The organism is Rhizobium sp. BK491 (genome assembly GCF_014194925.1).
In the GTDB taxonomy this organism is placed as follows: domain Bacteria; phylum Pseudomonadota; class Alphaproteobacteria; order Rhizobiales; family Rhizobiaceae; genus Rhizobium.
Genome location: NZ_JACIAR010000003.1, coordinates 798,765 through 856,435 on the forward strand (window position 1 = coordinate 798,765; position 57,671 = coordinate 856,435).

Genomic DNA, 57,671 nt, shown 5'->3' on the forward strand with positions numbered 1-57,671 from the left:
TATTGAAAACCTCGATTGTCCGCTTCGCCTGCTCATGGCCGTTAGGTCGGGGACGATGCGGCTGGCCAATGGAGAAAGCTCTCAAATGCAAGAAAAAGTTGTGTCTTTACAGAATATATTAAGGGTCCCTTTATAAGATTGCAGTCTATCTCAACGTTGGTGACGCATGCTTTGACATTCGGGGGCGGTTAGATGCTTTTCTCTGCGAGGACGGATGCAGATCCCAGTGCGTGTACCTATGTCAGCGATCTGCTTCGCCGGGAAGCAAAGATTAATTTGGACCGCGATGCCGACATTCCCGATGCCGTTTCAGTCAACCGGGTCTTGAATTTCATCAAGCATTTGTGGAGCGAAACCGGAGAGGAGTTGGATGTCAATGTCTTCTATCGTCATCGCACTCTTGATGCCCTCGGCCTTGCAATTTCCAATCACGAAGATCTCTCAGTCTCGCCGAAAATCATAGAGCTCCGAGGCGGCGAAGGTAGTGCACCCTTGCTGCTATTTGCCGGCGGAGCAAGCTGTTTCCTGGAAATGCAGCAGCTCATCAAGGAAATCCGCTTTCCCGGGCCAATTCTCGGCGTAGCATTGACGGCCTTCAACCGCGATCGTCACCAACCGGCAAGGGTGGAAGACGAGGTTCAAAGCACGCTGAAAGCGTTGCAGGCAGCCGGGATTGAAGGACCCTATCGATTGCTCGGCTATTCTTTCGGCGGTGTTTTTGCCTTGGAGCTTGCGCGTGCGTTGAGGGCACAAGGGCAAAAGATCGCGTTCCTCGGCATGCTCGATACCCCCTTGGGTGAGCAAGAATGGCCGCTGATGACCTGGGGCAGCTTCATGTGGCAACGCTGGAGGCGAGCTCATACCCGAAAGAAGAATCTGAGGAAGACCGATCCTCAACCACGTCGTCAAACATCGGCTCAGGGCAGTAGGCCGATGATCGAGCGACGGGAATTCTTCGCGAAGAAACTGAAGCCACTTTCCTTCCGCTACGCCGACCCCCACACGGCCTATTATCCGGAACTGGCGCCGCAATGGATGGGGGATTATCCGCCACTTTATGATGCGGCCGCCAGACAACTTCTGCGCATGAAGGGCGTTTACAGGCCAAGCCGTTACGACGGCGAACTGACCTTCTACCGCAGCATGCAGGGCTCACCCGTCGACTGCGATCCCAAGACCATATGGGGGCGCTTTCTTACGCACGCGGATTGGGTCGATGTTGCCGGCAACCACCAGAGCATGATCGTCGGCCGCAACGCCGGTACGCTCGCGCGCGAACTCAGCGCGCGCCTTGCGCGCTGAGCCCACGGGATCGAAATAATCCAGCGCTCAATTGCCGGCGCTCTCCATCTTCCGTGTCGTCAGCACGCGCTCCAGCCACCCGATCTCCATTTCCGGCACGGATTTCAGCAGCAAGTCGGTGTAATCGTCGAAGGGCGGCGAAAGCGCTTGCGATTTCGGGCCGAAGCGAACGAGCTTACCGCGATGCATCACTGCGACGCTGTCGGCGATAGCGCGCACGATGGCAATATCGTGGGTAATGAAGACGTAGGAAAGGTGTGCCTCTTCCTGCAGCTTCAAGAGTAGTTTCAGAATGCCTTCGGCAACCAGCGGATCGAGCGCCGAGGTCGGCTCATCGCAAAGAATGAGTTCGGGCTTGGCCGCAAGCGCTCTGGCGATGGCGACGCGCTGTTTCTGGCCGCCGGAAAGCTCGGCCGGGTAACGGTCGATGAAGCCGTTGCCCATCTCGATCTGATCCAGCAGCTCTTTCACGCGCGCCGTCTTTGCCGAGCCACGCAGGCCGTCATAGAAGGTCAGCGGCCGGCCGATGATATCGCGCACGGTCTGGCGCGGGTTCATGGCGGTATCGGCCATCTGATAGATGAGCTGGATCCGCCGCAACTCCTGCCGCGAGCGGTCTTTCAGAGCAGACGTCAACGGCTTGCCGTCAAAGATAATCCGTCCATCGCTCGGCGGCAAAAGGCCGGTAATGACGCGGGCAAGCGTCGATTTTCCGGAACCGGACTCGCCGACCACTGCCAGCGTCTGGCCTTTAGGAACATGCAGAGAAACATCGTGCAATACTTTGAAACCATTGGAGTATTGCGCGCTGATATTCTCGACTTTCAAAAGCGCGCTCGACTGATCGGCGGCTTCGGCTCGTGCCTCCTGGCGGACGTTGACAAGAGCGCGTGTATAATCCTGCCGCGGCTCTTCGATAATCTGCTGGACGCTGCCATATTCCACCGTCTTGCCGTGTCTCAACACCATGATGTCGTCGGAAATCTGGGCGACGACGGCAAGATCGTGGGTGATATAGAGCGCGGCCGTGTGCGTCTCTTCGATGGCGTGCTTTATCGCCGCCAGCACGTCGATCTGCGTGGTGACGTCGAGCGCGGTCGTCGGCTCATCGAAGACGATCAGTTCCGGATTGGAGCAGAGCGCCATGGCGGTCATGGCGCGCTGCAGCTGGCCGCCGGAGACCTGATGCGGGTAGCGCTCGCCGAATGTTTCGGGATTGGGCAGACCAAGCACGCGAAAAAGATAGAGCGCCCGCTTTCTTGCCTCCTCCTTCGTCATCAGGCCGTGTTTCACAGTCGCTTCAATGACCTGATCGCCCAGCCGATGCGCCGGATTGAAGGCGGCTGCTGCCGATTGCGCGACATAACAGACCCGCGCGCCGCGAATCCTGCGGATGCCGGATTTGCCGAGCGGCAGGATGTCTGCGCCATCAAGTAGTACCTGGCCGCCGGTAATTTCCGCACCGCCGCGGCCATAGGCGAGGGCGGAGAGGCCGATGGTGGATTTGCCGGCGCCGGACTCGCCGATCAGCCCGAGCACCTTGCCTTTCTGAAGATCAAAGGAGACGCCGTCGACGATGGTGACGCGCTTCGGCGGCTCGCCGGGTGGATAGCTGGTCGCCTCGATCTTGAGACCGCGAACGGAAAGAAGCTCAGGCATCGCCACGCCCTCCCTTGAGGCTGGAGGTACGCCTTAAGAGCCAGTCGACCACCAGATTGACACAGATAGCGAGTGCCGCGATGGCGGAACCCGGCACGAGGGCGGCGGAAATGCCGAAGATGATGCCATCCTTGTTGTCCTTGACCATGCCGCCCCAGTCGGCCGCCGGCGGCTGGATGCCTAGGCCGAGGAAGGACAGGGTGGAGAGGAACAGGATCGAGAAGGCGAAGCGCAGCCCGAACTCGGCCAGCAACGGCGACAGCGTATTCGGCAAGATTTCGCGGAAGATGATCCAGATCCTGCCTTCGCCGCGAAGCTTGGCGGCTTCCACGAATTCCATGACCGCGACATCGAGTGCTACGGCACGGCCGAGACGATAGACGCGGGTGGAATCGAGGATCGCCATGACGAGGATCAGCACGATCAGGTTCTGCGGCAGAACCGCGAGCACGACCAGCGCGAAGATCAGCGTCGGGATCGACATCATCAGGTCGTTGAAGCGCGAAAAGACTGTGTCGATCCATCCGCGCGAGACGGCGGCGGTAAAGCTGAGGATAATGCCGAGCGAGAAGGAGATGATCGTTGCCGCCAGCGCGACGAAGAGCGTCGTGCGGGTGCCGTAGATCAGACGCGACAGGATATCGCGGCCGAGATTGTCCAGTCCTAAGAAATATTGCGCATCGGCAGGCTGCCAGACATTGCCCACGACTTCCGTCTCGCCGAAAGGGGCGATCCAGGGCGCGAAGATCGCGCAGATGAAGGCAATCAGGATACCGATGATGCCGATCCAGGCGGTGATGGGGATATCTCTTAATCTCATCGCGGATGTCTCAGACGTGGGTTCGCGACGATGGCCAGGATGTCGGCGGTCATGTTGAGGAAGATGTAGACGGCGGCAAAGATCAGACCGCAAGCCTGGACGACAGGCATGTCGCGCACCGTCACCGCATCGACCATGTACTGGCCCATGCCCGGATAGACGAAGACGACTTCGACGACGACGACGCCGACGATGAGATAGGCAAGGTTCAGCGCGACGACGTTGATGATCGGCGCCAGGGCATTGGGGGCTGCGTGCTTGACGATGGCGCGGAAGGCGGAGAGCCCCTTCAGTTCGGCCGTTTCCATGTAGGCCGAAGACATGACGGAAAGGATGGCCGCCCGTGTCATGCGCATCATATGCGCCAGCACGACGAGAACCAGCGTTGCCGTCGGCAGGGCGATTGCCTTCAGCCGCTCGATGAAGCCCATGCCGTCGAAGACCGTCGCCGGAAAGGTCGCGACGCCGAATTTCACGGAAAAGAACATGATGAGGAGATAGCCGATGAAGAATTCCGGCAGCGAGATGGCCGCCAGTGAAATGACATTGATGATCTTGTCGGGCGTCCGGTTGCGGAAATGTACAGCCAACATGCCCAGGCAGACCGCCAGCGGCACCGAGATCACGGCGGCAAAGCCGGCGAGAAACAGGGAATTTCCGAGCCGCTTGCCGATCTGTTCGCCGACGGAATTCTTGCTGGCCCAGGAGGTGCCGAAATCGCCCCTGACGGCATTGCCGAGCCATCCCACATAGCGGGTGACGATAGGCCGGTTGAGGCCGAGCTCCTCGCGGATATTGGCGACGGCCTGCGGCGTTGCCGACTGGCCGAGATAGGTCGTGGCGAAGTCGCCGGGCAGGGCTTCGAGCCCGCCGAAGATCAGGACGGAGACGGCAAACAGCAGGATGATGCTGAGCACGCACCGCTCGATAATGAGGGATAGCAGCGGAAAGCGCTGCTTGAACCTCAACCCGGGCAGAACGGTTCCGGGAGGTGAATTGGACATGGCCGATGCCTCGCACTGAGAGCGGCTCCATGTTTCATGGGAATCGCTAAGCCGCTCAATCTTGTTGTTTTACGCAATTCCGAACGGAAAACAGCTGCGCATTTTCCTAAAATTGCTTGAAACGTCGGGAGGACCGCGAAAGGTTTTCGCGGTCCCGGCTGTGTCAGAGATGAGGGCGTTTTCGCCCAGCTTCGGGCATCAGGCGTCCAGCCAGACGCGGGTCGCCACGTAGCCGTTCGACATGTCGTTGCCGATATCGTGGACGTAGCCCTTCACCTGCTTGGTGGAGGCGTTCACGAAATCGTTGAACATCGGCAGGATGACGCCGCCTTCGTCGCGCACCATCATCGCCATGGTGCGGTAGAGCTCCTTGCGCTTGGCCTCGTCCAGTTCGGAGCGAGCCTGAAGCAGGAGCTTGTCGAAGTCGGGGCGCTTGAAGCGCGTATCGTTCCAATCCGCCGTCGAAAGATAGGCGGTGGAATACATTTGGTCCTGCGTCGGCCGTCCGCCCCAATAGGAGGTGGAGAAGGGCTGAACGTTCCAGACATTCGTCCAGTAGCCATCGCCCGGCTCGCGCTTGACCTCAATGTTGATGCCGGCCTTCTTGCAGCTTTCCTGATAGAGGACGGCTGCATCGACGGCGCCGGGGAAGGCGACTTCGGAGGTGCGCAGCAAGACCGAGCCGCTGTGGCCGGACTTCTTGTAATGGAAGGCGGCCTTGTCGGGATCGTATTTGCGCTGTTCGATGCCTTCAGGGAAGAGCGCATAGGTGCTGTTGATCGGGAAGTCGTTACCGACCTTGCCGTAGCCGCCGAGGATCTTCTTGACCATGGTCTCGCGATCCATGGCGTATTTCAGCGCCAGACGCAGGTCGTTGTTGTCGAATGGCGCCTTGTCGCAATGCATGATGAAGACGTAGTGACCGCGGCCGGCGGTGGCCAGGATCTCGACGTTCGGCGCGCGTTTCAGAAGATCCACGGTCTTCGGGTCGACGCGGTTGATGTAATGGACCTGGCCGGATGAGAGCGCCGCGATGCGGGCTGTGGCATCGTTCATGCAGATGATTTCGATGCTGTCGACGAAACCGCGGTCGGTACGCCAGTCGTCCTTGTTGCGCTCGAACGTGGCGCGCACGCCGGGCTCGAAGCTGACCTGCTTGTAGGGACCGGTGCCGATCGAGGCGAGGGGATCGTCATAGCCTCCATTCGGCTGGATGACGAGGTGATAGTCGGTCAAAAGCAACGGCAAGTCGGCGTTGCCCTCGGTCAGCGTCAGGACGAGATTGTCGCCGTCGGCCTTGATCTCCTTGATCGACTTCACGACGCCGAGCGCGCCCGATTCCGATTTCGCATCGGTATGGCGCTTGAGCGTGGCGACCACGTCGTCGATCGTCAGTTCCTTGCCGTTGTGAAACTTGACGCCCTTGCGGATCTTGAAGGTCCAGGTGGCCGCATCTTTCGACGGCTCCCAGGATTCTGCAAGCGAGGGAACGGCGGCACCCGTCAGCGGATGGGATTCCACCAGCATGTCACCCCAGCAGCGGCCGATGCAGAACATGACCTGCGACAGGAATTTTGCCGGGTCTTTTGAATCGGTTGCAGCGCCGCCTTCAAGGCCAAGTTTCAGATGACCGCCGCGCTTCGGTTCGGCCGCCATTGCACTTTCGGTAAAGAGTTTGTCGGCGAGCGTCAAAGTCACGCCCGCTGCCATTGCGCGTCCCATGAATTCGCGGCGGCTGAGACCGCCCGCGGTGACGCGGCTTGCAAGATATTTCGTATAGTCGTTCATTCCCCTGTTCCTTCTTCTTGCCGTGTTGACAAAGCTATCGAGCAAGCCACCTCAGGTCACGGTTCCTCTTCCGCCTGAAGCCTGTCGCCCGCGAGCATGCGGGAAATTCAGCGGTTGCCGCCGCCTCCTACCTTCCTCTCCAGATGGGGGCTCGCTTCTCGGCAAAAGCCCGTGCGCCTTCCAATTGATCCTCGCTTGAATAGAGGAGGTCGACGGTTACAAACTGCCGTTTGGTGATCTTATTCATGGCAGTCTGAAACGTCGAACCCTCCGCTTCGCGAACGATTTCCTTGATCGCTGCGTAGACCAGGGGCGGTCCGCTTGCCAGCAGGCGAGCGAGTTCCCAGGCCCTGTCCATCAGCCTGTCGGCCGTGACAATCTCGTTGACGAAGCCCCAGCGATGCGCCTCTTCGACATTGAGCCACCGGCCGGTCAGGAGCATGTCCATAGCGATATGGTAGGGGATCCGTTTCGGAAGTTTAATCGACGCCGCATCGGCGACGGTGCCCGAGCGGATCTCGGGCAACGCGAAGGTGGCGTGTGCTGCCGCGATTATGAGATCGGTGGACAGCGCGATTTCCAGCCCGCCGCCGCAACAGATACCGTTGACGGCGCAGATGATCGGCTTGTTGAGGTCGCGCAGTTCCTGCATGCCGCCGAAACCGCCAACCCCATAGTCGCCGTCTACGGCGTCGCCATCAGCCGCAGCCTTCAAATCCCAACCGGCGGAAAAGAATTTCTCGCCGGCACCGGTTACGATGGCGACGCGCAGATCCCGGTTGTCGCGAAAGTCGCGAAAGATCAGCCCCATCTCGCGGCTGGTCGCCAGGTCGATGGCATTCGCCTTGGGCCGGTCGATGATGACCTCGAGGATGCCGTCTTTGGAGCGGGTTCGAATGGGGTCTTGCAACTTCCGCTACCTCCTTCGCCGGATGAGAGCATCCGCAGCAACAACGCCCCGGGATTCTGCTAGGACCATCAATGGATTAATGTCTAGTTCTTCAAGATGTGCGGCGTTCGTTACGACATATTCTGCCGCTGATAGGACGGCGTCGGCTACAATCTCCAGGTTGCTTGCCGCGCCACCGCGATAGCCTTCGATCAATTTGCGAACCTTCAGCCGCGAAATCCGCTCAAGAACCTCGGCTTTCGTTACGGGGAGCGGCAAAACGACGGAATCCTCAAGCAATTCCACGAGGATTCCGCCCGCGCCGACTGTCAGGGTCAAGCCGACGACCGGATCGCGGACAGCGCCGATGATAAGCTCGGCGACAGGGCGCTCGACCATCTTTTCGATGAGGAAGCCACGTGCTACGGAAGCCATGCCTTTCGCCGCGTCCGTGACGGCATTCCTATCCCATAGGTTGAGTTTGACCGCACCGACATCGGACTTGTGCTCGACGCCGAGTGCCTTGAGTGCAACGGGGAAACCGAGTTGCTCTGCGCATTTGGCCGCCTCGCTTGGCGTGGGTGCTGTCTCGCTGCGCGGCCTGGCGAGGCCAAAGGCTGCAAGTTCGGCCTTGGCCTCGGCCTCGCTCAAGGTCTCGATTTCGCCTGCCTCCGTCCGTGTGCTGAGAAGCGGCAATGGTTGCGGTTTCTTCCAGGCACTGGCGATGCCGCTGGCAATATCTGCCGCCGCCAGCGCTTCGCTGATGCCGCAGAGCGGCACGATGCCGGCTTGGATCAATTGCTTAGCGATCGCTTCCGGCATGTTTTCCGGCAACGTCGCCAGAATGCCGGCGCGGGCGCCCGTCTGCGTCGCAGCCGCGGCAACCGCCGCAACAGTAATCATCCAGTCGGCGCCATCACAACGATCCTCGCGCGGGAAGTCGAGAACGAGCAGATTGAGGGCATAGCCGCCGGCGAACATGGCGCTGAAAGCCTCCGTCTGCCGGGCCAGATCGCCCCAGACGAAGGTGTGATAGTCGAGCGGATTGGAGAGCGTCACCATCTGGCCGAGGCTTGCGCGCAGCGCCGGCAGTTGCTTGGGTTTCAGGGCACGAAACTCGATAGTCCGGCCGATGGCGGCATCGGCCATCAGCGATGCCTCGCCGCCTGAACAGCTCATCGAGGAGATCGCATCGCTTTCGAGAGGGCCGGCAACATGCAGGAGTTTCAGCGTTTCGATGAGTTCCGGCAAAGTCGCGACGCGGCCGATGCCGAGACGTTCGAGAACGGCGTCAGCAACTGCGTCGCTGCCGGCAAGCGAGGCTGTATGCGAGACGGCGGCGCGCTGCGCCTGTTCGGATTTTCCAACCTTCAGCGCGACGACGGGCTTCTTCAGTTCACGGGCGCGCATGGCGAGCGCTTCCAGCGCCCTTATATCGCCGAAGCCTTCGATATGCAGGCCGACCGCTGTGACGCGCGGGTCCTCGAGGACTGCTTGGGCAAGGTCCGACAGGCCGGTCTGCGCCTGATTGCCTGCAGTCATCAGGTAGCTGATCGGCAGGCCGCGCCTCTGCATGCTGAGATTGATGGCGATATTGGAAGATTGTGTGAGGATGGCAACGCCGCGCTCGGTTCTGACGATGCCATGCTGATCGGGCCAGAGCAGGGCGCCGTCGAGCCCGTTGATCATGCCGTAGCAGTTCGGCCCGACGATCGGCATGGTGCCTGCCGCCTCGACGAGAGCTTGCTGCAAGTCCGCGCCATCAGCCAGTTCCGCCACGGCCTCGCTGAAGCCGGAAGCGTAGCAGACGGCGCCGCCGGCGCCTCTGGCTGCGAGATCACGAACAATATCGACGGTGAGCGTCCGGTTGACGCCGACGAAGGCGGCGTCCGGCGCGTCCGGCAGTTCGGCGACCGAGCGATAGCAGCCTCGGCCGAGGACGCTTTCCTGTGTCGGATGCACCGGCCAGATCTCGCCGGCGAACCCCATGCGGTCGCATTGCTCGATGACGCGCCGCGCCTCTCTGCCGCCGAAGACGGCGATCGTTCTGGGGCGAATGAGGCGGTCGAGCGAGCGTTGCGTCATGGGCTCATGCTCCGAACGGCCGAAGCAGGTCGCGGCTGATGATGTGGCGCTGTATTTCAGACGTGCCGTCCCAGATGCGCTCGACGCGGGCGTCACGCCAGAAGCGAGCGAGCGGCAGGTCGTCCATCAATCCCATGCCGCCGAAGATCTGGATCGCCTCGTCGGTGACGCGGGCAAGCATTTCCGAGGCATAAAGCTTGGCGGAGGCGATCTCGCGATTGGCTGGCATGCCGGCGTCGAGCTTCCAGGCGGCAGACAGTGTGAGCAGGTCGGCAGCGTCGATCTCGGTGATCATGTCCGCGAGTTTGAACGATACACCCTGGTTGGAGCCGATCGGCTTGCCGAATTGTCTGCGCTCGGCCGCATAGGGCAGGGCGAGATCGAAGACGCGGCGAGCCCGGCCGACGCAGGTGGCGGCAACCGTCAGGCGCGTCCCGTAGAGCCATTGATTGGCAAGATCGAAACCGCGATGCACCTCGCCGAGCACCTGCGATTTCGGCAGGCGGCAGTCGGTGAAATTCAGAATGGAATTGTGATAGCCGCGATGGGAAACCGAGTCATAGCCCTTCAGGATGTCAAAGCCCGGCGTGCCGCGATCGACCAGGAAGGCGGTGATTTTCTTCTTGACTCCACGGTGGGTGTCTTCCTCGCCGGTTGCGGCAAAGACGATAACGAAATCGGCGACATCGGCGTGCGAAATGAAGTGCTTCGTGCCGTTCAGCACGAAGTCGCCGCCATCCTGCCGTGCTGCGCATTTCATGCCGCGCATGTCGGAGCCGGCATCCGGCTCGGTGATCGCGAGCGCATCGATTTTCTCGCCACGCACCGCCGGCAGGAGATAGCGCTCTCTCTGCTCGCCCTCGCAGGCCATCAGAATACCGGAAGGGCGGCCGAAGAAGACGGTGAGTCCCATCGAGCCGCGGCCAAGCTCACGTTCGACGAGCGTGAAGGTGACATGATCGAGCCCGGCGCCACCCATCTCTTCAGGGAAATTGCAGGCATAGAAGCCGAGTTCGATACATTTGCGTCGGATCTCGTCTCCGATTTCAGGCGGCACGATGCCGGTGCGCTCGACCTCGTTTTCGTGCGGATAGATCTCCGTCTCGACGAAGTCCCTGACCGTCTTGACGATCATTTCCTGTTCTTCGCTGAGCCCGAAATTCACGATCGCTTCCTCCTAGCGTTTTTGTCCCACATGACGGCCGGCTCCCTCCGGCATGATCAAGGCTGCGTGCGCGGCAGAAAGCGGCCTGAGCTTCACCAGCACCTCCTCCGGTGCGGCCGTGGCTCTGCCTGCTTTCGCGTCGACATGCAGCAGCATTTGTTCTGCGGTGGCGATCACGTCGCCGCTGGCGCTATCGTGCAGCGCATGGAAGACATGCAACCGCTTTTCGTCGGATGTGAGGATCTGCGCCGTCGAATGAATGGCCTGTCCGAGCTTGGCCTCGCCGAGATGGCGGATATGGGTTTCCACCGTGTAGTAGCTATGACCGCGTTCCACATAATCGAGATCGACGCCGATCAGCCGCAGCAGAGCATCCGACGTGTCGCCGAAGACCTGCAGGTAGCGATGCTCGGTCATGTGGCCGTTATAGTCGACCCATGCGGGGCTGACCTTGGTGTCGATCAGGCGCAGCGGCTTTGAGATGTCCAGGCCTTGCTTCTCGCCGCCGCCCGCGGCCCAAAGCTGCTGTTCGAAATCCTTCAGCAGCTTGCCGGCGCCCCAGCCCTTGCCGCCATGGCTTCCCTTCAGGCTTTGAAGGATGCCGACGAGGTTCTCGTCGCGGATACGCTCGAGTTCGCGGATCGACAGGCCATCCGCTTGATCGTCCGACTGCTGACCGATCTTTTCGACAAGGGCATCGTCGAGATCGACGACATCCATCAGTTTCGTCCAGTTCCATTGCAGGGCAGGGCCGAACTGCGCCAGGAAGTGACGCATGCCCGCTTCACCGCCGGCGATACGATAGGTCTGGAACAGGCCCATCTGTGCCCAGCGCAGGCCGAAGGAGTAACGGATGACATCATCAAGCGTCTCGACGGTGCAGATATCGTCCTTGATCAGCCACAGCGCCTCGCGCCAGAGCGCTTCCAGCAGGCGGTCGCCGACGAAAGCCTCGATCTCCTTGGCGATATGAACGCCCTTCATGCCGATAGGCGGCAAGCGCTCCATTGCCGCCTGGATGGTCGCGGCGCTGGTCTTTTCGCCGCCGACGATCTCGACGAGCGGCAGCAGATAGACGGGGTTATACGGGTGGGCGACGAACAAGCGCTCGGGGTGGCGCATGTCGCGCTGCAAATCGGTCGGCAGAAGGCCGGAGGTGGATGAACCGATCAGAGCATCGGGCTTTGCGGCTGCATCGATCTGCGTCAGCACATTGCGCTTGAGATCCAGCCGCTCGGGCACGCTTTCCTGGATCCAGTCGGCGCCAGCGACGGCGGCTTGCAGCGTGTCCCTGAATGTGAGCTTGCCGCGCGGCGGAAGCGGAGCGCCGGTCAGCATCGCATAGGCTTTTTCCGCATTAGCCAGAACTTCGCCGACGATGCGTTTCGCCTCCGGATGCGGGTCGTAGACATCGACATCGATGCCAGCCAGCAGGAAGCGAGCGATCCATCCGCCGCCAATGACACCGCCGCCGATGCAGGCCGCCTTGTTGATCTTCGTCATCGGGGCCTCAGCGCTTCGTCAGTTTCAGCTTCTTGCGGACATCTTCGGGGCCGATAATGCGGGCGCCCATGCCTTCGACCACCTGCACTGCCTTTTCGACGAGCTGCGCATTGGTTGCGAGCATGCCCTTGCCGGCATAGAGATTGTCTTCCAGCCCGACGCGGACATTGCCGCCGGCAAGGATCGCCGCCGCCGGATAGGCCATGGCGTTGCGACCGATGGAAAAGGCCGAGAAGGTCCAGCTTTTGGGAACGTTATTGACCATCGCCATAAAGGTGTTGAGGTCATCGGGTGCCCCCCAGGGGATACCCATGCAGAGCTGGATGAGAACCGGGTCCTCGATCAAGCCCTCCTCGGCAAGCTGCTTGGCAAACCAGAGGTGACCGGTATCGAAGGCCTCGATTTCGGGGCGCACGCCGAGATCGGTCATCTTCTTCGCCATGGCCCTAAGCATCGAGGGCGTGTTGGTCATAACGTAGTCGCCAAGATTGAAATTCATCGTGCCGCAGTCAAGCGTGCAGATTTCCGGCAGGCATTCGGCAACGTGGCTGACGCGCTCGGTGGCGCCTGCCATGTCGGTACCCCTATCATTCAGCGGCAGAGGGCTCTCGACATCGCCGAAAATCAAGTCGCCGCCCATGCCGGCGGTCAGGTTCAGCACGACATCGACGTCGGCCGAACGGATACGGTCGGTGACTTCCCTGTAGAGCTCGTTGCGGCGGCTGGCAGCGCCCGTTTCCGGATCACGGACGTGGCAATGAACCACTGCCGCCCCAGCCTTGGCGGCATCGATCGCGGAGTCGGCGATCTGCTTGGGAGTGATCGGAACATGGCTGGATTTGGAAACCGTGTCGCCGGCGCCGGTTACGGCACAGGTGATGAAGACATCGCGATTCATCGCAAGAGGCATCTTTTGTTCTCCCTCGTTTTGAGGACATTACGCGCCATGAGACGTCTACATGCTTTGCATTATCGGAAGCATATAATACAGTTTCGGAACTCTTGAAGGATTGCTGAATGCTGACATTGGCCAATGAGACGCTCGATATCGACCTCCTGATCCTTCCCGAGACGAACCTGATCCTGATCGCGTCGGTGATCGAACCCTTGCGCGGGGCCAACCGCATTTCCGGAGCCGAGCTTTATCGCTGGCGGCTTTTCACGCCGGACGGCTCTCCCGCTGAGACGACGAGCCTTATTCCGGTGCCTGCCTGCTCCAGCTTTCGCCCGACATCGGATGTGACACCGCTTTTCGTGCTTGCCAGCTACAATTGGCGGCGCAGCGCCACGCAAGCGCTGAAAATGCAATTGTCGCAAACCGCCCGTCACCGCTCGATGGTTGCCGGCATCGAGTCCGGCACCTGGCTGCTGGCCGAAGCAAGTTTGTTGGACAATGTCTCCGCTGCCGTTCACTGGGAGGACTACGACGATTTCGCGCTTTCCTATCCGCAGGTGCATGCGGTCAGGGATCGCTATGTGATCGACGGCAAGCGGATCACCACGGCCGGCTCCCTGCCGACGGTCGATCTGATGCTGGAGATCATCCGGCGACGGCAAGGCTATTCGCTAGCACTCGAGGTCAGCCGCCTTTTCATCTACGAGCCAGCGAGCATACCGAGCGCGGCAGAACTTTCACCATCGACGGCCGGTCTGCGTATGCGCGATCCGCGAGTTGCCCAAGCCATCCGTCTGATGGAGGACCATATCGAGCAGCCGCTGGTTCTCGCGCGTCTAGCGCGCCGTGTCGGCGTCAGTGCACGCCATCTGCAGGCCCTTTTCCAGGAGAGCATCGGCGCGCCGCCGCATGTGCATTATCTGGCGTTGAGGCTCAACGCGGCGCGGCGCAAGGTTATCGAGACGAAGGCTTCTTTCGCGGAGATCGCCGCCGCGACCGGCTTCAATTCGGCATCGGCCTTTTCCCGCAGCTATCGTGCCAGCTTTTCCGAAAGCCCGTCCGGCACACGACGTCGGCTACGGCGCCGCACTACGCCTGCAGGAGAGCCGACATAGGCCGGAAAGCCTCGCGCACCATTTCTGCCAGTTCCCGGATCGCTTCGCTCGAATGATAGGGGTTGCGGCGAAGCACCACGCGTGACGAATCGACAGGCGGGAAACCGTCGTCGCTCGTCAATTCGCGGCAGCCATGCGGAATGTTGCTGCGCGACAGCGTCGTCACGGCGAGGCCAGCGGAGACAGCATTCTTCAAGCCGGAACTCGTGTCGGCGATGAAGGCGATGCGATAGACGCGGCCCTGCTGCTCCAGCGAGCGCAAGGCGAAATCACGCGCCCATGTCGAGTTCCTATACGTAGCAACAGGCAGCGGCACGGCATCATGCAGGCGATGCACCATCGATGTCACCCAGACCGTGGGGTCGATGCAGAGAACTTCACCCTTGTTCTGGTTGCTCCAATCGAAGACTACGGCGAGGTCCAGTTCGTCTTTCTCGAGAGCGGCCAGATTATGCGCCGTGTAATCGCAGGAGACAGTGACTTCGACGGCCGGGTGCCTGATAGCGAAGGCGGCCAGTGCTGCCGGCAACACAGTCTGGCTGTATTCCTCCGGAATGCCGATCCGGACCGGTCCGTCGAGCGGCTTGGTGCGGATATTCGCGGCCGCCTCGTTCAGAAGTTCGATCACGCGCTGCGCATAGGGAAGCAATTGAGTGCCGGCGCGGGTCAGGACGGCCCCGCGGGCGCTTCTTTCGAAGAGCGTTTCGCCGATCGTATCCTCGAGCCGCTTGATCTGGGCGCTGACGGCCGATTGCGTGCGGCCGATTCTTTGAGCGGCCGTGGAAAAATTGGACGTCTCGGTGATGATGAGGAACGTCCGCAGAAGGTCGCTCTCAATGGGGTCGCGCATTGGGGTCACAAATATTTCTGATAGCTACTATCTCTACTATTCGTTTGCCTGATGTCAAATATCGGCGCACACAGAGGCGTTCCTTCTGCTTCGTTCCTCGAGTCCATACATGACATTCCAGCTTCCAACCCGCTCCGCTCTTGCCAGCGATTATGAGAGGGGCGTCGTACTCGTGGCAACGGCAATGCTGGCGTGGAGCTGCAGCGGCACCTACGCCCGCCTGCTAACCACGGACATATGGACGGCGATCGCCTGGCGGTCGCTGTTCGGCGGCCTGTTTCTGCTGATTCCCAGCTTTTTCCTCGAAGGCGGGTTTTCAAGGCGGCAATGGGCATCGATCTTTCATCCTGCGGGGCTGGCTATGCTGGTCTGCCAGACGATCAGCCAGGCCTGCTTCATTGGCGCGCTCTATATGACGACGGTCGCCAATGTGACCATGATCTACGCGACCGCGCCGTTCATCGCCGCGTTTCTCAGCTGGACCATGCTGAAGGAGCGGGTCGCGAAGCGGACCTTGATCGCTGGCGGCATCTGCCTCATCGGCGTGGCGGTCATCGTTGCCTCATCGATCGGCGGCGGTACGGGCATCGGCGATCTGCTGGCGCTCGGCATGACAGTCACCTTCGCCCTCATCATCGTCATCCCACGCATGGATCCGAGCATTCCGATCCTGCCGTCGAGTGTCGTCAGCGGGCTTTTGACATTTGTCGTCTTCGTGCCCTTTGCGTCGACGAGCTCAGTGGATGTTCAAAATTGGCTTCTGCTCGCGGCTTTCGGCGCAACAAATTTCGCGCTCGCCTTCGTCCTTTTCCTGTTCGGATCAAGGAAGATGCCCGCCGCCGACGCCGCTCTCATCAGTTCGATGGAAATCGTGCTGACGCCCTTTTGGGTCTGGCTCTTCTTCTCGGAGATGCCACCGGTTGCCACTTTCATCGGCGGAGCGATCATCTTCGCGACGATCGTTTGGCATACTGCGATAGACCTGCGGCATAGCCGCCGCCGTCGAGCACCTATCAATGCGCTATAGCCATAACCTCTCGTCTCAGCAAAGATAGCGGCTCGAGCCTCGACTTCATAAAGTGAAGAAAGCGACATGACTTCCAACGATCCCTTGCTCCAGCCCTATCAGCTCAAGCACTTGACGCTTAGGAACCGCATCATGTCGACGGCGCATGAGCCGGCCTATTCGGAAGGCGGCATGCCGACGGATCGCTACAGGCTCTATCATCGCGAAAAGGCCAAGGGCGGTATCGCGCTGACCATGACGGCGGGCTCGGCGATCGTCTCGGCGGATTCGCCGCCGGCCTTCGGCAATCTCCATGCCTATCGCGATGAGATCGTGCCCTGGCTGAAGAAGCTTGCCGACGACTGTCACGAGTTCGGGGCTGCGGTCATGATCCAGCTGACCCACCTCGGTCGTCGCACCGGCTGGAACAAAGGTGACTGGCTGCCGGTATTGGCGCCGTCGCCGATCCGCGAGCCGGCGCACCGTGCCTTTCCGAAGACGGCGGAAGAGTGGGATATCGAGCGGATCATTGGAGACTTTGCAGCGGCGGCGCAACGCATGCAGGCAGCCGGCCTGGATGGTATCGAGATCGAGGCCTATGGCCATCTGACCGACGGCTTCTGGTCACCGGCAACCAACCGGCGCGAGGACGAATTCGGCGGTTCGCTTGAAAACCGCATGCGGTTCTCGATGATGGTGACAGAAGCCATTCGCAAGGCGGTCGGCCCGGAGTTCATTGTCGGCATGCGCATGGTGGCTGACGAGGATTGGGAGAAAGGGCTTTCACGCGAAGAAGGCGTTGAGATTGCCAGGCGGCTGGTGGCCTCCGGCAATATCGATTTCCTCAATATCATCCGTGGCCATATCGACAGCGACGCGGCGCTCAACAATGTCATTCCGATTCAGGGCATGGCCTCGGCACCGCATCTCGATTTTGCTGGCGAGGTGAGGGCGGCGACGAAATTCCCCGTCTTCCATGCGGCCCGCATCGGCGATGTCGCCACGGCGCGTCATGCGATCGCGGAAGGCAAGCTCGATATGGTCGGCATGACGCGCGCTCATATCGCCGACCCGCATATCGTCAACAAGGTAATGTCCGGGCAGGAGGCCAATATCCGCCCCTGCGTCGGCGCGACCTACTGTCTTGACCGTATTTATGAGGGCGGCGAGGCGCTCTGCATTCACAATGCGGCTACCGGCCGCGAGGCCGAGATGCCGCATCGGATCGAGCGGGCAACAATATCACGCAAGGCCGTCGTCATCGGTGCCGGGCCTGCGGGCCTGGAGGCGGCGCGTGTGCTGGCCGAGCGCGGCCATAAGGTCGACGTGCTGGAGGCGAGCAGCAAGGCCGGCGGACAGGTGAATCTGCTTACGCGCAACCCACGCCGCAAGGAGATGATCGGCATCATCGATTGGCGGCTGACAGAGCTGGAGCGGTTGGGCGTCACGATCCACTATGACGTCTATGCGGGAGCTGACGATGTTATGGCGTTCGAGCCCGATCTTGTCATCGTGGCAACGGGTGGCATCGCGCAATCCCCCGAGCTGGAGAGCGGCGACAACCTCGTCACCTCCTCCTGGGACATTCTAGCCGGCGTGATTAAGTCTGAGGGACAGGTGCTGCTTTACGACGACAATGGCGGACATCCGGGCATGTCGGCGGCAGAAGTCATTGCCAACGGCGGCGCTGAACTGGAACTCGTCTCGCCGGAGCGCTTCTTCGCCCCCGAGATGGGCGGCATGAACCATGTCCCCTATGCGAAGACCTTCGCCGAGAAGAATGTCCGGGTCACCATCAATACGCGCCTGAAATCGGTGCGCCGCGACGGCAATGCACTCATTGCGGTTCTAGGGTCCGATTTCTCGGAGGAGACGCAATGGGAGCGGCGGGTGTCACAGGTGGTCGTCGAGCATGGCACGGTGGCCAATGATGAGCTTTATCTTGAGCTGAAGCCGTCATCGCGCAATCTCGGTGCGGTCGATTATTCCGCATTGATTGCTCGGCGATCGCCGCTGCCCGTCAAGAACGAAGCCGGTTCCTTCGATTTGATCCGCATCGGTGATGCGATCGCAAGCCGCAATATACATGCCGCGATTTACGACGCGCTGCGCTATTGCTCGCTTCTGTGAGATCATCGGGATTGTCGACTTTGACCGCGTTATCACGCCAGACATTTTTGCGGTTGCCAATAAAATTCATGATGTCAATGCAATATCTTGGATATCTTAAGTGATATGTGAGGTTCCGCCGCCGCGACATGGCTGTGGGAACTGCCTTAATTTTGAAACAAAATGTAACAACTTATAACACCCCGTTACCTGCCGAATCATTATATTCGGCATGTGAGTGAACGAGAGGTTGTTTGATGCTGGCTAACCATGCGCCGTCCCCTTCGCAGACCGATGTGCTGATCTGTCTGGATAATCAGCAGATTGCTTCGCGCATCAGTTCGCTTTTGTCGCAACAGGGATTGACGGTTGCAGCCATACCGACGACCGGCCTCCAGGAATGGTTCGATCCAACCGGCTGTCACCTGGTGGTGACGCATACCGCAATGATCGGGGACGTGCGGACGCGATTGAACTTGCCGATCGTCAACATCGAGACGTTCATATTCGATCGCCCTGATCATGTGACGGAGGGAGCTGCGCGGCAGTTCGACGGCGATGCCTTCGTCAAACGCGTTTTTTCGGTCATGAATGGTACCCAAAGGCGCGCAGCTGAGTGATTTAGGTCCGCCAGGCGCTGTCTCCTACAGTCGTTGCTGGCTGGTCTTGTCGAAGAAGTGCAGGTTCGGCGTCTTGAGCGAGATCTGAATCGTTTGCCCCGGTGCGAGTTCGGCGCGCTCCCGCATCACCCACGTCAATTCCTTGCCTTCCAACTCAAGCGCCACGTGCGTTTCCGAGCCAGTGGGTTCGACGACGGTCACGGTTGCGGTAACGCCAGCCTCCAATGCGAAGGAAATATCTTCCGGACGTATGCCGAGAATAACCTCCCGACCCTCCGATTGAGCCGGAGCGTTGGCGAGTTGGATGCGTGTGCCGGTTGGCAGTACCAATTCCGGCGAGGCACCGCTCGTGATCTTGCCTTCGAGAAAATTCATGGCCGGAGACCCGAGGAAGCCAGCGACAAAGACATTTCTCGGGCGGTCATAGAGCTCGAGCGGCGAGCCGACCTGCTCCACCTTCCCGCCCTGCAGCACGACGATCTTGTCGGCCATGGTCATGGCCTCGATCTGATCGTGGGTGACGTAGACGATCGTGGTCTTCAAGCGCTGATGCAGTGCCTTGATTTCGGCGCGCATCTTCACGCGCAGCTTGGCATCGAGATTGGAAAGCGGTTCATCGAAGAGGAAGACCTTGGGGTCGCGCACGATGGCGCGCCCCATGGCGACGCGTTGGCGCTGGCCGCCGGAAAGCTGGGCGGGCTTGCGATCCAATAATGGCTGTAGGCCCAAGATCTTGGCGGCTTCGCCGACCTTGTGATCGACTTCGGCGCGCTTCGCCCCGGCAAGCTGCAGCGCAAAGCCCATGTTCTGCGCTACCGTCATTTGCGGATAGAGCGCGTAGTTCTGGAACACCATGGCGATGTCGCGATCTTTCGGTGGCAGATCGTTGACGACCCGTCCGCCTATGGAGATCTCACCGCCGGTGATGTCTTCCAGCCCGGCGATCATGCGCAGCAGTGTGGACTTGCCGCAGCCCGAAGGGCCGACGAGGATGACGAATTCGCCGTCCGAGATCTCGACATCGACGCCATGGATGATGTTTACCGCGCCGTAGGACTTCCTGACGTTCTTGATGGTCAATCCGGACATGACATTCTTTCCCTGAAGATCGATCAATGCTTCTTGCGGATGCGCAACGCCTGGTATGGCTTGCCCGGCAGTTCCACGCCGAAGGCGGCATCCGCCTTGCCGCCGCGCACGATCGCGCCATGGCGCGTCGGATGCGGGATGGGCGCTTCCACCTTCTTTGCAGGCGTGATCGTCATCGCCCATGTGTCGATGATGTCGACGTCATAGTCGGTTCCGTCCTTGGGTAGGCCTGTAGACCAGATGACCGGCTGGTGCTCGCCGAGATAGATGTAGCTGACATCACCGTCTCGCGCGCCGGAAACGCGCGTCCACGGCCATTCGCCATAGCAGGACATGGGTTCGAGGCCGTTGACGACATCCTGCTCCAGCAGGTCGCGCAGGAAGCCGATGCGCTTCCAGGCTTCGCCGCGCAGTTCGCCGCCCTTCGCCCACCAGATCAGGTCTTGCGGATGCGAATAGGTTTCGCCGTGGCCGGCATAGCCGCCGCGCGTCACCGTGATCCAGAAGCGATGCACCAGCTCCTGCGCCGTCAAGTTGCCCCAGGACTGGATAATGTTGCCTTCATATTCCGGCTCGTCGTTGACAACAGGCTTGCCATAGGCCTCGCGCCATTCCTGCGTGCGCTTCACGTCCCAGTTCTGGATGCAGGTATGTGTCACCCATGGCTTGCGATGATCGAAGTTCATCGTCGGCTCGCCGTTGTGGATCGACTTCAGATGGCCATAGGGATCGTTCTCCTCGAGAATGTGGAAATAGCGATCCCATTGCTGCAGCGGTTTGGTGTCGAGAAGGAAGTCGTACTCATTGGCGAGCGCCCACCAGACGTTGCGATAGGCGGCAAGCCGTGCCGCGAGATAGGCGACATAGCGGAAATCCTGCTCGGCCGACATGTCGGCGTATCCCCAGCGATCGTAGGGGTGGAACATGATGATATCGGCCTCTATGCCGAGTTCGCAAAGAGCTGCGACCTGGCGCTCGAAATGGCGAAAGAGAACCGGGTTCGGGCGATCGAAGTCCTCCTTGCCGTCCGCACCCTTTTCAAAGCAGGCGTAGAGTGGCTCGTTGACATTATAAGGATAGTCCTTCGGGAAGACGCCCATGCGGATTTTGTTGAAGCGCGATTTCTTCAGCGTTTCGAGCGTCTGGGCCTGCATGTCGAGCGGCTGGTGCGTCCAGGCATAGCAGGTAGTGCCGAACGACAGGAAGGGCTTGCCGTCGGCATAGGCGAAGTGGAATTTGTTATGGACGTGTACGGGGCCGTGGTTGCTCTCGGAAGGCTTGGTCGCAATGAAAGAGCCGGTCTTGCCATCCAGTTCCGATGTCTTCGAGCGCGTGCGGAACGACCAATTACCTTCATTGTCCGGCATGAAGCGAACGCGATAGACGCCGTCGCCATCGTAGAAGCCGGGTACGCGGATCTCGCGGCTGTTCTGGCTGAAGACGGCATCGAATGCCACATCGAGATAGGGATTGCCGCCCGAAGGGCCGTTGAAGGCCGCTTCGAACACTCCCCATTTTTCGACGGACGCGTTGGACATGATGTTCTCCTCGGAAGATGTATGGATGGTTCGACCGCTCAGCCCTTGACCGCGCCGGAAGTGAGGCCGGAGACGAAGTAACGCTGGAAGATCAGATAAACGATGGTTGCCGGCAGCACGGTCATGACAATTGCGGCATTCAACTGCCCGTAATCATTGGAAAACTGGCCCTGGAAGGACATGAGCCCCAGCGGCAGTGTCCACATGTGCTGGTCCTGCAGCAGCACGAGCGCCATGGCGAACTCATTCCATGTCGAGACGAAGTCCAGGATCAGCAGTGCGGCGAGCACCGGCAGGCAGACGGGCAGGAATATCCGGCGGAAGATGGTGAAATGGCTTGCGCCGTCGATCAGGGCGGCTTCCGACAGTTCCTTCGGAATGCCTTTGAAGAAGCCGTGGAGAATGAAGACCTGATAGGGCACGCCGAAGGCGATATAGGGCAGGATCACGCCAGGATAGGTATCGACGAGCCCGAGCGAATTGACCAGCGTGAACAGCGGCGCCAGCATGACCTGGAAGGGGATCATCGTGCCGAAAACGACGAGGAGCAGCAGCAACTTGCTGAACTTCAGCCTGATCTTGGCGAGCGCATAGGCGGCCATCGCCGAGAGGATGAGACCGAGCGGCACCTTGATCACAGTGATGATGGTGCTGTTCAGGAAGGCGCTGGCGAAATTGCCGCGACCCCAGGCGCTCGAATAATTCTCGAAGGCCGGATCGAGCGGCGGCATGAAGGCGCCGGTGGACGTGACGTCTGCCTGCGTTTTCAGCGAGGTGAAGACGATGAAGACGAAAGGTGCAAGCCAGATCGCGGCGACGACCAGCAGTGCGATCCATAGGCCGATCAGGACGGGATCGCGCTTGCGCTTTGCCGGTGTGACGGTTTCGAAGTCGTCCGACATGGATGTGGCCGATGCTGCCGTCATTGTTCGGCCTCCTCATGCTTCTGCGTCCAGCGCAGGTAGGGAATGACGATCGCAATGGTGATGAGCAGCAGGACGACGGAGATCGCAGCGCCGCGGCCGAAATCGAAGATCTGCATGGCTTGCGTGAAGGCCCAGAGCGCCAGCATCTGCGTCGATTGCGCAGGACCGCCGCCGGTCAGGCCGTAGACGATATCGAAGGCCTTCAGTGAGGAAATGACCGACAGCACCAGCACGATGGTCAGCGTCGTGCGCAGTGCGGGCAGGGTCACGTAGCGGAAGATGTTCCAGCGCCCGGCGCCGTCGATGCGGGCGGCTTCCACCAGCGTCTGCGAGACATTCTGCAGGCCCGCGAGAAACAGAACCATGGAAAAGCCGACGGATTGCCAGAGATAGGCGATAAAAACGGAATAGAGCGCGATATCCTTGTCGCCAAGCCAGTCCTGAATCCAGTCCTGCAGCCCCATCGACGTCAGGATTTCGGTGAAGAGGCCGAAGAACGGATCATACATCCATTTCCACATGGTCGCGACAGCGATCGGGGCGATGATAACCGGGAGATAGAAGATGGCGCGGAAGGTATTGCGGGCAAAGAGCTTCTGATTGAGGCTCAGCGCCAGCAGCAGCCCGACCATGGGCGGAAAGATCACACACATGATCGTCCAGATCACCGTGTTGCGGAAGGCAACCCAGAAGACCGGATCCTGCGTGAAGATATATTGATAGTTCGCGAGGCCGACGAAGGGGCGCTGCGGGTCGAGGCCGTTCCATTTCTGGAAGCTCAGCACCACCACGTTCAGCATCGGATAGAGCGCAAAAATCACATAGATCAGCATGGCCGGGGCAAGCAGGATCGCTGCCTGAAAGCGGGGATCATGAGTACGATTGCGGAATGACATTCTGCTGGCTCCCGGCGGCAGCTGGCACGTGGGCATGAAGGTGAGGGAGCCGCGTCGCCTACAACTGGCATTGGCGGCCCCTCGATAGATCAGGTACGACCTGCGATGAAGGTCTGCAGCTGCTTGGCGGCATCGGCCGGCTGGACGTTGCCGGAGGCGACATCGTTGATCACCCGGAAGTATTCGGTTGTCACGTCAAGCGGGAAGGCCTGGTCGCCATTCATGTAGACCTTGCTGTAGGTCTTGAAGATCTCAAGCCATTTCGCTTCGAGTGGCTTCTGGTTGGCGTACTGGACATTCTTGTTGACCGAGATCGAGCTGATCTGGCCGACGAGATCCTGCTGCACCTTCGTCGACAGGAAGTAGTCGAGGAATTTTGCCGCAAGATCCGGATTCTTGCTCTTGGTGCTGACATAATTGTACTCGGCAAAGCCATAGAGGCGATTGGTGTTCGTCGGGAACGGCAGGACGCCGTAGTCGTCGAGATTGACCTTACTACCGCTCAGCTGGCTGACCAGCCAGTCGCCTTCGAGCATCATCGCGGCGCGGCCGGCGACGAACAGCGTATAGGACTGCTGGTTGCTGATCCCCATAAAGGGCTTCAGCGTATAATCCTTCGTCCATTTGGCAAATTCGGTGAAGGCGTCGGTCGCGCAGGGCTCCTTCGTCCAATCGGCCTTCATCGCCATCAGCGCGTCATGCTTGTCGGCGCCGCACTTGGTTTCGAGCAGCACGTCCATCAGGCGCATGACATGCCAGTTGACCGAACCGCCGAAGGTGAAGGCCGGAATGCCTGCCGCCTTGAGCTTGTCGGCTGCAGCCAGAAGCTCCTCGTAGGTCTTCGGTTCCCCGGTGATACCAGCCTTCTGGAAGAGCTTCTTGTTGTAGTAGATCGCCTCACCCTTGAAGGTGAAGGGAACGCCATGCTTGCCGCCCGGATAGAGATCGGCAAAAGCGGCAGCTGAGGGAAGCAGTTCGTCGTTCCACTTGTACTGAGTGTAGTATTTGTCCAGCGGCAGGGAAAGGCCCGCCTTCACATATTCGCCGCCGAGGCCAAGGCCGGCCCAGCTGAAATAGATATCCGGGCCTTTGCTGGAGCCCGCGGCCACGCGAAGTGCGGTCTTGTGTTCATCGACGCCGCGCTGGACGATTTCGACATGGGTGCCGGGATTGCCGGCCTCGAAGTCTTTCGCCACCTTCTTCAGCGCGCCGTTTGCCGCGCCATTATCGAAGTTCAGCGTCCACAGCGTTAGGTCTTCCGCGGCAACATTGGTTGCCGAAAAGGCCGCCGCTGCCATAGCAGCAGCGCCGAACCAACGCGCATATTTGAAGTTGCCAGCCATCTCCCGTCCTCCTCTGAGCAAAGCTGAGGGCGGTTTTGACAAATCGTTGTCAGCATGTCAACTGGTATGATGAGCTTATCAGCGGTATCACATGAAGTGATCGTGAAAGCAGGCGATGACGACGACGGCGGACGCCGCGCCGGGGTCCATGTGCCCCAAGGCTCGATCGCCGAGGCGCGACGACCGGCCTTTTGCCGCGACCATATCTTTGGTGGCTTCCGCACCCGCTTGACCGGCTTTGAGGGCGGCGGCAAAACAATCGGCAAGTGAAAGCCCTTGATCCCGGGCTGTGCGGCAGGCTGCGGCTGCGGGCGCCCAGGCATCGACCATGGTTTTTTCGCCGACCTCTGCTTTGCCCCGATCCTGAATGCCCTTGGCGAGGGCTGCGAATATCTCGACCATATCGTCGTCGTTCAGAGTGCTGTTCCCCTTGGCGACGGCACCCGCACGCATCAGGGCTGTCGCATAGAGCGGCCCGGACGAAGCGCCGACTGCGTTGAGGAAGGATTTTGCCGCCGTATTGAAGACCAGCGTTGGATCGGCTGCTGTCGTGTCCAGCTCCGAAACCGCCTTGGCTGCGGCGGTAAAGCCGAGCTCCATGGCGATGCCGTGATCGGCATCGCCGATGACGCCGTCCAGTTCGCAGAGGCGATCCTTTTCACGTTCCATCGCCTCCGCGATCCGCGCGAAAAGCGCCTTCAGATCTTCCGTTGTAACCGTCGTCATTGCAGAGCCTCGCCGGAGTGGAACATGGCGCAATCGCAGGGATGATCGATCAGCCGCTGCAGTTCGTCGTCCAGATGCATGAGGGTGATCGAGGCGCCAGCCATCTCCAGCGACGTGCAGTAATTGCCGACCAGCGACAGATGGATAACAAGGCCGGCATCGTCGAGCATACTCTTGAGTTTGCGCATCATGATGTAGAGCTCCATCAGCGGCGTCGAGCCAAGGGAATTGACAAGCACGGCGACCCGGTCACCGCGCGCCGGCTTCATCTCATCGAGAATTTTGCCGACGAGCTCACTCGTCACCTCATCCGCCGATCGCATCGGCCCGCGTGCGACGCCGGGCTCGCCATGGATACCCATGCCGATCTCCATCTCGTCGGCGCCGATCTCGAAATTCGGCTTGCGTGTCTGCGGCAGCGAGCAGGGCGAAAGCGCCACCCCCATCGTATAGGTGCGCTCATTCGCCCAGCGTGCCAGCCGTTCCACATCGTCGAAACCGTACATCAGATCGCAGGCGGCACCGGCGGCCTTGAAGATGAAGACATTGCCGGCAACCCCGCGACGGCGCTCCTTCTGATCGACTGGCGCGGAAGCGATGTCGTCCGTCGTCAGTACGGTACGCACCTCGATATCGTCCATGGCCAGCATTTCCGCCGCCATGTCGAAATTCATGACGTCGCCGGCATAGTTGCCGTACATGAACAGCACGCCTGCACCGCCATCGACGGCCTTGGCGCATTCGATGATCGGATCGGGCGGCGGCGAGGCAAAGACATTGCCGATCGCGGCGGCATCGGCCAGCCCCTTGCCGACGAAGCCGAGAAATGTCGGCTCGTGCCCGGAACCACCGCCGATGACCAGACCGACCTTGCCGGCTCGCGGGCCATGGTTTGCCACGATCGAGCGTGGCGATCCTTCAACGGCGCGGAGATGGCGCGGATGAGCCGCCAATATCCCGGCCAGCATCTCATCCACGGCGGCCGCGCCTTCGTTGATCAGCTTCTTCGTCTTCACGCAGTCCTCCAAATCATTGCGATTATTGGGACTAACATGCGCGTCTGCGATTGAAGGTCAATCCATCAACTCGGCCGAAACAGTGCTATAGGCATCAAGCATAAGCCTCTTGCTTCCGCTCTGTTCCTTAAGCCGAAACTCCCCCAGCTCCACCAGTTGTGGAATGGGCGTTATGTTGACCAGCTGGAGCGAACGCAATCCGTTGGATCGTGCCGTGATGAAGCTGAGTACGGCGCTCGGATCGGACGACAGGCACTCTTGCCATTGCTGGCCGGCGAGGCGTGACAGCGTCGCAATCGTATTGAACAATGGCCGTTTGGCGCCTGCCGCCGCCGACTCGTTCGCTCCGGCGATCAGCCCGAAGGACCCCGTCAGTGCCGAAAGCGTCAGGCACTCCAATCCGGCATCGAGGACGCGGGCGGCGTAGCCAAACGCAAAGGCCTCGCCGAAGCGGGCGTTGTGCCGTGGATCGATATTGGCCATGGCAATGCGACCGCCGTGAGGATTGTCCATCGTCCGGCTGCCATAGGGGTTCTGCCGCATCGGTATGGTTGACGGGCCGATACGATAGGGTTTGTCGCCATAGATAGCGCGCACGGAGCGCGTGATGAACGGCAGTGCTTCCAGCGTCTGCATGACGCTGAGATCGTCAGCCGCATGCACGATGGGATTGGTGCAATGGCTGATGAAATCGAGAGTGTCGGCGGGAATCCGTTTGCGATTGAGTTCGGTGAAATAGCTCAGCATGCCGCCGCCGACACGCATATCGGGGAAGGCCGCATGCGCGGCGGCGTAGACCTCCTCGAGCGGCGGACATTCCGGCCATTTGCTGCCCGGCGGCGTCGATTGCCGGTCGACGGAAGGCGAGATCATGATTGCATCGGGTTTGAAGCCGGCCGCCTGCATCCAGTCTGCTATTTGCTGTGTCTCGACAGGAGGTGCCTGGCGGCAGGGCAATGCGATTTCGAGCGTCGAATTGCCTGGATGGAGTGCGGCAACGGCGGCGAAGCGCCTGAAGGCGTCAGCACCGAGGGCGGCATCGGGATCGAAGTGAAACAGCAGCTCCTGCGGTCCGATTTCAGCCAGCCGGTCGCGCGCAGCTAGCGTCGCATCCGCCTCCTCCGGTGTAATGACAAGGCCGATGGACGGCATGATTCCGGACCTTGCTCCAGCGCTAAGCCCGACCGGGGGCGCTTCTTCCGAACCATAGGTGGAGGCGGGAGGCAGGCGGCGCATATCCCCGATGGTCAGAACGATGCGCTGCCGCATCGGCTTTCCAGCCGGAATTCGATAAGGCCAGGGCAGGGCAAGCGGGCGAACGTAGGTCTTGTAGGAAGCATCAGACCAGTTGCGCTGATCTTCCATCTCGAAGGTGTCGCCTTCCATGCGGCATTCGGCTGTCACGTTCGCCACCACGCTATGCGTAATCGCCCGCATATTCTTGAAGGGCTGCCAGGGTTCGATAAGGTCGGGAAAATGCGTGCTCTCGCGGCTGCCGTCGACATGCTCAACCGAGACGGGCATCCCGGCGACGCCGACGATCGGATGCAGGATACAGAAGCCGCAGCGGTTGGTTTCGAAGCCGGTCGTCGAGAGCGCCGTCGCTTCGAAGATCAGGGCCTCATCGACTTGAGCCGTTATCCGAACGTCGACTGTAAGCTCGGTGTTCTCGGGGCCGGCGCAGCGCACTAGATAGCTGACGAAAAAACCATCGTGACGCTGCTCGATCCGTATATCGTCGATATGGGGCGAATAGGTGCCCCAATCGCGATCGCGGATCAGATAGGAAACAGCCCGCAGAACCTCGATGCCATCATAGCGAATGGTCCGGAGATTGCCGTCCTTGAAATCGACATCCAGCCTGCCCGAAGTCAGTCGCATCGGCGTCGTTTCGAGCTCGTGCGTACCGTAAAGCTGAAACGGATCGATCTCGGTTTTCATCGCAGCATCGCTCCGATATCGATGGGATTCCCGTTGGCGGCACTCTCATAGGCGGCCTCGACAAGTGCCAGCGTCTTGAGATTGTCGGCGCCTGACGTGGAAGTTTCGCCACCATTGGCAAGGCGGTCTATCCAATGCTGCTGAATCGCCAGGACGCTCTCCTGAATATTATGCCAGGGACGCGAGGCCCAGGACAGAAGCCGCGGCGATGCGTCCGTAACGCTCGTGCCATCGGGGCCATTGACCTCGAGGTGATAGCCTTGCGAGAGCCGAATGCTACCCTTCGTGCCGTCGAGTTCGATCAGCGTCTCCGGGAAGGGCTCGGTCGCAAGCTTGGAGGCGTAGCTGACATCGACGATCGATGTCGCGCCATTCTCATGATCGAGCAGGATGGTTGCGACATCCTCGCCCGTGATCTTCGGGTTGACCCGTTTGGTGCGGGCCGTCAACGAGGTGACGTCGCCGAGGATGAAGCGGGCGATATCGAGCGTGTGGATACCGAGATCCTCGATAATGAACCGTTCGCCTTCGGCCAGGTAAGGCTGGCCGGAAAAGACGTCATAGCCGGAGCGGAAGGAGAAACGTCCCCAGAAGGGCTCACCGATCGCCCCGGACTGCAAAGCAGTCTTGACGGCCTGAATGGGCGTCTGCCAGCGGAAATTCTCATGCACCATCAGCGGCACGTCGGCCGCAGCACAGGTCGCGACCATGGCCTTGGCATCGCTCAGCGTTTTTGCGAAAGGCTTCTGGCAGATTGCGGGGATCTTGTGAGAGGCGGCCATCTGCACCAGGGCGCGATGGCTTTGCACCGTCGTTGCGATGTCGACGAAATCGAAGCCACCATCGGCGAACATGGCGGCTGCATCCGTATAGCGACGCTCGATGCCGAACTGGTCGCCGACGATCTTCAGCCGCTCCGGGTCGCGGTCGCAGATCGCAACGATGCTGGCGCCTTTGACGTCTCGCCATGCATGCATCTGATTGATCGCGAAAAAGCCGCAACCGATCAATGCGCCCTTGAGTTCTGCCATTTCAGCCTGCCTTTGCCATTTGCATGAGAGTTACGCGCTGCTGGAGACGCCGCTGCGCCTGATCCACGACCACAGCGATGATAATGACACATCCCTTGATCACCATCTGCCAGAAGGATGATACGCCCATCATCACGAGGCCATCCGAAAGAATGCCGATGACGAAGGCGCCGATGATCGTCCCGCCGATAGTGCCGCGGCCGCCCGACATGGAGGTGCCGCCAAGCACGGCTGCTGCAATGGCGTTCAGCTCGAAGCTCTCGCCGGTTGCCGGATGCGCCGCCATCAGCTCCGACGATATGACGATACCGACGATGGCGGCGCAAAGCCCCGAGAACATATAGACGAAGATCTTGACCACATCGACACGGATGCCGGACATGCGCGCTGCGCGCTCGTTTCCGCCGACGGCAAAGATGTGCCGGCCAATCGGCGTCGAGCGGGCGACGTAAGCGGCGAGTAGCGCCAATACGATCAGGATCCAGATGGAAACGGGAAGGCCGAGCAGGCGGCCGGCGCCGAAGACGTCGAAGCCCGTCGTGTCATATTCCGGCCGCCCGACCAGGTTCGGGAAGGTCTGACCGTCAGAAGACAGGAGTGCGAGGCCGCGGGCGATATAGAGCGTTCCGAGCGTGGCGATGAAGGGGGCGACGTTGAGCTTGGTGATTAGCAGGCCGTTGATGAGTCCAATCCCCAGGCCGACGGCCAGTGTGATGAGGATGATCTCGTAGATGTTGAAGTAGACCGTATATCCGATCGGCAGTTCGACGCCGTTCAGGATGAGGGCACCGGCCACCATGCCGCAAAGGCCGACGATCGAACCGACCGATAGATCGATCCCGCCGGTGACGATCACAAAGGTCATCCCCATGGCGAGAAAGGCGTTGAGCGCGACATGCTTCGACATCAGGATGATGTTGGCGGTCGAGGTGAAGTTCGGTGCAAAGATCGCAAAGAAGATGACGACGGCGAACAGCGCGATGAAGGTCCTGAGCTTCATCAGCGTCAGGAGAACGGAGCCGTTCGAGCGATTGGTCGCAAAGGCGGAGGACGTATCTGCGGTCATGACGCGAGTTTCCCTGTATGTCCGTGTCCCTTGGCGGATGCCGCGATGATGGCCTCTTCCGTCGCTTCGCTTCGGTCGAGAACGGTGACGAGCTTGCCGTTGCTGAGCACGGCGATGCGGTCCGAAAGTGCCATGACCTCTTCAAGGTCCGATGTTGAAAACAAGATTGCCAACCCCTTGCCGGCGAGCCTGCGCATGGTGCGAAAGACATCGGCCTTGGCGCCGACATCGATGCCGCGGCTCGGCTCGTCCATCAAAAGCACCTTCGGATCGGTCATCAGCGCCTTGCCGATGACGACCTTCTGCTGGTTGCCGCCGGACATGGAGGTAACCTCGAAGTCCGGATTAGGCGCCTTAATGGAGAGATCGCGGATCATGTCGCGAATGGCGTTCTTTTCGGCCCCTGGATCGATATGGAAAAACAGCCGGGCGAAGCGGCCGAGGCTCGCAAGCGTCAAATTGCTGGCGATCGACAGCACCTGCACTAATCCTTCGCGCTGACGGTCCTCTGGAATCAAGGCGAGGCCATGCCGGATGCGCCGGGTGGTGTCGCGGGCGCGAACCTCCAAGCCGTCGATGTAGATACGCCCGGTCGAATGCATATGCCGGCCCATCACGCATTCGAAGAATTCGCTGCGTCCTGCTCCCATCAGGCCGTAGATGCCGAGGATTTCGCCGGCGCGCACCGACAGCGAGACATGATCGACGGCAAGGCCGCCCGTAGGTCTCGGCAGGCTGATCTCTTCGGCGCGAAAGGCTTCCTTGCCGATTGTATGGCCGCCGTCCCTGGCGAAATCCTTGGCATCGGATCCGATCATCGATCGGACGATCCATTTCGTATCGATATCGCGAACCATGGCCTGGCCGGTGATCTGTCCGTCGCGCAGTACGGTGATGTAGTCGCCGATCCGCATCAGTTCTTCCAGCCGGTGCGAAATATAGACGATCGCGACGCCCTGAGCTTTCAGCTCTGCGATCACCTTGAACAGAATGTCGACTTCTGCCGCGGACAGCGCCGATGTCGGCTCATCCATGATCAGGATACGGGCATCAAGTGAGATGGCCTTGGCGATCTCGACAAGCTGCTGCTGCCCGATCGGCAGGTCTTCCACCATCGTTTCGGCGCTTATGCCGGCATCGAGCCGATCCAGAAACTCGTTGGCCCTTGCGATCTGTGCCTTGTGATCGATGCCGAAGATGCCGCGGGTGATTTCGCGCGTCGCAAAGATGTTTTCGGCCACCGTCATATTGGCGAAGAGATTGAGCTCCTGGAAAATCATGCCGATTCCGCGCGCCTGCGCGTCGGCCGGGCTGCTGAAGGAGACTTCCTCGCCCTCGAGCAGGATGCGGCCCGAGGTCGGCCGTTCGACCCCGGCGATGATCTTCATCAGGGTAGACTTGCCGGCACCGTTTTCGCCGACGAGCACGTTGACCGCGCCGCGGTGCAGCTCGAGGTTGGCGCGCTTGACGGCAACGATGCCGGAATAGACCTTGGAAACGTCCTCCAGGCGCAGGATGATATCGTTGCTTGGGGTTTCGCTCATGGTCATTGCCCCAATGTCAGGGCTGAAGGGGTGATCAAAGGCAGCTGACCGGATGCGGGCAGCGGAAACGCACCCGTCACGGTGACCGTCTTTCCAATCAGCCCGTCGCGAGGCAGAGCTGCCAGAAATGATGAATTGGCCTTCTCATTGAAGGCCTTGCCGAACTGTGCCCATTCGATCTGGTTCCTGAATTCGTTGAAGTCCAGGAAATCCAGCGCGTCGCGCAGCGCCGTGCCGCGGACCGCCAGGCCGATCTGCACCTTCGCATCCGCCTTGCCGTCGCCATCCACGTCGACGTCGAGGGTGCCCGCGCGGGAGGCTGTATCGGCAGCCACGATCTTACCGCTTAGCTTGACGGCATAGGTCCAGGGCGAGGAACTCTGCTTGCGCGGATTTCCGTATTTCGCGCCGGCATCATCGGGATTAGTTGCTACCGCCCGCAACACCGTCTTGAGATCGCCCGCGCGTTTATCAATGGCGGGCAGTACCTGGGATTGCCAGATCGCCTCCACCTTGGTTGCGGGGTCGAAGGCACTCTTTGCCGCCGCTGCCGCCTTCTCCTCGGGCGTTGGTGTCTTGATAATCTTGCAGCCGGGCAATGCCGCGGCCAATACAAAGGCCACGAGCGCGCCTCTGATCCTCAACATGCAATGCACCTCGATCTTGCAGAAAAGCTCCGGAGAGCGCGGTTTTGCCGCGCCCTCCAACCTAGTGGTCCACCATCAGTTTTTCAGTGCGAAGGTCTCGAGCTTGTCGGCGTTGTCGGCATTGATAAGGACGCAATCCATCAATTGCTTCTCGTCCTTAGGCGCCGTCTTGTTCTTGATATAGGCGTCGGCCTGTTCGACCGCCTTCTGGGCCTGGGCGTAGGCCGGCTGCATGACCGTCGCCTTGATGCCGCCCGCCTTGATGGAGTCGCGCACGTCGTTGGAACCGTCGAAGCCGACGACGATCACATCCTTGCGGCCGGCGGCCTGCAGCGCTGCAATCGCGCCCATCGCCATGGTGTCGTTGCCCGAGATCACGCCCTTGATGTCGGGATTTGCCTGAAGGATGGTTTCCATCTTGGCGTAGGCCTCAGTCTGGCTCCAGTTTGCCGACTGCTTGGCGACCAGCTTCAGGTCCGGATAGTCGTCGATGACGTCGTGATAGCCCTGCGAGCGGATGCCGGCATTGGTATCGGCTTCGCGGCCGACGAGTTCGGCATAATTGCCCTTCTCGCCCATCAGCTTGACGAACTCCTGCGCGCCGAGCTGTGCGCCCTGATAGTTGTTGGAAACGATCTGGGCGACGGCGATGCCGGTGACATTGATTTCGCGGTCGATGAGGAAGGAAGGGATGCCCGCATCCTTGGCCTTCTTCAGGGCAGCGACCGTTGCGTCCGCACCGGCATTGTCGAGGATAATGGCCTTGGCGCCACGCCCGATCGCTGTATCGATGACTTCCGATTGCTTGTTGGCATCGTCGTCATGCGTCATGACGAGCGTCTCGTAACCCAGCTCTTTTGCCTTGGCTTCGGCGCCGACGGCCTCCGCCTTGAAGAAGGGATTGTCGAAGGCCGGCGTGATGATGGCGATCAGGTCAGCCGCGAAGGCCGGCATTGCCGTGCCCAGAGCGAGCGCGCCGGTAAAGGCTGCAAGTGTCAGTCTGCGTCTTAGTTTCATGGTCTCCTCCCAGTTATGAAACAGGCCCTGTTCCCGGCAGGGCAGCAAGGGGAGGGTGACGCCCTCCCCGGCGATGTCGATCAGGTGATGCGGCGAATGCTTTCCGCGATCTCCTGTGGCTCGAACACTTTCTTCCAATCGTCGCGCATCAGGGCAGGGATGCCGAATTCGATCGCCTTGTTGCAGGCATCGGAGAAGACGCCGTCGACTTCCTTGAAGATGACGGCACCGAGCACGTTCATGTGGCCGAGCAGGAAGTCACGGGCGGCTTCCGCCGGAACGCCGCGGGCGACGCACTCATCCATGGCCTGACGCATGACGACGAGCAGCGAGGCGCAGACGGTTTCAGAAAGACCCGGCTCCAGCATCGCCATCTGCTCGACGGTGACGCGGTGCGAGCGCATGACGGGCGCCCAGATGACCTTGGCGATTTCCTCGCCGAGAGCATAGGCACTTTCCGGACCCTGCATCAGTGCCGAAACGATATGCTGCTTGGCAAAGAGACCGCCGAAATGATCCTTCTTGGCCTGCATGTCGGTCTCGTCGTTGAAGATCGGCGGATGGCAGGGGTGGGTAACGAAGTAGGTAAGATCTTCACGGTGCGGCAGATGGCCGGCGAAGGGGGCGGCGGCGTCGAGCGCGACGACCATCGTGCCGGGCCTCAGCTTGTCGACGATGCCGGCGGCAACCTTGCCGATAGCGGTATCCGGTACTGCAAGGATCACGACGTCCGCGCCATCCAGCGCGGCATCGACCGGGACGCAATCGACGGAAAGATCATTCTTCAGGCGCGCCTTGCCGGCATCGCTGACTTCGACGTGGCGCACATCGAAGCGCGAGCCTTTCAGGTTCTTGGCGAGCCGGTAGCCCATTTTGCCTCCGGCGCCGAAAAGAGCAATTGCAGTCATGTTAGTACCTCGTTCACTTCCAGAATGTGGTATCGCAAGTGGTATAATGAGTCAATGAGTATGCCAATTGAATGCCGAAGAATGACGCCGCTACGATCCTCTGCCGTCGCGGATCTGTGTGAAATAATCATCGGTGCCGACCTGGCCGCCCTTCAGCGCGATCTGCAGACCATTGGTGGGCGCATAGCTGCCGTGGGCCGTGCAAAGCGGCGAGCCGGGAGTTTGCGGCAATGGAAGAAGCGTCGTGAGCGCTTCGACACGCAATTCCTTGAGCGCGTGGCTCGACGTGTCGCCGCCGGCGATGACGGCGCGGCCGAGATTTTCCTCTTCGATCAACCGTCGCAGGATCGTGCCGAGAGCCCGCCCCAGGCGATGGCGGGCGCCGGGAATACGGTCTATATCGCCGCCGCGATCCGCCGATGGGCCGAGTGCCGTATGAAGAATGACGCTGCGGCCGGCCTTGAGGCTGGCCATGCCTGCGGCGACCGCTGCGTCAAGCGCCTGCCCGGCATCTTCGCCGACAAGCGCCAAGGGGTCGAGATCGATGCCGTCAAAACCATTGGCCGTCGCGCAGCGGATCTGCCGTTCAGTCGTCGGCGATACACTGCCGGAGACCACAGCCAGACGATCGACCTTGCCGGGAGGAGCGAATACCGGCTTCTCTTCGATCAAACCCTCATTCCGCCAGGCATCGAGAAGAGCATATTCGACACCGGACGAGCCTGCGACAAAGACGTTGCCCTTGATTGCCAGACGCCATAGCTGATGTCCCGCGGCAACCTGTGTTTCCGCACTGTCGACGTCGAGCAGCAGGATGCCCTCCCTGCCTCCCGTCAGCGCATCGATCCGTGCGTCGGCATCGGTTGCCCGGAGTGCGACGAGATCGGCGAGGCTGACGGGAAGGGACGTCTGTCTGCTCAGATGCACGGCCAGATCGGCCTCATCCATCGGCGTGACGGGATGCCGGCTCATGACCGGGTGTCGGTCGATACGGAAGACTTCGCCTTGATACGCGGCAAAGAGATGGCCAAAGGCAGTGTAACGCTTGAGCTGCGGCGCACCGACCACGACCGGCACGACGGATTGTGCAAAGAGCGCCTTGCCGATCTCGATCGCCTTGCCGATGTTGCCGATCTTCGGACTGGAATCGAAAGTCGAGCAGACCTTGTAATGGCATAGCGCGGCATCGAGGCTTTTCAGCCATTGAAATGCGAGCGTTAGATGTTCGTCCATCCATTGCGGCGTTTCGCTGCGGCTGGTGCCGGCAATGCCGATGGCGCGGCAATCCTTGAACCGCTCCAGTAAGGTTTCACTTGGTATGCCGAGGAAGAGAGCGGTTTGTACGCCGTTCGAGGCGAGGGCCTCCATGACGTCGGTCGAGCCGGTAAAGTCATCGCCGTAGTAGCTGAGAAGAAGATTGGACATCGCTGTCAGGCGTCCTTGCCGTCACTGAATTTTGCGATCGAGGCGGCAAGCTCCGGATGGTCCTTGGCATAGTCGGCAAGCGGTATGTCCGAAACCGCCGCTTGCCAGGCCTGCTGGATTGCACGAACGCCGGCAGCGGGTCCGAAGGGGTGGCTGACGATGCCGCCGCCGCAGAGATAGAGAAGGTCGGTCGTCCGGCCGGTTCGCTGGTAGGTTTCGGGCGCCTGGCCGCCCCATTGACCGGAACCGGCAACGGGAAGCGGACAGTCGGATGGATCGAAAAGCGGTGTGCGGATCGTCTTGAAGGATTCGACGAAGCTGTCGTCTGGTTCCCAATATTTGACCCTTATGCCGTTGATCTGGAACTGGTCGACCCCGAGCAGGCGCCAGAACTGCTGATACACCTTGAAATCCATCCCGGCGCCGGGATGACGGGTCAGGATATCCCAGCCATTGCGATGCGCATGCAGCACCAGTCCGGAACGCTTGCGCAGGAAGCTCATGCCGCCGAATCCGATAGAGTTGATGTTGACAACGGCGCAATTGCCGCCGGCCTTCAGCACGAGATCGTGGTTGCGCATCATCTCGTCGGGATCGGCATGCGAAATGCCGAAGGCGTACATCACCTTCTTGCCGGTCTTCTGCTCGTGATCGAGGATCAGGGGCATGATGGCCTCGACGCGCTCTTTGAGCGGCGAATAGGCCGGGCTCATCAGCTTCTCGTCGTCCTTGATGAAATCGACGCCGGAGCCGATCAACTCGCCGACCAGTGCCGCCGTTTCCCTTGGCCGAAGGCCAAGCGCCGGCTTCACGATCGTGCCGATGATCGGGCGACCGCTGACGCCGCTCAGGCGCATGCTGCCAGCAACGCCGAATTGCGGGCCGGGATGCGCGTTGCGGAAGGCCTCGGGCAGCTTCATATCGACAATGCGGATCCCGGTCATGCCCTTGATGGAGAAGACGCCGCCGATCGCGATTGTCATCAGTGCCGAAAGATCGGTACCGATCGCATCCAGCGGAAAGGCGATGTCGACATCGGCCCGATGGATCGGACCGTGGCCCTCGGCCGCCTCCGGCCAAGTCGGACGCTCCACGTCAGCAAGGGGATGGATCGCGACGACACGCGCGGCCACGCGCGCCTTGAGTTCTTCCGTCTCGCCCGGCACAGCGACGAAGGTGCCTGTCGACTGATCGCTGGCGATCTTGCGAGCCATCGCCTCGATGCTGCCTGGCGTTTCGATACGGTAGGTGATGGTAATAGTCATGAGTGGGTGAATGCTCCTCTCGCCGACGATTTTCCGCGTGGCGCAAACTGGTGATCTGGTATAATGAGTATTCCAACTTCTGCAAACTATTTTTTGCCCGGTTGTCGGTAGGGTGGGGCTTCCGCCATGGCGGCCAAAAATGCATAAGGGGTAAAAGCTTTGGGAAAGCGGGATTCCATGGGCGAGCCAGTCGAACAAATTGTACGCCGAAAGCTATCCGATGAAGTATTCGATCGGCTGGAACGGTTGATCACGTCGGGAGAGCTCAAGCCGGGTGATGAGATGCCGTCCGAGCGTGTCCTCATGGAGCGCTTCGGTGTCGGACGTCCGGCGATCCGGGAGGCCATGCAGGCCCTTGCCAATATGGGGCTGGTCAACATTTCCCATGGCGAACGTGCCAAGGTGCTTCAGCTCACTGCGAAGTCGATCTTTCGGCAGGTCGACCTGACCGCAAAGATCATGTTGTCGCAATCACCTGATTCCCTTGAACAGCTGAAGAGCGCCCGCATCTTCTTCGAGCGCGGCATGGCACGCGAGGCCGCACAGCGCGCGAGCAAGAAAGATGTTGCCGATCTCAGTGAAATTATCGACCGGCAGCGGGCATCCCTCGGACATGCCGAGGACTTCATTTCTGCTGATATGCAGTTCCATACGCGCATCGCCCAGATTTCCGGCAATCCAATCTTTGCTGCCGTCAGCGAAGCGATGCTCGCATGGCTGAAAGCCTATCATACCGACATGCTGATCTGGACCGGTAAGGAAAAGTTCACGCTGGTCGAACATGAGGAAATCCTCGCGCGCCTAGCTGAAAACGATGCAGATGGCGCCGAGCAGGCGATGCTCAAGCATCTGGAAAGATCGCGTGCGCTCTATACGAAATGAACCCGTCGGCGTTCGCCCGCCACGGCTCTGTGCCTTTGTCGTAATTCCTCCCCAATCCTTATGGAATCTGTTGGCACTCAAGAGAGGTGTGCGTGATGATTGATTTCTTTCAGCGAAACATGGCGCTATTCCTGGCCGCTCTCATGACGGCCGTGGCCATAACCCTTTATAATTTGAGCTGCCTTCTGCTCAGGCATCACCATACGATGCTGCACAATCTGCATCATGCGGCAGGCGCGTTGGTCCTCCTCGCCGGCTTCTACACCATGATCCGCTACATGCAGGCGTTGCCGGAGGATGACGGCTAGAAATACGCCAAACTCCAAAATTCGAGCCGGCAATTTCAGATAGAGTTCAGCCTGCGCGGCTATATCCTCGGCTTGTCCCGATGAAATATTGGCGACCCCTTCACTAGGTGTTGCCAAGTTCAATTTGGGAACCAGTTTCACAGCTAGTTCGTCGCACCACTCGGTGCTAAGCCCCCTGAACAACTGAGGATATCAAAACGTGGCTGATGTTTGTACGCAAGGCGTGGATACGGGCTTTGTTGCCCTGGGCTATGCCAAGATCGCAATTCTGGGCATCGTGCAGGGATTGACCGAGCTACTGCCGGTCTCGTCCACTGCCCATATGCGCGTGGTGCCCGCCTTGCTGGGCTGGCAGGACCCTGGTTCTGCCTTCTCGGCTACGATGCAGCTTGCAGCACTTGCAGCGATCGTCTCCTATTTCTGGAGCGACGTCCGCTACGTCACCTTTGGATCGCTCGATGCGATCAGGCAAAGGGACTGGAGCTCTCCTTCCATCCGGCTTGCGATCGCCATCGTCATCGCCACCATACCGATCGTGATCGCCGGCCTGCTGCTGTCATCCTCCCTGAACGCTTGCGGCACGTCTTTCCGCAGCCTCTGGGTCATCGGCATCGCCTGCGTGGTCATGGGCTTGCTCTTGGCGGTCGCTGAGCTTTACAGCCGCCATAGGAAGGATATCGGACAGATGACGCTGATGGATGCCCTTTTTGTCGGCATCACGCAGGTCGGTGCTCTTATCCCCGGTGTCTCGCGCTCGGGTTCGACCCTAACCGGCGCACTGTTCCTCGGCTTAAAAAGAGAGGAGGCGGCACGGTTCTCCTTCCTGCTCGGCTTACCGGCCATCGCTCTTGCCGGCTTGAAGGAGCTTTATGAGCTTCACAAGGCGCATATTCCGATGGAAGCCTGGTCGGTGCTGCTCGTTGGCCTGATTGTCGGCAGCATATCGTCCTTCATCACCATCTGGGGGCTGATGCGCTTTCTCGAACGCTTTTCGACCTGGCCTTTCGTCATCTACCGTATCGGTCTTGGCGCCGTCATCCTTTTTGGCGTGTTGACCATGGGCTGGGCCTGAGCCGCCCGTACCATTCGATCGCCAATGAAGAGGCGCCGCCGCCCATTAGGACGGCGCTTTTTGTCTTATGCCCGATCGAGGCCGCGGCCGGCACCAGAAACGGCGACCTGATCCTTGAGTAACAGGCTCGCTACTCCTTATTTGTGGCCCACAGTGCATGGAAATGCTGCACAGGCCCATGGCCGCTTCCGACGGAAAGCTGGCCTGCGGCAGCAACCGCGGCGGCGAGATAGGCCTTGCCGACGGCGATAGCTTCGGGGAGCGGCAGGCCCTTGGCGATCTCTGCCGCGATAGCGCTTGAGAGCGTGCAGCCCGTTCCATGCGTATTCTTGGTCGGCAACCGCTGAGCTTCGAACCAGGCCACATGATCGCCGCTTGCGAGCACATCCGGGCTTTCGTCACCCTCGAGATGACCACCCTTGACGAGGACTGCTGAAGGCCCGAGCGTGGCCAGCGCAAGCGCCTGGCGCGCCATGTCTTGGCGGCTTTTCGCCTCTGCGTCATGCAAGAGCGCAGCCGCCTCGGGTAGGTTCGGGGTAATGACGGTCCCAAGCGGCAGCAGCCGCGTGGTCAGCACGTCAACGGCATCGGCGGCCAGCAGGGCTGCGCCACCCTTGGCGATCATGACCGGGTCGAGGACGACGGGTACATCGCGATGTCGCGCCAGAATGTCCGCGACGGCACTGGCGATGGCGGCATTGGCGATCATACCGATCTTCACGGCATCCACACGGATGTCGGCAAAGATCGCATTGATCTGATCTGCCACGAAATGTGGAGGCACGGGATGGACGCCGGAGACGCCCTGCGTGTTCTGCGCCGTCAAAGCAGTCAGAGCCGCCATTCCATAAACGCCGCGAGCGGAGAAAGCCTTCAGGTCGGCCTGAATGCCAGCGCCGCCGGAGGGATCGGAGCCGGCGATAGATAGAACGTTGCGGATCATTGGCGAGCCTCCTTGATGGCTTTCGCGATGATGATTGTCGCCGCTTGCGGGTCCGGTTGTCCGCATATGGCTGAGACGACCGCGAGGCCATCTGCGCCGCACGAAAGGACATCGGCGGTATGAACAGCCTTCAGGCCGCCGATTGCCACTGAAGGAACCGGGCAAAGCCTGACGATGCGGGCAAGCCCGTCAAAGCCGATCGGTTGCTTGTGGTCGGGTTTGGTGGGTGTGGCAAAGACCGGACCGATCCCGGCATAGTCGATGATTCCGGCATCTATGGAGGAGGCGAGAGCCTCCGTTTCCACCGAGAGGCCGAGGATCATGTCCGGGCCGATCAGGCGGCGGGCGTCGGCGGCATTCATATCTTCCTGACCGATGTGAAGGCCATCGGCGCCGATGGCGATGGCAGCCTCGACATTGTCGTTGACGATCAGCCGGACATTCGTTCCGTGCAGGATTTGCTTGAGGGCGAGGCCAGTCTCGATCATGGCCGCGGTTGACGCTTCCTTGTCGCGAAGCTGGACGATGGTAACGCCGCCGGCAACCGCTGCACGGGTCGTTTCAATCATGCCGATATTGGCGCACAGTACCGGATCGAGGACAAGATAGAGCGAGAGATCGAAGTCTTTCATGCCGCAGATATCCTTGCGTCGCGATCCAGTGTCTCCGGGCTCAAAGCGGCGAGTGCGTCAAGGAAGCGCCAGGAGAAGGAGCCTGGTCCCCCAGCAGCGGCCCCCGCCTGTTCGCCGGCCACGGCAAAGACGGCAAGCGCCGCTATGGTCGCATGGAACGGATCATCCGGAGCTGCCGCCGCAAACGCACCGACGAGGCAGGTTAGCGAGCATCCAAGTGCGGTTACTTGCGGTATCAATGGCGAACCGCCTGCAATGCGCTTCGCCTTCTGCCCATCCGTCACGAAATCCGTAACGCCTGTGACTGCCACTACGCAGCTGTGCTTTTCCGCGAGTTGAAGGGCGGAATCTTCCGCCTGCTCGACGGCATCGCGGCTATCGACGCCCTGGCCGCGGCTCGTCCCGCCGGCAAGCGCGATGATCTCGGATGCGTTGCCGCGAATGATTGTCGGCTTTAGTTCCAACAAGCGCGTGATGGCATCGCGGCGAAACCCTGTCGCATAATGGGCGACGGGATCGAGGACCCAGGGCTTGCCCGTCTCGTTTGCCGACTGAGCGGCCTTCCGCATGCCCGCAAGCCAGCCGGACGAAAGCGTGCCGATATTGATCGTCAGCGCGCCGGAGATAGCGGCAAACTCTCCGGCTTCCTCTTCGGCATGTACCATTGCCGGCGATGCGCCGGCGGCAAGCATCACATTGGCCGCGATATTCATGGCGACGAAATTGGTGATGCATTGCACCAGCGGAGGGTTCGCCCGCATGGTGCGAAGTAGATTGCCTGCAGTTGTTTGGTCTTGCATATCGCCCCTTTCAGGCGGCGAGACGCGTAGGGACGACGTGCTTCAGCTTCGCGAGGTCCCGAGCGACTTCCTCCGCCAGCATGATCTGGTTCAGGTTCGAAGGGTGCTTCTCAGCCCGCCGGATAGCGGACGCCCCTGTCTCTCATCTCTCTTCTTTTCGCAGACAAAGGCGGCGCTGTCATCAGCGAATCGCAAAGGCAGGCGTGACCGACGAATGAAGATCGCCTGCATTTCGGGCGACGCATGCAGTAGACGCATAGGTGCAGTGATTCCTTAGCTCTGCAAAAAGCCAATGGGTTCGACTATATAGTTCCTATCGAAGCGACGGGAGCGCCAAGCACGGCTGCTCAGCTTCGAAAGCCCAAGGAAAGGGGATCATCATGAACGTAGCACGCTCTTTCAACAACTGGCGCAAGTATCGTCAGACGGTCGCCGAACTGGGCCGTATGTCCACGCGCGAACTGCACGACCTGGGTATCGATCGCGGTGAGATCCGCAATGTTGCCCGCGCAGCGGTCGCTCGCTAACGGCCGCGACGGCTCCTTATAAAAACTGCATTATACCAGCGCCTGTTCCCCCGAGCAGGCGCTTTTGCTTTATGGGCATCCCGCTCATTCTTCGCCGCCCTGGCTGAAGATTACGATCGACCCAGCTGCCCGATTTTCGCATGGCGCATAACTGCCTTGCAAAGAAATGCCTATGAACTGAGCAAAAGACTGGTATGTTCGTATTCATCGAAGCGATGCATCTCCTCCCGCATCCCTTCGCTTGGCAGACGTCCTTATCCTCCTCCCAGGGACGGCTGCAGGAATAGTGGAACTCCTCCTCCCATCCGCTGTTCGGTTCTTGTAAAAAGCCTGCCGCTCCTCCTCCCGCGGCAGGCTTTTTCGTTTCATGAACCTCCAGGCATTTGCCAATGGCCTAACGCGATCGAAGAGTCCGCGCCCTAACCCAGGCGGCAAGAGCGCTTCCGCGTTAAAGAGTGCGCATTCTCCTCTCGCAAAAATGGAGAGCGGCCCCTATGTGCGATCTATGTAGCGCGCTACATCGAAGATCGCCCAAATTCGATTCCCGAAAAAGGAGGATGCCCATGACCGGCCCTGCCGAATATACCCCGCCGAAAATCTGGACCTGGAACAAGGCCAACGGCGGCCAGTTCGCCAATATCAATCGCCCGATTGCCGGCCCGACTCACGAGAAGGAGCTGCCGCTAGGACGCCATCCCCTTCAGCTCTATTCGCTTGGAACGCCCAACGGCGTGAAGGTCACGATTATGCTCGAAGAGCTGCTGGCGCTTGGTCACAGCGGTGCGGAATATGATGCCTGGCTGATCAAGATTGGTGAGGGCGATCAATTCGGCAGCGGTTTCGTTGACATCAATCCGAATTCGAAGATCCCGGCTTTGCTCGACCGCAGTGGCCCGAAGCCGGTTCGCGTTTTCGAATCGGCCTCGATTTTGATGTATCTCGCCGAAAAATTCGGCGCCTTCCTGCCGACCGAGCAGCCGGCTCGGGCCGAATGCATCTCCTGGCTGTTCTGGCAGATGGGCAGCGCGCCCTATCTCGGCGGCGGTTTCGGTCATTTCTACGCCTATGCGCCGACGAAGATCGAATACGCGATCGACCGTTTTGCCATGGAGGTGAAGCGTCAGCTCGATGTTCTCGATCGTCGCCTGGCCGAAAGCGAATATATCGCCGGCAGCGACTATACGATTGCCGATATCGCCATCTGGCCGTGGTACGGCGGTTTGGCCAAGGGGTGGCAATACGGCGCGGCCGAGTTCCTGCAGGTGCAGGACTATAAGAACGTGCAGCGCTGGGCCGAGCAAATCTACTCGCGTCCTGCCGTCAAGCGCGGCCGCATGGTCAACCGCATGTCGGGCGATCCATCTGAGCAGCTGCGTGAGCGCCATGATGCCAGCGACTTCGAGACGAAGACGCAGGATAAGCTGGAAGCCGCCGGCTGATCCGACCATTCGCTTTGCAGAAATGAGCTCGCGGCCCTCCGGATCGCGAGCTTTTTTATTGCGCTTACTGCTGGCGCTGCCGGCCTTGGCAAGTCAGCCTCGCTCCATCTTGTGAAGCGTAATGTTCGGCTGCCGAGGCTCCCCCGCTCGGCGTAGACCGCAGCGCGATTCTGCAAAGCGTGTCGACATTGGCGAAAGAGGAATGCTTCTCCATGCAGCAAGTTGCTGACGACCGTACCCTGGATAAAAATGCGACTACGGGCGCGTTGTCGAAGCAACAGAGCGAGGCGAGGGATGCGCTGCTGAAACACCTGGTGTCGGGTGGCGATGAACGGCTGGATTGCGATCCGCTCACCGGGCTCAACATGTATGGCTATGGTCCGGCACCCCGGCCCGAAGATCTCGCTTTCGGCTCGTCGACGGCATCGACCATATCCGCCGCCGCCTTTGCCGCGGTCGAATCCTTTTACGCGCATCTGAGACGGGAGATGGAAACAAGCTCGCCGACGGCTGTCTACGATCGTGAAATCGGGCGCGTGCGGGAGGATCTGTTGCGCTTGCTCGGCCTCAACCAAGCGTCGGACCCCAGGATCGATGCGATCCTGGCCACATCGGGCACGGACATTCATCTCTTTTCGGCAGCACTGCTGGCGGGCGAGAACGAGCGCGCCCTGATGACCATCACGCTGATGGGGAACGAAACGGGCAGCGGCGTCATGACGGCGTCGGCCGGGCGGCATTTCATGAGCCGCGTCAGCAGCGAGCGCGCCGTCGTCAAGGGTGAGGAACTGCGGGCGGGCGACGCAACGCGCAACGCCACCATTGCCGTGCGCAACAAGGATGGTTCCCTTCGCGCCGATAGCGAGGTGGAAGAGGAGCTGCGCGGCCTCATCGAGCTTGCCCGCGCAGCCGGCCTCAGGTGCCTTCTCGTCGTAACAGACGTATCGAAGACCAGCCTGCTGGCGCCGAGCCTTGAGACCGTCATGCGTCTGAAGGAGCGTTTCGGCACCGTGCTGGATATCATGATCGATGCCTGCCAGTTTCGCCTGTCAGCGGCAACGATCCGCGCCTATCTCGCCCATGGTTTCATGGTCGCGCTCACGGGTTCGAAATTCCTCGCCGGGCCGATTTTCAGCGGGGCGCTTCTCTGCCCGCCACAAATATCGGAGCGCTTCAAATCGCGCACTCTGCCTGCAGCGTTGGCAGATTATTGCGGGAAGGCAGAGTGGCCGGAAGGCTGGGCCGCCCGCAATATCTTGCCGGAGCGCGCCAATCTCGGCCTCCTGCTACGCTGGAAAGCCGCGCTGTTCGAACTCGGATGCTTCCTCGATATTCCTGAAGACCGTGTAGTCAAGGTTTTGTCCGCTTTTGCCGAGGCAGTCTCCGATCGTCTTGCGAACGATCCGGCTTTCGAGCCTTTGCAGAGCCGGCCGTTAGAGCGGCGTGAGCTGTGGGGCACATCATCGGCTCTTCGCTGGGATGAAATTCCCTCCATCTTTTCGTTTTACCTGCGCAATTGCACAGATGGCGCCATGCTGACCGCAGCGGAAATGGCAGCGGTCTACAAGGAGCTGGCCGTCGAAGGCGATGGAGTTGCCCTGGTGCGTCTCGGCCAGCCCGTTCGCTGTGCCGATTTTGGTGATGTACCGGCAAGTGCCCTTAGAATTTGCCTGAGCGCGCCGCTGGTCGTGGCCGCTTCCAAGAGCGATGAAGCGCTTGCGGCGGTGGTCGCGCAAGCGATGCAGGTTCTGGATCGCACAGCCGAGGCGGCGGCCCGGCAAAGGCAAGGCAATGCCAAGGACATGCGCCGCAGCGCCTGAAGTTCACACGACGGCTTCAGCTGGCGCGGTGGCTCATCGGCAGCGGATCATGAACCTCGGCGCTCGTCCCCGTCAAAGCCGGCGAAATCGCCTCTGACGATGCCGTGTCGCTGGAGCTTGTCGTAGAAGGTCTTCCTGGGAATGCCGAGCGCTTCGATGGTACGGCGTACATCGCCATTGTTCTGCGACAGGGTTTCGCGGATGAGCTCGGCTTCGTAGCGCTCTACTCGAGCGGGCAACGGCAAACCTTCATCCGTCGCCGGCGCTTCGTCAGATTTTGCCGTTGTTGCCGATTCGAGACCGAGCACGAAGCGCTCGGCAAAATGCGAGAGTTCGCGAACGTTGCCCGGCCAGTCGTGCTGCTGCAGATGGCGGCGCACCGCTGTAGATAGGGCGGGCACCTCGCGCTTGAAGCGGCCGGCGGCGCGATCGGCGAAATGGCCGAAGAGCAGGGGAATGTCATCGCGGCGTTCACGCAATGGCGGAATGGAAAGCGTGACAACGTTGAGGCGATAGTAGAGATCCTCGCGAAAATCGCCGCGCTGGCGGGGATCGCCGAGGTCGACCTTCGCCGCAGCAACGACGCGAAGATCGACGGGACGGACTTCATTGGTGCCGAGCGGTGTCACCTCGCGCATTTCCAGCACGCGCAGCATCTGCACCTGAATTGCCGGCGGCATGCTTTCGATCTCGTCGAGAAACAGGGTGCCGGCGCTTGAATGTTCGATGCGCCCAACGCGCTTCTTCTGGGCGCCGGTAAAAGCGCCCGGTTCGTGGCCGAACAGTTCGCTCTCGATCACGGTTTCGGGCAGGGCACCACAATTCAACGCAACGAAATTGCCCTTCGCTCGCCGACTCCACCGATGCAGCAGGCTCGCCACCACCTCCTTGCCGCTGCCAGTCTCTCCCGTGACAAGCACATCGACATCCGTATCGGCGATCTGCCGCAGCGTATGGCGCAGCCGCTCGATGGCAGGAGTCTGTCCGATCAGCGGCAGATCGCCCTGCGCCTGCTCCGCCGCCTGCCGCAAGGTCCTATTTTCCAGCACAAGGCGTCGCTTCTCGGCCGCGCGTCGCACGCTCTGCACCAGCCGATCTGTGGCGAAGGGCTTCGCGATGAAATCATAGGCGCCATCCTGGATCGCCTGCACCGCCATCGGAATATCGCCATGACCCGTCATGAGAATGACCGGCAGATCGGCGTCAAGCATCTTGATGCGGGCAAAGAGCTGCTGCCCGTCCATCTGCGGCATGCGGATATCGGAAACGACGACACCGGCAAAATCGGCGTCGAGAACAAGAAGCGCTTCGCCAGCGACAGAGAAGGCGGATACGGCGAAGCCAGCCAATTCCAGCGTCTGTTTCGTCGCCCTCAACAGATCCTTGTCGTCGTCGATCAGGAAAACGGGGGAACTCTCATTCATGGCGTGGCCTTGCGCAAATGGACGGTGAAGCGAGTGCCGCTGCCGTTGCTCTCGACATCAATCCGGCCGCCATAATCGACGACGATATCCTTCGAAATGACGAGACCAAGGCCGAGGCCTTTTTCCTTGGACGTGTTGAAGGGTGTAAACAGCGAGTCGAGGATCGCCACGGGAATGCCGGGGCCGTTGTCCGAAACTACGATCTCGACTTCCTCTGAAGTTTCGCGCACTGACACCTCCACCTTGGCCTCGTCGCGACCTTCCAGGGCCTCTAGAGCATTTTGAAAGAGGTTGATCAGCACTTGCTCCAGCCGGATGCGGGTTCCGACAACGCCGAGCCCCGTTGGTGGCAACTCGATCTTCAGCGCATCCAGGCGGCCGGCAAAGCGGCTCCTCAGTAGGACCACGGCCCCCTCTATCACGCTCCTGAGATCAACCGGCTCCGGCGCGGTCCTTCCCTTACGGGCGAAGGCTTTCAGTTCTTCGGTGATCGTGCCGATACGCTCCGTCAACGCCGCGATCGCCGAAAGGTTTTCCTTCACCGGCTCCATCTGCCGCCGGTCGAGGAAGACATTGGCATTCTCAGCATAGGCACGGATCGTCGCCACCGGCTGATTGATCTCATGGGCTACGCCGGCGGCGACCTGACCCAGGATGGCAAGGCGATTGGCCTGCACGAGATCCTGCTGCACGCCTTGCAACTTGGCTTCAGTCGCACGGTGGTCTGCAATTTCCGCCTCCAGCCGGTCACGGGCCTGGCTTAAGTCCTCCGTGCGCTCGAGAACCCGGCGTTCCAGCTCATCACGCGCGATCCTGCTCACGGCGATCTGCATGGCGGAAACATCGCGGCGCCGCAGCAGGAAAGCGGCGAATGCGAGGATCGGCAGAAGGACGGTCAAGGCGAGGAAACGTGTCTCGCGCACGGACGAGGCGATCGCCTGATCGGTCGGGATCAGATAGCCGAGCTGCCAGGGCGTCGATGGAACCGCGACCGCCAGCCGCAAATATTCCGCAGCGCTGCTTCCAGGCAGAATGGCACGCACGATGGTTGCATCCGGGCCAACTTCTTCGGGATGGCTGACCGGAAGTGGCGAAAGCGGTGCCGCGCCGAATTGCAGGCTTTTTCGAATCGTGTCGGCTTCCTCGCGCGCAAGCGGAGCGGTCGTCATGAAGCGCCATGAGGGCAGGCTGGTGATGAGCACGACACCGCGTTCGTCGGTCACGTAAGCGGGGCGGCCGGTCTCGCTCCAGTCAGCCTCCAGCTGATCGAACTCCATCTTCACCACAACGACACCAAGCGCAGAGCCGACATCGCCGACACGGCGGGAAATGTAGAGGCCAGGGCGATTGCTGACCGTGCCGAGCGCATAATGCTCGGCGGTTCCCGTTTCCATGGCTTTGCGGAAATAGTCACGAAAGGAATAGTCGTTGCCGACGAAACTCAAGGGCTCCCGCCAATTGCTGGAGGCCATGGCAACGCCGTCCTTGCCGGTGACGTAGAGAACGGAGGCACTGGTGCCCGAGACAAGACTTTCCAGCTTGCGGTCCAGGGCGACAACATCGTCGATGTGCTTCTCGGCGAGCGCATCTCGGACCTGCTGATCGTCGGCCAGCAAGAGTGGCAGGGCGCGCGGACGTTCGAGGACTGCGCGCAGCAGGGCAACCTTGAGGTTCGCATCCGTGTGCCCTTGCCTCTGCAGCGTTTCTATTGCCGAGAGCCGACCATAGAAATTCGCGCCATAAAGACCAGCCGCAATGACAGCCGCACTTAGAAACGCAAACACGAGCCAGACCCGGCGTGAGCGCCGGCCCAGTTGCTCGGGCGTTAGAAATCGTTCGTTGGCCGGGCGCTGCAGCATTGCCGTATTGTGCATGATTTCGCGCGCGCCGCAATTCGATCTGTGCGAATAATCGCATAGATCGATGATCCTCGATCCGCACCGGCAATTAAAACTCAACAAAAGCAATGTGTTAAAATCATGGCGCGCGTTTGGCACGGTCATTGCAACGGATGATGAAACAGTCGGAGGCTGTTGAATTCTAGTCGTCGCCCGGAGGGCCGAGAGATCGGTTGGGCTTAACGGAGGACATCATGATTGCTCCCATCGCTGCCGCGGAAACGCGCGCCAAAGTTCCCTTCTACCGGCATCTCTATGTGCAGGTTCTCACCGCCATCGCTGCCGGCATCCTGCTTGGTCACTATTATCCGCAGCTCGGCACGTCGTTGCAGCCGCTCGGCGATGCCTTCATCAAGCTGGTGCGCATGGTCATCGCGCCCGTCATCTTCCTGACGGTCACGACCGGCATCGCCGGCATGTCGGACTTGAAGAAATTCGGTCGCGTCGTCGGCAAGTCGTTCATCTACTTCCTGACCTTCTCGACTTTGGCGCTGATCGTCGGTCTCATCATTGCCAACGTCGTGCAGCCGGGTGCCGGCATGCACATCAATCCGGCGACGCTGGATACGAAGGCCGTCAACAACTATGCGGCACAGGCCCATGACGCGTCGGTCGTCGGCTTCCTGATGAACATCATTCCGGATACCATCGTCGGCGCTTTCGCCAAGGGCGATATTCTCCAGGTGCTGTTCTTCTCGGTCGTCTTCGGCATTGCGCTTGGCGCTGCCGGCGAACGCGGCCGCCCGGTGACGGATTTCCTGCAAGCACTAACCACGCCGATCTTCCGCATGGTTGCCCTGCTGATGAAGTTTGCTCCCATCGGTGCCTTCGGCGCCATGGCGTTTACCATCGGCAAATATGGTATCGGCACGATCGCCAATCTGGCCTTCCTGATCGGCACCTTCTACGCCACGTCGCTGCTGTTCGTGCTCGTCGTGCTCGGCGCCGTTGCCCGCTATAATGGCTTCTCGATCCTGGCGCTGATCCGCTACATCAAGGAAGAGCTGCTGCTCGTTCTCGGCACCTCGTCGTCCGAAGCTGCATTGCCGGGCCTGATGAACAAGATGGAGCGTGCCGGCTGCAAACGCTCCGTCGTCGGCCTCGTCATCCCCACGGGTTACTCCTTCAACTTGGACGGCACCAATATCTATATGACGCTGGCGGCGCTGTTCATCGCACAGGCAACCGATACGCCGCTGACCTTCGGCGACCAGATCCTGCTGCTGCTCGTCGCCATGTTGAGCTCCAAGGGTGCTGCCGGCATCACCGGTGCAGGCTTCATCACGCTTGCTGCTACCCTTGCTGTCGTACCGTCGGTTCCGATCGCCGGCATGGCGCTGATCCTCGGCATCGACCGCTTCATGTCCGAATGCCGTGCACTGACGAACTTTGTCGGCAATGCGGTTGCTACGATCGTCGTCGCCCGCTGGGAAAACGAGCTCGACCAGACCAAGTTTGCCGCCGCCATGGCGGGGCAATTGGGCGAAGAAATCGAGGTGCCTGCCCTGCAGGCCGCCGAGTAAACTTCGCATTATCCTCCCAAGGATGAAATGGCCCTTTCGAGGGCTGTTTTTCCACTTCCGTTCCGTTCGATCACAGTTTCGTGTAGCACCGCCAGATGGCTGCTGCCCCTCGCATCATCAACAGTCGCCTTCATAAAACTGTCACTGCAACAGCTCACAGCATCATACTGACAGTTGTGAATTTCGACGAAACCCGAGCGGACAGGAGGGCAGCGTGTCACAGACGATTTTTGTGAGCACAAGCCAGCCAGCTTCGAGGAGCATGTGCGTCGATCGACCATGTCGCGAGTAGCGCACATGGCTTCCTCACTCTCAGCGCAGCAAAAAGCCTTGCGACGGTCGGAGAGTTTTCTGTCCGAACTTGCCTCCCATGCGGACGAGTTGCTGCACGGCCAAGTCCATGAGCAATATGCCGCCATCTGCTACAGGAAGGCGCCCGACTGCGATGAAGCCGAGATGCTCGTCGTCACCAGCCGGGAAAGCGGCCGATGGGTCGTGCCCAAGGGCTGGCCGATCAAGGGCAAGAAGCCGCATGAAGTTGCTGCCATCGAGGCTTACGAAGAAGCCGGCGTACGCGGCAAGGTTAAGAAAAAGCCGTTCGGCTATTTCACCTATTTAAAGCAGCTTGCCGACGGCAATCGCGTTCCCTGCATTGTCGGATTACATCTGCTTGAGGTTGATCAGACCTTTCAGGACTTCCCGGAGCGAGGCCAGCGCCGTGTCGAGTGGGTTTCCTTCGTCGAAGCAGCCAACCGTGTGCGTGAACCGGAACTCAAGGGACTTTTGCTTGCGGCTGAGCGAAAGGTGCGCAAGGCAAAAGGCAAGAAATGATCTTCATCGTTACTGAGTGGGTTCGCAGCCGGCCGGCGGCTGTCGTCGCAAGACGGCGCGCTGCAGTGCTCGTTTCTCTGTAACCGTGACGTGTTGTCGCTATCACAGAATATTAAATCGCGAAATTAGCCGAGAGCCAGGCGATTGGCAGCTATGCGCTTCCGTGCTTGCCCTCGCCGCATTGATGCCTATATTGACGCAGCGTTCGGCCGTGTCTGTTTAGGTCGATATGCCTCATGGCTGCAATAGCTGCCTTCACCCGGCAACGATTTGGCCGGCGGACTTTGGAAGGAGAAATTTCATGTCCATTACTCCGAATAATATCGATAGTTCAAAGGTTTCTACGGTTCCTGATGGTGAGATTGCTGCTGCTGTGCGGCAGGCGCGTGAAGCCATCGGCTATACGATTGACGACCTCTCGGAAACCTGCGGCCTCACCAGCGAGGAAATCATTGAAATCGAGGCTGGGGCCGAGGCCGATCCGGCAAAACTTCGCCGTATTGCCACCGCATTACAGGTTCCGCCATCGACTTTCTTCATCGTCTGAGCAGGCGGCGCACTTCGGTGCGCCCCTTCAAAGTTCCGACGGCACTTTTCGTCGCAAAACACCGCAGATCTTGACGCGACGTGCACCGGGTCGGCGTGACGACTTCCGAAAAGCGTCGGTCGCGCTCATGCATGTCTATCGGCTTTCTAAGCGAAAACTCCCATAATTATACATCGAAAATAAGCCAATATTCGTGTGATTTTATGAGTATTCGCTCTTTTTCCTGTCGCGATACTGGTCAAAATCGTTTCAAAGCTTTAACCTGTACCAATCAAATACGTTTTATTAGTCGTACTTTTATCGAAGCAGCATGATACGGCACGCCTGCCGTAAGTGAGATGTATTCGATGGCGCTCATTGGGACGTACAGCATGCGGGGGAATGATGAGAATGGCGGCGCCGACCTCGATCACGGTGAGCAGCTCGTTAATTCAATCCCTGTTGAAGTTCCCAGTCCTCAGACGAACGCGGATGACCGCACGCCATTACCCCAGGAGCGAACGCAAGCTGAAGGGAGTAGTTTGGATCGAGCGCCAGCTAAAGAGGACAAACTAGCAGCCTTGGACCAGATCGCTCGGGACATGACGTTGCTCGCCACGCTCGTGACGAGACGGCGATACGCGAAATCCGAAAACGCGGGGGATCGAGATCAGGCGCCGTCATTTGACGCCTCCAGCGATCCAGAAGAACTGGCATTCGCGCCTATCGGCATCGCATCGCGTGATGGTGACGAGCTTCAATTCATCGCTTCAATTGGCCAGGCAATCGAGTATCTTACCACGCAATGGCCGATCCGCAGCGGGGATGCCTTCGAAGAAGCGCTGCAAGCCTGTATCGACGGCGTCAAAGGCAGAGCCTCACCTGAGCAGGTTCGCTCTGCTTTCCTGAAGGCCGCAGATGCGGTGAGTATACGCGTTGTTATCGCCGGCGATTAAAGCCCGGTCTGTTAAACCTTCCCGTCCCCTGGAATCGCAGAGCACCACAGCGTGTGCGTGAAAAGGCGCAACTGCATGGTGCAAACGAGGAGGCCCGACCAGTGCTTGAAGCAAGGCGGCCGGGCCTCCCGTCCATCGCAAATTGGCGGTTGCGATAGCTACAAAGATGTGGCTTTTCACTGTCCTGTCGTCCATACGCAAAGCGACAGCGGAGGTCCGATTGCGCCTGACGTTGGAAAGCCGGTTTTAAAGTAAGCCGATACCTAACACCGACACGCCGCTTGTCTCGCAATGCTTCAGCCCGAGATGCCCAGTTCTTCTCCCGTTTGAATGCTATGGCAAGCACAGACCATATACGTCTGTTTTCGCGCATGCGCTGCCGGCAGGTTCTTTCCGAAAGGGATGTTGGGGCAGGGCATTGAGTGCAGTTGGGAGGCCAGACGTTCCTTCAAAGGGTCCGCCCCGTCAGGCCTCCCGGCGCAGCAGATTGGTATCTGCGGTAGCGCTCGAAACCTGCAGAACAGCGCGTGGACTGTCTATATCGAAAGCGACAGGCTGCATCCAATTACGTCACCGGAAATTGACGGCGACCTTTTGCCGACGAAACAAGTTATTCGCATGCAGCGACGCGAAGTCCGCCTTCCGATTCTAAACCGTGTTGATCGACAACGGTAGATTCCGGAATATTTGGGTGATCCCAAAGTATAGAATCACCATTACCTCAATACATATTGCGACAGCATTATACAAATAATGTATAGTTTATGAAAATATTTATTAGCAATCACGTATTTACAGCTATAATCGCGCCGATATTATGGCTTCAACGTGAACTTTCACAAGTTGCATGTTGAATCTCGTGAATTCCTTTAAGGAGAATTTTCGAATGCGCAAGTTTTTGGGATCCACCGTTTTTCTGATGGCGGCGGTTGCGGGGAGTACCGTTTATGCAGCGGATCTTGCGGTTTCCACACCGCCTCAAGCTCCCGTTGAAGCGGCGCCGGTATTTTCGTGGACCGGCTTCTATGTGGGTGTGAACGCCGGCGGCGGTTTCGGCGGCAACGACACTGTCGGTTTCCATTCGTTCGGAAATTATCTTGGCAGGTATGGCAAGCTTGAGGGATCCGGTTTTCTCGGCGGTGGTCAAATCGGCTACAACTATCAGTTCGATCCCAACTGGGTAGTCGGCCTTGAAGCTGATTTCCAGGGTGCTGATATCAGCGATTCCTTCAGAAGCGATATCGCAAGCGCATCTTCCAAGATCGATTGGTACGGCACCGTTCGTCCTCGCATCGGTTATGCCTTTGACAATACCTTGTTCTACGGAACCGGCGGCTTCGCCTATGGACACGTCAAATACAAGGGCGCCTTGGCCGGCGCAAGCTTCGACGATGACAAAACCGAGGCCGGCTGGACTGTCGGTGCCGGTGTCGAACATGCTTTCACCGATCATGTGACGGCAAAACTCGAATATCAGTATGTTGATTTCGGCAGCAGCAAATTTGGGGGAGATGCCCTCAACACCAAAGGCAGCCTTGATTTTCATGCCGTTCGGGTGGGTCTGAACTACAAGTTCTGACGGAAAATTTGCCTTGAAAGACAACATGTTAATCTGTCGGAGAGGATAATAACATGGCTTTGATTGGCATCAACCTCACTAACAACGGCACGACCAGGATTGATAGTAGCAATGCCGGCACTCCCTCGGATAGCATCCAACTCAATCTTGTTGCCAATGGCACGGTGATTGTTGACGGCGTTGATGTCGAGATCAGTAGCATCGTTGGCATTGGCGCGGCTTCAAATACCACGATCAAAGCGGTTGGTGGTGCGAATGTAACGATCAATGCCGGCCTCGCAAATGTCGGGGCCGCTTCGACCTATACTTATGCGATAGGTTCCAATTCGAGTATTACGGCGGATGTGGGCCTGCCCACCGTTGACCTTTTGAACGGAGCTACCGTGGATTTTGCCGATGCAAACGGCAGTGGGCTGTTCGCCTACGATCCAGGAGGCATCAATTTGAGCCTCTCGGCCCCGCCGAACGTTGTAAACGTTCAATCGGGAGACAGGATCGAGGTGGTAGGCTCGAACATCGTCTCTCAAGCAGGGAATACTATCACCTTCTTCGGCGGTCTGTTGAACGCAGTACCGTTCGGCTCCTATACCATACCCATGGGTGTCACTTACACCTACGATGCCAACATAGACAGCCTGACTTTTACGAGCTGTTTCCTGCGCGGTACACTCATCCGCACACCCGAGGGAGATACTCCCGTCGAGGATTTGCGGGCCGGCGATCTTGTGGTCACCCACAAAGGCGTTGCGGAGATCAGATGGGTCGGACGGCGTCGGATTGATCCGAAGGCGATCGATAAGCCACGCGATACCCTTCCGGTTCGTATACAGGCGGGTGCTCTTGCCGAAGACGTCCCTTCTCGGGATCTTTACGTTTCGCCGGACCGTTGCATGTTTCTGGAGGAATCGTTGATTCCAGCAAAGTTCCTCCTCAACGGTACGACGATCACTCAGGAAACGACGTTGGTGCCGTTTGAGTATTACCATATCGAGCTCGAACAGCATTCGATCATTCTTGCCGAAGGCGCACAGACGGAGACATATCTCGCACTCGGTGGTCGTATGTCCTTCCTTGAGCCTGGCGTACTGCGATTCGGTTCCTTTGCCAGTGCAGCAACGCGCACTTGGAACGACTGGTGCTATCCGCCAGTCTATGCCGGCAGAGTGCTCCAGCAAGCCCGTATGTCTATTGAAAGGCGGGCGATGGAAATGGGCTATCGCGTCCGTGAGGCTGAAGCATCCTGAAAGAAGAATAACGCCACAAGACGATGCTGTTTCGTCCTATTTGCCGGATGTGGATCGGGTCAGCTGACTAACTTCGATCGAGAGCTGTCGGTTGGCCAAGAAGACCCACTTACCTGTTGTTTTACAGGGGGATACACATCAACGTCCCCATCGACCTGACGGTATGACGATACCTGTCGATCTTGCGGTCTATAACGCGCGCTCCCGGGGTGCCTTGATGATGCGCGGCTCAGGGTTGGCGAAATGATCGAGCATTGCTGCAGAGCCTGAGCACCTCGCGCTGCGTAGCCGATTTCAATCCGAGCGAAACCGCATCTCAAACCTCAACGTCCTGTTGAGAAAAGCTGGCGAACGACCCATTGGCAGCTTTTAGACGATAAGCGAGGTACCCCGCTCTCTATTCCCGACCGACGCTGCCACTACCTAACAGCCAAAGACTATCGTGCTTGTGATTCCGCTTTGAAAGTCAACTCCGTTTCGGAGAAAGCAGAAAATCTCTCTGCTAGACTATGATTATAGAGATTTTGTCGCGTTTTATACTGTTATGACGGGATTGGTGTGGCAGGGGCGGGATTGCCTGGACAAGAGTGCCAATGGTCTTTGCATGCTCTGGAGTTCCTAGCGTTGTGTTGTCGGGAAGGAGATGTGCGAAGGGCGAACCGAAGCTCCATCGTCCTACGCGATGAGGGTCAGCATAGACTAGTTCTGAACTCGTTTACTTCAACGGAGCAAGAAACATGGCGGAAGGCAATTATAGTGCCACCACAGCGAGTGGCGTACAGTATAATCTGACCTACAACCCTGGTGGCCCACTTGGGATAGGTGCAAATTACAACCTCACCATCACCAACCCGGACGCTTCGGTAACAACGGTAACCAATATCGCGCCGGGCAATGTCGCGACGCCGGTTAATGGTACCAGTTCGCTGTCTATCCTCTCGGTCCTTGGGAACACCAACTATGTGGTGGCCCCCGGCGCGACGGCAACCGTCAACATTACCGCTGCGCTATTAGGCTCGTCCACGGTCTATGTGGGCGGCAACGCCACTATCAATTCGGGTATTAGCGCCCTGAGCAGCATGACCGTCATCGTTGACGGCGGCACCGCCACCGCTGCCGGCGGCTCGGTCCTCGGAGCGCTGAGCGGCTTGAATGTCGATATCGAGAATGGCGGCACGTTTACCAACGGAACGGCCTTGATAAGCGCGCTGAACGGCACGACCATCAACTTCGGAGCCGGTGGGGGCACCTTCGTCGCGAACGCCGGTGGGGCGGTTCTCGATCTTTCGTCGACGACCATCAATAGTTTCGATGCGGCGACGGACAAGATCGAATTTCAGGGGCTGGCCGGATCGGTGGATCACTACACCATCACCTCGTCCGGCGGCTCCCAGACGATCAGCCTTTTCGATAGCAGCAACAATCCGCTCGGAAATGTCAGCGTTGCCGGCACCAGTTTCACGACCGGCACTTTCATAGCCGGCCAGGCAGGTCCGCTGACAATCACTGCCAATGGTGCGGCGATAGACATTACTCCGGTGGCAACACCCTGCTTCGTTTCCGGAACGCGTATCCTCACTGCGCGCGGCGAGGTCGCCGTCGAAGATCTGAGGGTTGGCGATCTGGCGATCACGGCAACCGGCGAAGCTCGTCCAATCATTTGGATCGGCAACAAGCGGGTCGAGCGGCCGGTGCGCAACGAGTGGCCGGTCCGGGTTCGTGCCGGCGCCTTCGGTGATAACCTGCCCGCTCGCGATCTGCTGCTGTCCGGCGGCCATGCGGTGTGCGTGGACTTGATGGGCGAAGTGTTCGTGCCGGTCGGCGAGCTGGCCAATGGCGCGACGATCGTCCGCGAGGAGTGGCCCGAGGTCACATATTGGCATGTGGAGCTGGAAAGCCATGATGTGCTGATGGCCGAAGGCATGGGCTGCGAGAGCTATATGGAAGTGGGCAATCGCGCTTTCTTCGGCAAGGCTTATGGTCGCCTTGTCGAGGTCGACGCCGCTCAGCGTGTGGCCGAGAGCCTGACCCGTTATGCCCGCCCCTTCGTCGACCGCGGTGTCCTCGTCGAGGCGATGC

Annotated in this window: 50 protein-coding genes and 1 riboswitch (2 of these 51 cut by a window edge); of the genes, 18 read left to right on the forward strand and 32 right to left on the reverse strand. The window is 59.7% G+C overall.

The window, feature by feature from the left end; translation table 11 throughout:
* Positions 1-6: the end of a helix-turn-helix transcriptional regulator gene (locus tag FHX05_RS18120; protein ID WP_112603726.1), read on the forward strand. It extends 780 nt beyond the left edge of the window; the window shows 6 of its 786 coding nt (coding positions 781-786); its start codon lies beyond the left edge, outside the window; it ends in the stop codon at positions 4-6.
* Between the two features lie 186 nt (positions 7-192).
* Entirely contained in the window at positions 193-1,302 is a 1,110-nt protein-coding gene (locus tag FHX05_RS18125; RefSeq protein WP_183873461.1) for a thioesterase domain-containing protein, read from the forward strand.
* 27 nt (positions 1,303-1,329) lie between these two features.
* On the opposite strand, the gene FHX05_RS18130 is transcribed toward FHX05_RS18125, so the two are convergent.
* The 9 genes from FHX05_RS18130 to FHX05_RS18170 form a co-directional block, all read right to left on the reverse strand.
* Complete coding sequence (locus FHX05_RS18130) at positions 1,330-2,961, reverse strand: ABC transporter ATP-binding protein (protein ID WP_183873463.1); 1,632 nt, start codon at positions 2,959-2,961, stop codon at positions 1,330-1,332.
* Positions 2,954-3,781, reverse strand: coding sequence for an ABC transporter permease (locus tag FHX05_RS18135; RefSeq protein WP_183873465.1), 828 nt, complete (start codon positions 3,779-3,781; stop codon positions 2,954-2,956). The genes FHX05_RS18130 and FHX05_RS18135 overlap by 8 nt, the downstream gene beginning before the upstream one ends.
* On the reverse strand, positions 3,778-4,785 hold the full coding sequence (locus FHX05_RS18140; protein ID WP_183873467.1) for an ABC transporter permease: 1,008 nt from the start codon (positions 4,783-4,785) through the stop codon (positions 3,778-3,780). The genes FHX05_RS18135 and FHX05_RS18140 overlap by 4 nt, the downstream gene beginning before the upstream one ends.
* 198 nt (positions 4,786-4,983) lie before the next feature.
* Positions 4,984-6,573, reverse strand: a complete 1,590-nt coding sequence (locus FHX05_RS18145) for an ABC transporter substrate-binding protein (protein WP_112337206.1) — start codon at positions 6,571-6,573, stop codon at positions 4,984-4,986.
* Positions 6,574-6,700: 127 nt separating this feature from the next.
* Positions 6,701-7,483, reverse strand: a complete 783-nt coding sequence (locus FHX05_RS18150) for a carnitinyl-CoA dehydratase (protein ID WP_183873468.1) — start codon at positions 7,481-7,483, stop codon at positions 6,701-6,703.
* 6 nt (positions 7,484-7,489) lie between these two features.
* On the reverse strand, positions 7,490-9,547 hold the full coding sequence (locus tag FHX05_RS18155; protein WP_183873470.1) for an acetate--CoA ligase family protein: 2,058 nt from the start codon (positions 9,545-9,547) through the stop codon (positions 7,490-7,492).
* Between the two features lie 4 nt (positions 9,548-9,551).
* Positions 9,552-10,712 carry an acyl-CoA dehydrogenase family protein gene (locus FHX05_RS18160; protein ID WP_183873472.1) on the reverse strand — a complete coding sequence of 387 codons (1,161 nt, stop codon included), beginning with the start codon at positions 10,710-10,712 and terminating at the stop codon, positions 9,552-9,554.
* A gap of 12 nt (positions 10,713-10,724) precedes the next feature.
* Entirely contained in the window at positions 10,725-12,215 is a 1,491-nt protein-coding gene (locus FHX05_RS18165; RefSeq protein ID WP_183873474.1) for a carnitine 3-dehydrogenase, read from the reverse strand.
* 7 nt (positions 12,216-12,222) lie between these two features.
* Complete coding sequence (locus tag FHX05_RS18170; protein WP_112603707.1) at positions 12,223-13,125, reverse strand: 3-keto-5-aminohexanoate cleavage protein; 903 nt, start codon at positions 13,123-13,125, stop codon at positions 12,223-12,225.
* 107 nt (positions 13,126-13,232) lie between these two features.
* Here FHX05_RS18170 and FHX05_RS18175 point away from each other — a divergent pair, with 107 nt between their 5' ends.
* A complete protein-coding gene (locus FHX05_RS18175) occupies positions 13,233-14,225 on the forward strand; it encodes a GlxA family transcriptional regulator (protein WP_183873476.1) in 993 nt (330 codons plus the stop codon).
* On the opposite strand, the gene FHX05_RS18180 is transcribed toward FHX05_RS18175, so the two are convergent.
* Positions 14,200-15,075 carry a LysR substrate-binding domain-containing protein gene (locus FHX05_RS18180; RefSeq protein WP_183873478.1) on the reverse strand — a complete coding sequence of 292 codons (876 nt, stop codon included), beginning with the start codon at positions 15,073-15,075 and terminating at the stop codon, positions 14,200-14,202. The two genes, FHX05_RS18175 and FHX05_RS18180, sit on opposite strands and share 26 nt — an antisense overlap.
* 109 nt (positions 15,076-15,184) lie before the next feature.
* Here FHX05_RS18180 and FHX05_RS18185 point away from each other — a divergent pair, with 109 nt between their 5' ends.
* The 3 genes from FHX05_RS18185 (at position 15,185) to FHX05_RS18195 (ending at position 18,810) form a co-directional block, all read left to right on the forward strand.
* Positions 15,185-16,102, forward strand: coding sequence for a DMT family transporter (locus FHX05_RS18185; RefSeq protein WP_183873480.1), 918 nt, complete (start codon positions 15,185-15,187; stop codon positions 16,100-16,102).
* A 66-nt stretch (positions 16,103-16,168) separates the two neighbouring features.
* On the forward strand, positions 16,169-18,211 hold the full coding sequence (locus FHX05_RS18190) for an NADH:flavin oxidoreductase (protein WP_183873482.1): 2,043 nt from the start codon (positions 16,169-16,171) through the stop codon (positions 18,209-18,211).
* A 236-nt stretch (positions 18,212-18,447) separates the two neighbouring features.
* Positions 18,448-18,810 (forward strand): hypothetical protein, encoded by a 363-nt coding sequence (locus FHX05_RS18195; protein WP_112337196.1) that lies wholly within the window; start codon positions 18,448-18,450, stop codon positions 18,808-18,810.
* 24 nt (positions 18,811-18,834) lie between these two features.
* On the opposite strand, the gene ugpC is transcribed toward FHX05_RS18195, so the two are convergent.
* The 16 genes from ugpC to oiaX form a co-directional block, all read right to left on the reverse strand.
* Positions 18,835-19,899, reverse strand: coding sequence for a sn-glycerol-3-phosphate ABC transporter ATP-binding protein UgpC (ugpC, locus tag FHX05_RS18200; protein WP_183873484.1), 1,065 nt, complete (start codon positions 19,897-19,899; stop codon positions 18,835-18,837).
* Positions 19,900-19,922: 23 nt separating this feature from the next.
* Complete coding sequence (locus FHX05_RS18205; RefSeq protein WP_183873486.1) at positions 19,923-21,437, reverse strand: DUF5060 domain-containing protein; 1,515 nt, start codon at positions 21,435-21,437, stop codon at positions 19,923-19,925.
* Between the two features lie 38 nt (positions 21,438-21,475).
* Complete coding sequence (locus FHX05_RS18210; protein ID WP_183873603.1) at positions 21,476-22,339, reverse strand: carbohydrate ABC transporter permease; 864 nt, start codon at positions 22,337-22,339, stop codon at positions 21,476-21,478.
* 20 nt (positions 22,340-22,359) lie between these two features.
* Positions 22,360-23,259 carry a sugar ABC transporter permease gene (locus FHX05_RS18215; protein ID WP_183873488.1) on the reverse strand — a complete coding sequence of 300 codons (900 nt, stop codon included), beginning with the start codon at positions 23,257-23,259 and terminating at the stop codon, positions 22,360-22,362.
* Between the two features lie 89 nt (positions 23,260-23,348).
* Positions 23,349-24,602: an extracellular solute-binding protein gene (locus FHX05_RS18220; RefSeq protein WP_183873490.1), complete on the reverse strand. Its 1,254-nt coding sequence runs from the start codon at positions 24,600-24,602 to the stop codon at positions 23,349-23,351.
* Positions 24,603-24,689: 87 nt separating this feature from the next.
* Entirely contained in the window at positions 24,690-25,328 is a 639-nt protein-coding gene (dhaL, locus tag FHX05_RS18225) for a dihydroxyacetone kinase subunit DhaL (RefSeq protein WP_183873492.1), read from the reverse strand.
* Positions 25,325-26,344, reverse strand: coding sequence for a dihydroxyacetone kinase subunit DhaK (locus FHX05_RS18230; RefSeq protein ID WP_183873494.1), 1,020 nt, complete (start codon positions 26,342-26,344; stop codon positions 25,325-25,327). Before FHX05_RS18230 ends, dhaL begins: the two co-directional genes overlap by 4 nt.
* 57 nt (positions 26,345-26,401) lie before the next feature.
* Positions 26,402-28,285 carry a hypothetical protein gene (locus FHX05_RS18235; protein WP_183873496.1) on the reverse strand — a complete coding sequence of 628 codons (1,884 nt, stop codon included), beginning with the start codon at positions 28,283-28,285 and terminating at the stop codon, positions 26,402-26,404.
* The gene (locus tag FHX05_RS18240; protein WP_183873498.1) at positions 28,282-29,316 is read right to left on the reverse strand and encodes a Gfo/Idh/MocA family oxidoreductase; all 1,035 of its coding nucleotides are present in this window, start codon (positions 29,314-29,316) and stop codon (positions 28,282-28,284) included. Before FHX05_RS18240 ends, FHX05_RS18235 begins: the two co-directional genes overlap by 4 nt.
* A gap of 1 nt (position 29,317) precedes the next feature.
* A complete protein-coding gene (locus FHX05_RS18245; protein WP_183873501.1) occupies positions 29,318-30,382 on the reverse strand; it encodes an ABC transporter permease in 1,065 nt (354 codons plus the stop codon).
* Positions 30,379-31,932 carry a sugar ABC transporter ATP-binding protein gene (locus FHX05_RS18250; RefSeq protein WP_183873503.1) on the reverse strand — a complete coding sequence of 518 codons (1,554 nt, stop codon included), beginning with the start codon at positions 31,930-31,932 and terminating at the stop codon, positions 30,379-30,381. The genes FHX05_RS18245 and FHX05_RS18250 overlap by 4 nt, the downstream gene beginning before the upstream one ends.
* Positions 31,929-32,573, reverse strand: coding sequence for a DUF2291 domain-containing protein (locus FHX05_RS18255; protein WP_183873505.1), 645 nt, complete (start codon positions 32,571-32,573; stop codon positions 31,929-31,931). Before FHX05_RS18255 ends, FHX05_RS18250 begins: the two co-directional genes overlap by 4 nt.
* A 75-nt stretch (positions 32,574-32,648) precedes the next feature.
* Complete coding sequence (locus FHX05_RS18260; RefSeq protein ID WP_112337184.1) at positions 32,649-33,590, reverse strand: D-ribose ABC transporter substrate-binding protein; 942 nt, start codon at positions 33,588-33,590, stop codon at positions 32,649-32,651.
* An 80-nt stretch (positions 33,591-33,670) separates the two neighbouring features.
* Complete coding sequence (locus FHX05_RS18265; protein WP_183873507.1) at positions 33,671-34,498, reverse strand: phosphogluconate dehydrogenase C-terminal domain-containing protein; 828 nt, start codon at positions 34,496-34,498, stop codon at positions 33,671-33,673.
* A gap of 90 nt (positions 34,499-34,588) precedes the next feature.
* Positions 34,589-35,923 carry a four-carbon acid sugar kinase family protein gene (locus FHX05_RS18270; RefSeq protein ID WP_183873509.1) on the reverse strand — a complete coding sequence of 445 codons (1,335 nt, stop codon included), beginning with the start codon at positions 35,921-35,923 and terminating at the stop codon, positions 34,589-34,591.
* 5 nt (positions 35,924-35,928) lie between these two features.
* Complete coding sequence (gene oiaX / locus FHX05_RS18275) at positions 35,929-37,188, reverse strand: 3-oxo-isoapionate-4-phosphate decarboxylase OiaX (RefSeq protein WP_183873511.1); 1,260 nt, start codon at positions 37,186-37,188, stop codon at positions 35,929-35,931.
* Positions 37,189-37,365: 177 nt separating this feature from the next.
* Here oiaX and FHX05_RS18280 point away from each other — a divergent pair, with 177 nt between their 5' ends.
* Positions 37,366-38,070 (forward strand): transcriptional regulator NanR, encoded by a 705-nt coding sequence (locus tag FHX05_RS18280; RefSeq protein WP_015342988.1) that lies wholly within the window; start codon positions 37,366-37,368, stop codon positions 38,068-38,070.
* A gap of 125 nt (positions 38,071-38,195) precedes the next feature.
* Here FHX05_RS18280 and FHX05_RS18285 read toward each other — a convergent pair whose 3' ends face one another.
* Positions 38,196-38,519 (reverse strand): hypothetical protein, encoded by a 324-nt coding sequence (locus tag FHX05_RS18285; protein ID WP_183873513.1) that lies wholly within the window; start codon positions 38,517-38,519, stop codon positions 38,196-38,198.
* A gap of 58 nt (positions 38,520-38,577) precedes the next feature.
* Between FHX05_RS18285 and FHX05_RS18290 the strand changes: the two genes are divergently transcribed.
* On the forward strand, positions 38,578-39,450 hold the full coding sequence (locus tag FHX05_RS18290; RefSeq protein ID WP_112603674.1) for an undecaprenyl-diphosphate phosphatase: 873 nt from the start codon (positions 38,578-38,580) through the stop codon (positions 39,448-39,450).
* Between the two features lie 130 nt (positions 39,451-39,580).
* Here FHX05_RS18290 and thiD read toward each other — a convergent pair whose 3' ends face one another.
* Genes thiD through thiM form a run of 3 tightly spaced genes read right to left on the reverse strand, consistent with a single transcriptional unit; the run spans position 39,581 to position 41,825 of the window.
* Positions 39,581-40,393 carry a bifunctional hydroxymethylpyrimidine kinase/phosphomethylpyrimidine kinase gene (thiD, locus tag FHX05_RS18295; RefSeq protein ID WP_183873515.1) on the reverse strand — a complete coding sequence of 271 codons (813 nt, stop codon included), beginning with the start codon at positions 40,391-40,393 and terminating at the stop codon, positions 39,581-39,583.
* Positions 40,390-41,025 (reverse strand): thiamine phosphate synthase, encoded by a 636-nt coding sequence (thiE, locus tag FHX05_RS18300; protein WP_183873516.1) that lies wholly within the window; start codon positions 41,023-41,025, stop codon positions 40,390-40,392. The genes thiD and thiE overlap by 4 nt, the downstream gene beginning before the upstream one ends.
* Positions 41,022-41,825 (reverse strand): hydroxyethylthiazole kinase, encoded by an 804-nt coding sequence (thiM, locus tag FHX05_RS18305; RefSeq protein ID WP_183873518.1) that lies wholly within the window; start codon positions 41,823-41,825, stop codon positions 41,022-41,024. Before thiM ends, thiE begins: the two co-directional genes overlap by 4 nt.
* Positions 41,826-41,875: 50 nt before the next feature.
* Positions 41,876-41,972, reverse strand: a riboswitch (TPP riboswitch).
* A 233-nt stretch (positions 41,973-42,205) separates the two neighbouring features.
* On the opposite strand from thiM, the gene FHX05_RS18310 reads away from it, so the two are divergent.
* From FHX05_RS18310 to FHX05_RS18320, 3 genes are all read left to right on the forward strand, one after another.
* Positions 42,206-42,352, forward strand: a complete 147-nt coding sequence (locus tag FHX05_RS18310) for a DUF1127 domain-containing protein (protein WP_168840184.1) — start codon at positions 42,206-42,208, stop codon at positions 42,350-42,352.
* A gap of 563 nt (positions 42,353-42,915) precedes the next feature.
* Positions 42,916-43,791 carry a glutathione-dependent disulfide-bond oxidoreductase gene (gene yghU, locus FHX05_RS18315; protein ID WP_112337175.1) on the forward strand — a complete coding sequence of 292 codons (876 nt, stop codon included), beginning with the start codon at positions 42,916-42,918 and terminating at the stop codon, positions 43,789-43,791.
* A gap of 212 nt (positions 43,792-44,003) precedes the next feature.
* Positions 44,004-45,611 carry a hypothetical protein gene (locus FHX05_RS18320; protein ID WP_183873520.1) on the forward strand — a complete coding sequence of 536 codons (1,608 nt, stop codon included), beginning with the start codon at positions 44,004-44,006 and terminating at the stop codon, positions 45,609-45,611.
* 47 nt (positions 45,612-45,658) lie between these two features.
* Here FHX05_RS18320 and FHX05_RS18325 read toward each other — a convergent pair whose 3' ends face one another.
* Positions 45,659-47,035, reverse strand: coding sequence for a sigma-54 dependent transcriptional regulator (locus FHX05_RS18325; RefSeq protein WP_183873522.1), 1,377 nt, complete (start codon positions 47,033-47,035; stop codon positions 45,659-45,661).
* Positions 47,032-48,909, reverse strand: coding sequence for a sensor histidine kinase (locus FHX05_RS18330; protein WP_246698983.1), 1,878 nt, complete (start codon positions 48,907-48,909; stop codon positions 47,032-47,034). Before FHX05_RS18330 ends, FHX05_RS18325 begins: the two co-directional genes overlap by 4 nt.
* A 218-nt stretch (positions 48,910-49,127) precedes the next feature.
* Here FHX05_RS18330 and FHX05_RS18335 point away from each other — a divergent pair, with 218 nt between their 5' ends.
* From FHX05_RS18335 to FHX05_RS18365, 7 genes are all read left to right on the forward strand, one after another.
* Entirely contained in the window at positions 49,128-50,456 is a 1,329-nt protein-coding gene (locus FHX05_RS18335; RefSeq protein WP_112414994.1) for a dicarboxylate/amino acid:cation symporter, read from the forward strand.
* Positions 50,457-50,753: 297 nt separating this feature from the next.
* Positions 50,754-51,287, forward strand: a complete 534-nt coding sequence (locus tag FHX05_RS18340) for an NUDIX hydrolase (RefSeq protein WP_183713822.1) — start codon at positions 50,754-50,756, stop codon at positions 51,285-51,287.
* A gap of 301 nt (positions 51,288-51,588) precedes the next feature.
* The gene (locus FHX05_RS18345) at positions 51,589-51,834 is read left to right on the forward strand and encodes a helix-turn-helix transcriptional regulator (protein ID WP_112603660.1); all 246 of its coding nucleotides are present in this window, start codon (positions 51,589-51,591) and stop codon (positions 51,832-51,834) included.
* A 347-nt stretch (positions 51,835-52,181) separates the two neighbouring features.
* A complete protein-coding gene (locus tag FHX05_RS30415; protein ID WP_246698984.1) occupies positions 52,182-52,769 on the forward strand; it encodes a DUF982 domain-containing protein in 588 nt (195 codons plus the stop codon).
* Positions 52,770-53,655: 886 nt separating this feature from the next.
* The gene (locus FHX05_RS18355; protein ID WP_183873524.1) at positions 53,656-54,348 is read left to right on the forward strand and encodes an outer membrane protein; all 693 of its coding nucleotides are present in this window, start codon (positions 53,656-53,658) and stop codon (positions 54,346-54,348) included.
* A 53-nt stretch (positions 54,349-54,401) separates the two neighbouring features.
* On the forward strand, positions 54,402-55,592 hold the full coding sequence (locus FHX05_RS18360) for a Hint domain-containing protein (protein WP_183873526.1): 1,191 nt from the start codon (positions 54,402-54,404) through the stop codon (positions 55,590-55,592).
* Between the two features lie 737 nt (positions 55,593-56,329).
* A protein-coding gene (locus tag FHX05_RS18365) for a Hint domain-containing protein (RefSeq protein ID WP_183873528.1) crosses the window boundary here: on the forward strand, positions 56,330-57,671 show its 5' portion. Its footprint extends 461 nt past the window's final position; only the first 1,342 of its 1,803 coding nucleotides appear in the window; the start codon lies at positions 56,330-56,332; its stop codon lies off the right edge, out of view.

Coding starts and splice junctions, on each gene's coding strand:
- FHX05_RS18240 (WP_183873498.1), bottom strand. CDS start 29,316: ATGGCAGAACTCAAGGGCGCATTGATCGGTTGCGGCTTTTTCGCGATC.
- FHX05_RS18345 (WP_112603660.1), top strand. CDS start 51,589: ATGTCCATTACTCCGAATAATATCGATAGTTCAAAGGTTTCTACGGTT.
- FHX05_RS18245 (WP_183873501.1), bottom strand. CDS start 30,382: ATGACCGCAGATACGTCCTCCGCCTTTGCGACCAATCGCTCGAACGGC.
- FHX05_RS18250 (WP_183873503.1), bottom strand. CDS start 31,932: ATGACCATGAGCGAAACCCCAAGCAACGATATCATCCTGCGCCTGGAG.
- FHX05_RS18325 (WP_183873522.1), bottom strand. CDS start 47,035: ATGAATGAGAGTTCCCCCGTTTTCCTGATCGACGACGACAAGGATCTG.
- FHX05_RS18130 (WP_183873463.1), bottom strand. CDS start 2,961: ATGCCTGAGCTTCTTTCCGTTCGCGGTCTCAAGATCGAGGCGACCAGC.
- FHX05_RS18265 (WP_183873507.1), bottom strand. CDS start 34,498: ATGACTGCAATTGCTCTTTTCGGCGCCGGAGGCAAAATGGGCTACCGG.
- FHX05_RS18175 (WP_183873476.1), top strand. CDS start 13,233: ATGCTGACATTGGCCAATGAGACGCTCGATATCGACCTCCTGATCCTT.
- ugpC (WP_183873484.1), bottom strand. CDS start 19,899: ATGTCCGGATTGACCATCAAGAACGTCAGGAAGTCCTACGGCGCGGTA.
- FHX05_RS18180 (WP_183873478.1), bottom strand. CDS start 15,075: ATGCGCGACCCCATTGAGAGCGACCTTCTGCGGACGTTCCTCATCATC.
- FHX05_RS18135 (WP_183873465.1), bottom strand. CDS start 3,781: ATGAGATTAAGAGATATCCCCATCACCGCCTGGATCGGCATCATCGGT.
- thiD (WP_183873515.1), bottom strand. CDS start 40,393: ATGATCCGCAACGTTCTATCTATCGCCGGCTCCGATCCCTCCGGCGGC.
- FHX05_RS18215 (WP_183873488.1), bottom strand. CDS start 23,259: ATGTCATTCCGCAATCGTACTCATGATCCCCGCTTTCAGGCAGCGATC.
- thiM (WP_183873518.1), bottom strand. CDS start 41,825: ATGCAAGACCAAACAACTGCAGGCAATCTACTTCGCACCATGCGGGCG.
- FHX05_RS18195 (WP_112337196.1), top strand. CDS start 18,448: ATGCTGGCTAACCATGCGCCGTCCCCTTCGCAGACCGATGTGCTGATC.
- FHX05_RS18270 (WP_183873509.1), bottom strand. CDS start 35,923: ATGTCCAATCTTCTTCTCAGCTACTACGGCGATGACTTTACCGGCTCG.
- FHX05_RS18310 (WP_168840184.1), top strand. CDS start 42,206: ATGAACGTAGCACGCTCTTTCAACAACTGGCGCAAGTATCGTCAGACG.
- thiE (WP_183873516.1), bottom strand. CDS start 41,025: ATGAAAGACTTCGATCTCTCGCTCTATCTTGTCCTCGATCCGGTACTG.
- FHX05_RS18320 (WP_183873520.1), top strand. CDS start 44,004: ATGCAGCAAGTTGCTGACGACCGTACCCTGGATAAAAATGCGACTACG.
- yghU (WP_112337175.1), top strand. CDS start 42,916: ATGACCGGCCCTGCCGAATATACCCCGCCGAAAATCTGGACCTGGAAC.
- FHX05_RS18235 (WP_183873496.1), bottom strand. CDS start 28,285: ATGAAAACCGAGATCGATCCGTTTCAGCTTTACGGTACGCACGAGCTC.
- FHX05_RS18155 (WP_183873470.1), bottom strand. CDS start 9,547: ATGACGCAACGCTCGCTCGACCGCCTCATTCGCCCCAGAACGATCGCC.
- FHX05_RS18190 (WP_183873482.1), top strand. CDS start 16,169: ATGACTTCCAACGATCCCTTGCTCCAGCCCTATCAGCTCAAGCACTTG.
- FHX05_RS18335 (WP_112414994.1), top strand. CDS start 49,128: ATGATTGCTCCCATCGCTGCCGCGGAAACGCGCGCCAAAGTTCCCTTC.
- FHX05_RS18165 (WP_183873474.1), bottom strand. CDS start 12,215: ATGACGAAGATCAACAAGGCGGCCTGCATCGGCGGCGGTGTCATTGGC.
- FHX05_RS18330 (WP_246698983.1), bottom strand. CDS start 48,909: ATGCACAATACGGCAATGCTGCAGCGCCCGGCCAACGAACGATTTCTA.
- FHX05_RS18220 (WP_183873490.1), bottom strand. CDS start 24,602: ATGGCTGGCAACTTCAAATATGCGCGTTGGTTCGGCGCTGCTGCTATG.
- FHX05_RS18340 (WP_183713822.1), top strand. CDS start 50,754: ATGGCTTCCTCACTCTCAGCGCAGCAAAAAGCCTTGCGACGGTCGGAG.
- FHX05_RS30415 (WP_246698984.1), top strand. CDS start 52,182: ATGGCGCTCATTGGGACGTACAGCATGCGGGGGAATGATGAGAATGGC.
- FHX05_RS18205 (WP_183873486.1), bottom strand. CDS start 21,437: ATGTCCAACGCGTCCGTCGAAAAATGGGGAGTGTTCGAAGCGGCCTTC.
- FHX05_RS18355 (WP_183873524.1), top strand. CDS start 53,656: ATGCGCAAGTTTTTGGGATCCACCGTTTTTCTGATGGCGGCGGTTGCG.
- FHX05_RS18145 (WP_112337206.1), bottom strand. CDS start 6,573: ATGAACGACTATACGAAATATCTTGCAAGCCGCGTCACCGCGGGCGGT.
- FHX05_RS18185 (WP_183873480.1), top strand. CDS start 15,185: ATGACATTCCAGCTTCCAACCCGCTCCGCTCTTGCCAGCGATTATGAG.
- FHX05_RS18255 (WP_183873505.1), bottom strand. CDS start 32,573: ATGTTGAGGATCAGAGGCGCGCTCGTGGCCTTTGTATTGGCCGCGGCA.
- FHX05_RS18260 (WP_112337184.1), bottom strand. CDS start 33,590: ATGAAACTAAGACGCAGACTGACACTTGCAGCCTTTACCGGCGCGCTC.
- FHX05_RS18170 (WP_112603707.1), bottom strand. CDS start 13,125: ATGCCTCTTGCGATGAATCGCGATGTCTTCATCACCTGTGCCGTAACC.
- FHX05_RS18360 (WP_183873526.1), top strand. CDS start 54,402: ATGGCTTTGATTGGCATCAACCTCACTAACAACGGCACGACCAGGATT.
- FHX05_RS18125 (WP_183873461.1), top strand. CDS start 193: ATGCTTTTCTCTGCGAGGACGGATGCAGATCCCAGTGCGTGTACCTAT.
- oiaX (WP_183873511.1), bottom strand. CDS start 37,188: ATGACTATTACCATCACCTACCGTATCGAAACGCCAGGCAGCATCGAG.
- FHX05_RS18140 (WP_183873467.1), bottom strand. CDS start 4,785: ATGTCCAATTCACCTCCCGGAACCGTTCTGCCCGGGTTGAGGTTCAAG.
- FHX05_RS18280 (WP_015342988.1), top strand. CDS start 37,366: ATGGGCGAGCCAGTCGAACAAATTGTACGCCGAAAGCTATCCGATGAA.
- dhaL (WP_183873492.1), bottom strand. CDS start 25,328: ATGACGACGGTTACAACGGAAGATCTGAAGGCGCTTTTCGCGCGGATC.
- FHX05_RS18210 (WP_183873603.1), bottom strand. CDS start 22,339: ATGTCGGACGACTTCGAAACCGTCACACCGGCAAAGCGCAAGCGCGAT.